55 protein-coding genes and 1 riboswitch (2 of these 56 only partly in view) are annotated in these 54,991 nt (G+C 70.4%); of the genes, 33 read left to right on the top strand and 22 right to left on the bottom strand.

Annotated features, from left to right (window positions below):
- From ctaC to ACTMTI_RS15930, 4 genes are all read left to right on the top strand, one after another.
- Positions 1–483 carry the 3' portion of an aa3-type cytochrome oxidase subunit II gene (gene ctaC / locus ACTMTI_RS15945; protein WP_441121099.1) on the top strand. Its footprint begins 282 nt before the window's first position, so 483 of the gene's 765 nt are visible here — the last part of the coding sequence; its start codon lies off the left edge, out of view; its stop codon occupies positions 481–483.
- Positions 480–2,141, top strand: a complete 1,662-nt coding sequence (gene ctaD / locus ACTMTI_RS15940) for an aa3-type cytochrome oxidase subunit I (protein ID WP_441121098.1) — start codon at positions 480–482, stop codon at positions 2,139–2,141. The genes ctaC and ctaD overlap by 4 nt, the downstream gene beginning before the upstream one ends.
- A complete protein-coding gene (locus tag ACTMTI_RS15935; protein ID WP_441121097.1) occupies positions 2,141–2,554 on the top strand; it encodes a cytochrome c oxidase subunit 4 in 414 nt (137 codons plus the stop codon). Before ctaD ends, ACTMTI_RS15935 begins: the two co-directional genes overlap by 1 nt.
- Positions 2,555–2,697: 143 nt before the next feature.
- Positions 2,698–3,909 (top strand): L,D-transpeptidase, encoded by a 1,212-nt coding sequence (locus ACTMTI_RS15930; protein ID WP_441121096.1) that lies wholly within the window; start codon positions 2,698–2,700, stop codon positions 3,907–3,909.
- A 360-nt stretch (positions 3,910–4,269) separates the two neighbouring features.
- Here ACTMTI_RS15930 and trpD read toward each other — a convergent pair whose 3' ends face one another.
- The gene (trpD, locus tag ACTMTI_RS15925; protein WP_441121095.1) at positions 4,270–5,316 is read right to left on the bottom strand and encodes an anthranilate phosphoribosyltransferase; all 1,047 of its coding nucleotides are present in this window, start codon (positions 5,314–5,316) and stop codon (positions 4,270–4,272) included.
- A 6-nt stretch (positions 5,317–5,322) separates the two neighbouring features.
- The gene (locus ACTMTI_RS15920) at positions 5,323–5,721 is read right to left on the bottom strand and encodes a hypothetical protein (RefSeq protein WP_441121206.1); all 399 of its coding nucleotides are present in this window, start codon (positions 5,719–5,721) and stop codon (positions 5,323–5,325) included.
- Between the two features lie 209 nt (positions 5,722–5,930).
- Between ACTMTI_RS15920 and ctaE the strand changes: the two genes are divergently transcribed.
- The 4 genes from ctaE to qcrB are packed head-to-tail and all read left to right on the top strand — an operon-like array spanning position 5,931 to position 10,171.
- Positions 5,931–6,584: an aa3-type cytochrome oxidase subunit III gene (gene ctaE, locus ACTMTI_RS15915; RefSeq protein WP_441121094.1), complete on the top strand. Its 654-nt coding sequence runs from the start codon at positions 5,931–5,933 to the stop codon at positions 6,582–6,584.
- A 13-nt stretch (positions 6,585–6,597) separates the two neighbouring features.
- The gene (qcrC, locus tag ACTMTI_RS15910; protein ID WP_441121093.1) at positions 6,598–7,407 is read left to right on the top strand and encodes a cytochrome bc1 complex diheme cytochrome c subunit; all 810 of its coding nucleotides are present in this window, start codon (positions 6,598–6,600) and stop codon (positions 7,405–7,407) included.
- The gene (qcrA, locus tag ACTMTI_RS15905; protein WP_441121092.1) at positions 7,404–8,516 is read left to right on the top strand and encodes a cytochrome bc1 complex Rieske iron-sulfur subunit; all 1,113 of its coding nucleotides are present in this window, start codon (positions 7,404–7,406) and stop codon (positions 8,514–8,516) included. The genes qcrC and qcrA overlap by 4 nt, the downstream gene beginning before the upstream one ends.
- A complete protein-coding gene (qcrB, locus tag ACTMTI_RS15900) occupies positions 8,513–10,171 on the top strand; it encodes a cytochrome bc1 complex cytochrome b subunit (protein WP_441121091.1) in 1,659 nt (552 codons plus the stop codon). Before qcrA ends, qcrB begins: the two co-directional genes overlap by 4 nt.
- Positions 10,172–10,613: 442 nt before the next feature.
- Here the strand turns inward: qcrB and ACTMTI_RS15895 are convergent, their stop codons facing one another.
- Positions 10,614–10,901, bottom strand: coding sequence for an Lrp/AsnC family transcriptional regulator (locus ACTMTI_RS15895; protein ID WP_441121090.1), 288 nt, complete (start codon positions 10,899–10,901; stop codon positions 10,614–10,616).
- A gap of 17 nt (positions 10,902–10,918) precedes the next feature.
- A complete protein-coding gene (locus tag ACTMTI_RS15890) occupies positions 10,919–12,643 on the bottom strand; it encodes a DEDD exonuclease domain-containing protein (protein ID WP_441121089.1) in 1,725 nt (574 codons plus the stop codon).
- Between the two features lie 75 nt (positions 12,644–12,718).
- Here ACTMTI_RS15890 and ACTMTI_RS15885 point away from each other — a divergent pair, with 75 nt between their 5' ends.
- The 3 genes from ACTMTI_RS15885 (at position 12,719) to ACTMTI_RS15875 (ending at position 17,247) form a co-directional block, all read left to right on the top strand.
- Positions 12,719–14,224 (top strand): serine/threonine-protein kinase, encoded by a 1,506-nt coding sequence (locus ACTMTI_RS15885; protein WP_441121088.1) that lies wholly within the window; start codon positions 12,719–12,721, stop codon positions 14,222–14,224.
- Complete coding sequence (locus ACTMTI_RS15880; protein WP_441121087.1) at positions 14,214–15,650, top strand: serine/threonine-protein kinase; 1,437 nt, start codon at positions 14,214–14,216, stop codon at positions 15,648–15,650. The genes ACTMTI_RS15885 and ACTMTI_RS15880 overlap by 11 nt, the downstream gene beginning before the upstream one ends.
- Positions 15,651–15,720: 70 nt before the next feature.
- Positions 15,721–17,247 (top strand): hypothetical protein, encoded by a 1,527-nt coding sequence (locus ACTMTI_RS15875; protein WP_441121086.1) that lies wholly within the window; start codon positions 15,721–15,723, stop codon positions 17,245–17,247.
- 227 nt (positions 17,248–17,474) lie between these two features.
- Here ACTMTI_RS15875 and ACTMTI_RS15870 read toward each other — a convergent pair whose 3' ends face one another.
- The 3 genes from ACTMTI_RS15870 to ACTMTI_RS15860 are packed head-to-tail and all read right to left on the bottom strand — an operon-like array spanning position 17,475 to position 19,770.
- On the bottom strand, positions 17,475–19,052 hold the full coding sequence (locus ACTMTI_RS15870) for a PH domain-containing protein (protein ID WP_441121085.1): 1,578 nt from the start codon (positions 19,050–19,052) through the stop codon (positions 17,475–17,477).
- A complete protein-coding gene (locus ACTMTI_RS15865) occupies positions 19,049–19,540 on the bottom strand; it encodes a PH domain-containing protein (protein WP_441121084.1) in 492 nt (163 codons plus the stop codon). The genes ACTMTI_RS15870 and ACTMTI_RS15865 overlap by 4 nt, the downstream gene beginning before the upstream one ends.
- Positions 19,537–19,770: a hypothetical protein gene (locus ACTMTI_RS15860; protein WP_441121083.1), complete on the bottom strand. Its 234-nt coding sequence runs from the start codon at positions 19,768–19,770 to the stop codon at positions 19,537–19,539. Before ACTMTI_RS15860 ends, ACTMTI_RS15865 begins: the two co-directional genes overlap by 4 nt.
- Before the next feature lie 110 nt (positions 19,771–19,880).
- On the opposite strand from ACTMTI_RS15860, the gene ACTMTI_RS15855 reads away from it, so the two are divergent.
- Both ACTMTI_RS15855 and ACTMTI_RS15850 read left to right on the top strand, forming a co-directional pair.
- Positions 19,881–21,110 carry a sensor histidine kinase gene (locus tag ACTMTI_RS15855; protein WP_441121082.1) on the top strand — a complete coding sequence of 410 codons (1,230 nt, stop codon included), beginning with the start codon at positions 19,881–19,883 and terminating at the stop codon, positions 21,108–21,110.
- Positions 21,107–21,769, top strand: coding sequence for a response regulator (locus ACTMTI_RS15850; RefSeq protein ID WP_441121081.1), 663 nt, complete (start codon positions 21,107–21,109; stop codon positions 21,767–21,769). Before ACTMTI_RS15855 ends, ACTMTI_RS15850 begins: the two co-directional genes overlap by 4 nt.
- Before the next feature lie 3 nt (positions 21,770–21,772).
- On the opposite strand, the gene ACTMTI_RS15845 is transcribed toward ACTMTI_RS15850, so the two are convergent.
- Positions 21,773–22,834, bottom strand: a complete 1,062-nt coding sequence (locus ACTMTI_RS15845; protein WP_441121080.1) for a phosphotransferase family protein — start codon at positions 22,832–22,834, stop codon at positions 21,773–21,775.
- Positions 22,835–22,978: 144 nt separating this feature from the next.
- Between ACTMTI_RS15845 and ACTMTI_RS15840 the strand changes: the two genes are divergently transcribed.
- The 5 genes from ACTMTI_RS15840 to ACTMTI_RS15820 all read left to right on the top strand — a co-directional run bounded on the left by ACTMTI_RS15840 (position 22,979) and on the right by ACTMTI_RS15820 (position 29,104).
- The gene (locus ACTMTI_RS15840; RefSeq protein WP_441121079.1) at positions 22,979–24,301 is read left to right on the top strand and encodes an NYN domain-containing protein; all 1,323 of its coding nucleotides are present in this window, start codon (positions 22,979–22,981) and stop codon (positions 24,299–24,301) included.
- Positions 24,302–24,869: 568 nt separating this feature from the next.
- A riboswitch (cyclic di-AMP (ydaO/yuaA leader) is annotated at positions 24,870–25,029 on the top strand.
- Between the two features lie 73 nt (positions 25,030–25,102).
- On the top strand, positions 25,103–25,612 hold the full coding sequence (locus tag ACTMTI_RS15835; protein WP_441121078.1) for a C40 family peptidase: 510 nt from the start codon (positions 25,103–25,105) through the stop codon (positions 25,610–25,612).
- Positions 25,613–25,899: 287 nt separating this feature from the next.
- The gene (locus ACTMTI_RS15830; protein WP_441121077.1) at positions 25,900–26,676 is read left to right on the top strand and encodes a hypothetical protein; all 777 of its coding nucleotides are present in this window, start codon (positions 25,900–25,902) and stop codon (positions 26,674–26,676) included.
- A gap of 86 nt (positions 26,677–26,762) precedes the next feature.
- On the top strand, positions 26,763–28,022 hold the full coding sequence (locus tag ACTMTI_RS15825) for a M48 family metallopeptidase (RefSeq protein ID WP_441121076.1): 1,260 nt from the start codon (positions 26,763–26,765) through the stop codon (positions 28,020–28,022).
- Entirely contained in the window at positions 28,019–29,104 is a 1,086-nt protein-coding gene (locus ACTMTI_RS15820) for a glycosyltransferase family 4 protein (protein WP_441121205.1), read from the top strand. Before ACTMTI_RS15825 ends, ACTMTI_RS15820 begins: the two co-directional genes overlap by 4 nt.
- 30 nt (positions 29,105–29,134) lie before the next feature.
- On the opposite strand, the gene ACTMTI_RS15815 is transcribed toward ACTMTI_RS15820, so the two are convergent.
- From ACTMTI_RS15815 to ACTMTI_RS15805, 3 genes are read right to left on the bottom strand one after another with little or no spacing between them, the layout of a single operon-like run.
- Positions 29,135–30,052 carry a carbohydrate ABC transporter permease gene (locus ACTMTI_RS15815; protein WP_441121075.1) on the bottom strand — a complete coding sequence of 306 codons (918 nt, stop codon included), beginning with the start codon at positions 30,050–30,052 and terminating at the stop codon, positions 29,135–29,137.
- Positions 30,049–30,924 (bottom strand): carbohydrate ABC transporter permease, encoded by an 876-nt coding sequence (locus ACTMTI_RS15810; protein WP_441121074.1) that lies wholly within the window; start codon positions 30,922–30,924, stop codon positions 30,049–30,051. The genes ACTMTI_RS15815 and ACTMTI_RS15810 overlap by 4 nt, the downstream gene beginning before the upstream one ends.
- A complete protein-coding gene (locus ACTMTI_RS15805) occupies positions 30,924–32,210 on the bottom strand; it encodes an ABC transporter substrate-binding protein (protein ID WP_441121073.1) in 1,287 nt (428 codons plus the stop codon). Before ACTMTI_RS15805 ends, ACTMTI_RS15810 begins: the two co-directional genes overlap by 1 nt.
- Positions 32,211–32,444: 234 nt before the next feature.
- On the opposite strand from ACTMTI_RS15805, the gene ACTMTI_RS15800 reads away from it, so the two are divergent.
- Positions 32,445–33,239: a DeoR/GlpR family DNA-binding transcription regulator gene (locus tag ACTMTI_RS15800; RefSeq protein ID WP_441121072.1), complete on the top strand. Its 795-nt coding sequence runs from the start codon at positions 32,445–32,447 to the stop codon at positions 33,237–33,239.
- Between the two features lie 215 nt (positions 33,240–33,454).
- Here ACTMTI_RS15800 and ACTMTI_RS15795 read toward each other — a convergent pair whose 3' ends face one another.
- Positions 33,455–33,787 carry a hypothetical protein gene (locus ACTMTI_RS15795; protein WP_441121071.1) on the bottom strand — a complete coding sequence of 111 codons (333 nt, stop codon included), beginning with the start codon at positions 33,785–33,787 and terminating at the stop codon, positions 33,455–33,457.
- A gap of 389 nt (positions 33,788–34,176) precedes the next feature.
- Between ACTMTI_RS15795 and ACTMTI_RS15790 the strand changes: the two genes are divergently transcribed.
- Positions 34,177–34,545, top strand: a complete 369-nt coding sequence (locus tag ACTMTI_RS15790) for a MerR family transcriptional regulator (RefSeq protein WP_441121070.1) — start codon at positions 34,177–34,179, stop codon at positions 34,543–34,545.
- A gap of 175 nt (positions 34,546–34,720) precedes the next feature.
- On the opposite strand, the gene ACTMTI_RS15785 is transcribed toward ACTMTI_RS15790, so the two are convergent.
- The gene (locus tag ACTMTI_RS15785) at positions 34,721–36,469 is read right to left on the bottom strand and encodes an AMP-dependent synthetase/ligase (protein ID WP_441121069.1); all 1,749 of its coding nucleotides are present in this window, start codon (positions 36,467–36,469) and stop codon (positions 34,721–34,723) included.
- A gap of 127 nt (positions 36,470–36,596) precedes the next feature.
- Between ACTMTI_RS15785 and ACTMTI_RS15780 the strand changes: the two genes are divergently transcribed.
- From ACTMTI_RS15780 to ACTMTI_RS15750, 7 genes are all read left to right on the top strand, one after another.
- Entirely contained in the window at positions 36,597–37,364 is a 768-nt protein-coding gene (locus ACTMTI_RS15780) for a metallophosphoesterase family protein (RefSeq protein ID WP_441121068.1), read from the top strand.
- Positions 37,365–37,471: 107 nt separating this feature from the next.
- Positions 37,472–37,909: an SRPBCC family protein gene (locus ACTMTI_RS15775; RefSeq protein WP_441121067.1), complete on the top strand. Its 438-nt coding sequence runs from the start codon at positions 37,472–37,474 to the stop codon at positions 37,907–37,909.
- 1 nt (position 37,910) lies between these two features.
- Positions 37,911–39,122 (top strand): ArsA family ATPase, encoded by a 1,212-nt coding sequence (locus ACTMTI_RS15770; RefSeq protein ID WP_441121066.1) that lies wholly within the window; start codon positions 37,911–37,913, stop codon positions 39,120–39,122.
- A 26-nt stretch (positions 39,123–39,148) separates the two neighbouring features.
- Entirely contained in the window at positions 39,149–39,550 is a 402-nt protein-coding gene (locus ACTMTI_RS15765; RefSeq protein WP_441121065.1) for a DUF5304 family protein, read from the top strand.
- Positions 39,551–39,564: 14 nt separating this feature from the next.
- Positions 39,565–40,497, top strand: a complete 933-nt coding sequence (locus ACTMTI_RS15760; RefSeq protein WP_441121064.1) for an ROK family glucokinase — start codon at positions 39,565–39,567, stop codon at positions 40,495–40,497.
- A gap of 11 nt (positions 40,498–40,508) precedes the next feature.
- Positions 40,509–41,204, top strand: a complete 696-nt coding sequence (locus tag ACTMTI_RS15755; RefSeq protein ID WP_441121063.1) for an endonuclease/exonuclease/phosphatase family protein — start codon at positions 40,509–40,511, stop codon at positions 41,202–41,204.
- A 38-nt stretch (positions 41,205–41,242) separates the two neighbouring features.
- Positions 41,243–42,352 (top strand): hypothetical protein, encoded by a 1,110-nt coding sequence (locus tag ACTMTI_RS15750; RefSeq protein ID WP_441121062.1) that lies wholly within the window; start codon positions 41,243–41,245, stop codon positions 42,350–42,352.
- Positions 42,353–42,395: 43 nt separating this feature from the next.
- Here ACTMTI_RS15750 and ACTMTI_RS15745 read toward each other — a convergent pair whose 3' ends face one another.
- Both ACTMTI_RS15745 and ACTMTI_RS15740 read right to left on the bottom strand, forming a co-directional pair.
- Entirely contained in the window at positions 42,396–42,851 is a 456-nt protein-coding gene (locus ACTMTI_RS15745; protein ID WP_441121061.1) for a hypothetical protein, read from the bottom strand.
- A gap of 46 nt (positions 42,852–42,897) precedes the next feature.
- On the bottom strand, positions 42,898–43,656 hold the full coding sequence (locus ACTMTI_RS15740) for an alpha/beta hydrolase (RefSeq protein ID WP_441121060.1): 759 nt from the start codon (positions 43,654–43,656) through the stop codon (positions 42,898–42,900).
- Between the two features lie 161 nt (positions 43,657–43,817).
- Between ACTMTI_RS15740 and ACTMTI_RS15735 the strand changes: the two genes are divergently transcribed.
- The gene (locus ACTMTI_RS15735; RefSeq protein WP_441121059.1) at positions 43,818–44,525 is read left to right on the top strand and encodes a lysophospholipid acyltransferase family protein; all 708 of its coding nucleotides are present in this window, start codon (positions 43,818–43,820) and stop codon (positions 44,523–44,525) included.
- Positions 44,526–44,534: 9 nt separating this feature from the next.
- On the opposite strand, the gene ACTMTI_RS15730 is transcribed toward ACTMTI_RS15735, so the two are convergent.
- Positions 44,535–44,996, bottom strand: coding sequence for a MarR family winged helix-turn-helix transcriptional regulator (locus ACTMTI_RS15730; protein ID WP_441121058.1), 462 nt, complete (start codon positions 44,994–44,996; stop codon positions 44,535–44,537).
- 106 nt (positions 44,997–45,102) lie between these two features.
- On the opposite strand from ACTMTI_RS15730, the gene ACTMTI_RS15725 reads away from it, so the two are divergent.
- On the top strand, positions 45,103–45,531 hold the full coding sequence (locus ACTMTI_RS15725; protein WP_441121057.1) for a DoxX family protein: 429 nt from the start codon (positions 45,103–45,105) through the stop codon (positions 45,529–45,531).
- A gap of 179 nt (positions 45,532–45,710) precedes the next feature.
- On the opposite strand, the gene mmuM is transcribed toward ACTMTI_RS15725, so the two are convergent.
- From mmuM to ACTMTI_RS15710, 3 genes are all read right to left on the bottom strand, one after another.
- Positions 45,711–46,577, bottom strand: coding sequence for a homocysteine S-methyltransferase (gene mmuM, locus ACTMTI_RS15720; protein WP_441121056.1), 867 nt, complete (start codon positions 46,575–46,577; stop codon positions 45,711–45,713).
- On the bottom strand, positions 46,574–47,407 hold the full coding sequence (gene otsB, locus ACTMTI_RS15715) for a trehalose-phosphatase (protein WP_441121055.1): 834 nt from the start codon (positions 47,405–47,407) through the stop codon (positions 46,574–46,576). Before otsB ends, mmuM begins: the two co-directional genes overlap by 4 nt.
- Before the next feature lie 94 nt (positions 47,408–47,501).
- A complete protein-coding gene (locus tag ACTMTI_RS15710; protein ID WP_441121054.1) occupies positions 47,502–48,155 on the bottom strand; it encodes a Crp/Fnr family transcriptional regulator in 654 nt (217 codons plus the stop codon).
- Between the two features lie 73 nt (positions 48,156–48,228).
- Here ACTMTI_RS15710 and ACTMTI_RS15705 point away from each other — a divergent pair, with 73 nt between their 5' ends.
- Positions 48,229–48,492, top strand: a complete 264-nt coding sequence (locus ACTMTI_RS15705; RefSeq protein ID WP_441121053.1) for a YciI family protein — start codon at positions 48,229–48,231, stop codon at positions 48,490–48,492.
- Between the two features lie 42 nt (positions 48,493–48,534).
- Here ACTMTI_RS15705 and ACTMTI_RS15700 read toward each other — a convergent pair whose 3' ends face one another.
- On the bottom strand, positions 48,535–50,919 hold the full coding sequence (locus ACTMTI_RS15700; protein WP_441121052.1) for a VIT domain-containing protein: 2,385 nt from the start codon (positions 50,917–50,919) through the stop codon (positions 48,535–48,537).
- Complete coding sequence (locus ACTMTI_RS15695; protein WP_441121051.1) at positions 50,916–51,905, bottom strand: MerR family transcriptional regulator; 990 nt, start codon at positions 51,903–51,905, stop codon at positions 50,916–50,918. The genes ACTMTI_RS15700 and ACTMTI_RS15695 overlap by 4 nt, the downstream gene beginning before the upstream one ends.
- A gap of 122 nt (positions 51,906–52,027) precedes the next feature.
- Between ACTMTI_RS15695 and ACTMTI_RS15690 the strand changes: the two genes are divergently transcribed.
- Both ACTMTI_RS15690 and ACTMTI_RS15685 read left to right on the top strand, forming a co-directional pair.
- On the top strand, positions 52,028–52,507 hold the full coding sequence (locus tag ACTMTI_RS15690; protein ID WP_441121050.1) for a Dps family protein: 480 nt from the start codon (positions 52,028–52,030) through the stop codon (positions 52,505–52,507).
- Positions 52,508–52,836: 329 nt separating this feature from the next.
- Positions 52,837–53,859, top strand: coding sequence for an alkaline phosphatase PhoX (locus ACTMTI_RS15685; RefSeq protein ID WP_441121049.1), 1,023 nt, complete (start codon positions 52,837–52,839; stop codon positions 53,857–53,859).
- Here ACTMTI_RS15685 and ACTMTI_RS15680 read toward each other — a convergent pair.
- Positions 53,856–54,449: a TetR/AcrR family transcriptional regulator gene (locus ACTMTI_RS15680; RefSeq protein WP_441121048.1), complete on the bottom strand. Its 594-nt coding sequence runs from the start codon at positions 54,447–54,449 to the stop codon at positions 53,856–53,858. The genes ACTMTI_RS15685 and ACTMTI_RS15680 overlap by 4 nt on opposite strands.
- 144 nt (positions 54,450–54,593) lie before the next feature.
- Here ACTMTI_RS15680 and ACTMTI_RS15675 point away from each other — a divergent pair, with 144 nt between their 5' ends.
- Positions 54,594–54,991: the 5' portion of an MMPL family transporter gene (locus ACTMTI_RS15675; protein WP_441121047.1), read on the top strand. Its footprint extends 1,807 nt past the window's final position; 398 of the gene's 2,205 nt are visible here — the first part of the coding sequence; the start codon lies at positions 54,594–54,596; its stop codon lies beyond the right edge, outside the window.

Here is a 54,991-nt window from a genome sequence, read left to right as displayed (position 1 = left end):
ATGGTGTCGGTGTTCTTCTTCTTCACCGCCCGCGACAGCGAGGCCCTCACCCGCATGTCCGGCAACCCCGACGTGCGGGTCAAGGTCGAGGCCTTCCAGTGGAGCTGGCGCTTCACGACGACGGTCGGCGGCAAGACCCTGGCGCCGGTCGCCGGCATGCCGGTCAGCGACTACAAGCAGGGACCGCAGCTCGTCCTGCCCGTGAACAAGACGGTCGAGTTCGACCTGTCGTCGGACGACGTCATCCACTCCTTCTGGGTGCCGGAGTTCCTGTTCAAGCGTGACGTCATTCCCGGCATCCCCGAGGACAACCCGGGCCGCAAGTTCGAGATCAAGACGCTCGACAAGCCCGGAATCTACGCCGGCCGCTGCGCTGAGCTGTGCGGAGTCGACCACAGCCGCATGCTGTTCTCCGTGAAGCTCGTCTCGGAGCAGGAGTTCAACCAGTACATCGCGACACAACAGGCTGGGAGTGCCCAGTGACCGCCATTCAAGAACCCCTCCGCGCGCCCGCCCGGCCCACCACCAAGGGTCAGGTGATCGCAAAGTGGCTGTCCTCGACCGATCATAAGATCATCGGGCACCTCTATCTGATCTCGTCGTTCGTCTTCTTCCTGATCGGCGGCGTCATGGCGCTGGTCATGCGGGCCGAGCTGGCGCAGCCGGGGCTGCAGTTCACCTCAAACGAGCAGTTCAACCAGCTGTTCACCATGCACGGCACGATCATGCTGCTGATGTTCGCGACGCCGCTGTTCGCCGGCTTCGCCAACGCGCTGATGCCGCTGCAGATCGGCGCCCCCGACGTGGCGTTCCCGCGCCTCAACATGGTGAGCTACTGGCTCTACCTGTTCGGCAGCATCATCGCCGTGTCGGGCTTCCTCACCCCCGGGGGTGCGGCGTCGTTCGGCTGGTTCGCCTACACGCCGCTGTCGAACGCGATCAACTCGCCGGGTATCGGCGGTGACCTGTGGATCATGGGCCTGGCGCTGTCGGGCCTCGGCACGATCCTCGGCTCGGTCAACTTCATCACCACGATCATCTGCATGCGCGCGCCCGGCATGACGATGTTCCGCATGCCGATCTTCACCTGGAACGTGCTGCTGACCAGCATGCTCGTGCTGATGGCCTTCCCGGTGCTGGCCGCCGCGCTGCTGGCCCTGGAGTCCGACCGCAAGCTCGGCACCCACATCTTCGACTCGGAGAACGGCGGTGCGATGCTCTGGCAGCACCTGTTCTGGTTCTTCGGGCATCCCGAGGTCTACATCATCGCGCTGCCGTTCTTCGGCATCGTGACGGAGATCCTGCCGGTCTTCAGCCGCAAGCCGATCTTCGGTTACATCAGCCTCGTGGCCGCGACGATCTCGATCGCCGGCCTGTCCATCACGGTCTGGGCACACCACATGTTCCCGACCGGGCAGGTGTTGCTGCCGTTCTTCTCGTTCATGACGTTCCTCATCGCGGTGCCGACAGGTGTGAAGTTCTTCAACTGGATCGGCACCATGTGGCGAGGGCATCTCAGCTTCGAGTCGCCGATGCTGTTCTCGGTCGGCTTCCTCATCACGTTCCTGCTGGGCGGCCTGACGGGCGTCATCCTGGCCTCGCCGCCGCTCGACTTCCACATCAGCGACACCTACTTCGTCGTCGCCCACTTCCACTACGTGGTCTTCGGCACCGTCGTGTTCGCCATGTTCGGCGGCTTCTACTTCTGGTGGCCCAAGCTCACCGGCAGGATGCTCAACGACAAGCTCGGCAAGCTGCACTTCTGGCTGCTGTTCATCGGCTTCCACACCACGTTCCTGGTGCAGCACTGGCTGGGCGTGGCGGGCTTCCCGCGCCGCTACGCCGACTACAGCGCGGCCGACGGCTTCACCGACCTCAACATGATCTCGTCGGTGGGCGCGTTCGTGCTGGGCGCCTCGACGCTGCCGTTCTTCTACAACGTCTGGAAGACCTGGCGCACCGCGCCCAAGGTCACGGTCGACGACCCGTGGGGCTACGGCGGCTCGCTCGAATGGGCGACCTCCTGCCCGCCGCCGCGGCACAACTTCACCTCGCTGCCGCGCATCCGGTCCGAGCGCCCCGCGTTCGACCTGCACTACCCGCACGTGTCCGCCAAGTCCGCTCAGGAGGTCGAAGCCTGATGAGGGTTCAAGGTTGGCTGTTCCTCGCGTGCGGCCTGTTCTTCGCCGGCGTCGACGTGGCCTACTGGTTCTGGACCAAGGCGGCGACGGGCCAGGGTGAGCCGGTCGGCACCACGGCCATGGCCATCTCGGTCGGGTTCGCGTTCATGGTCGGCTACTACCTGATGTTCACCGCGCGGCGCATCGGCGCCCAGCCGGAGGACAACAAGGAGGCCGACATCAGCGACGGCGCGGGCGAGATCGGCTTCTTTAGCCCGAGCAGCTGGTGGCCGCTGTTCCTGTGCCTGGCCGCGGCCTTCGCCTTCGCCGGGTTCGTGATCGGCTTCTGGATGTTCCTGATCGGGGTCTTCCTCGTCATCATGGCCATGATCGGGTTCGTGTTCCAGTACTACCGGGGCCACTTCTCGCACTGACCTGACACCACGAAGCGGGCGCCTCCCTTGGGGGAGGACGCCCGCTTTTTGGTGTTCTTTACCGGTGTACGGATATGGCGATTCGATCACCGAGGGTACTAAAGGAGACACAAGCGGTTCGATCGTGGACGAGGGAGTCACTCGTGAAGCAGGTAGCGTATGGATCGGCCGGCCTGCTGACCTTGGCGCTGCTGGCGGCGTGCTCGGCGGGTGACCGGTCGGGGAGCGAGCCGGACGGGGCCGCCATGGCCGGAAGGGTGGCCCAGGGGCCGCCTGTGTCGTTCTCTCCGCAGGACAAGGCCGCGAACGTGCCCACGGACCAACCCGTGATAGTGGCGGCCCAGGCGGGCAGGCTCACGAGCGTACGAGTGGACGGCGGCAAGTCCGGCCCCCTGCCGGGGGTCCTGAGCGCCGACGGCACCCGCTGGCGCAGCACCGCCGCCGCCCGCCCGAACACCGCGTACACGGTCACCGCCGTCTCCGCGGGCTCGGCGGGCAAGCAGAGCGAGACCACCAGCACGTTCACGACCGTCAAGGGCGACAAGACGTTCGACATCAAGACGATCACCCCCAACAAGGACGACACCGGGCTGACCGTCGGCATCGGCATGCCCGTCATGATCGCTTTCGACCAGCCGATCGTCGACCGGGTGTCCATCGAGCGCAACCTCACCGTCCGCAGCTCGAAGCCGGTCGAGGGGGCCTGGCACTGGTTCGACAGCCAGCACGTCGACTTCCGGCCGCAGAAGTACTGGCCCGCGCACACCAAGGTGCGGGTGGAGGCGCGGCTGGCGGGCGTACGCGGGGGACCCGGCATGTACGGCAAGCGCGACGTCAAGCTCGACTTCAAGATCGGCCGCGCGCAGATCACCAAGGGCAGCACCGACGAGCACGTTCTCACGGTGCGGCGGGACGGCAAGAAGATCCGCACGATGCCGATGAGCGCCGGCCAGGGCGGGCAGTGGAAGTACTACACGACCTCCGGGATCCACCTGGCGATGTCGCGCGAGCCCGTCACGGTCATGACCTCTCCCGGGATCGGGCCCGGCCAGGCCGGTTACTACCGGCTGACGGTCTACAACACCGTGCGGATCTCCAACAGCGGCGAGTACGTGCACAGTGCGCCCTGGTCCGTGGGCTCGCAGGGCAGTGCGAACGTCAGCCACGGGTGCGTGAACATCAGCCCGGACAACGCCGCCTGGTTCATCAAGAACACGCTGATCGGGGATCCGATCATCATTACGGGGTCGCCCCGGAAGCTGGAGCCCACGAACGGGTGGGGGCACTGGCAGGAGAACTGGAAGCAGTGGCTGAAGTGGAGCTCGCTCAAGGACGGCCCCACGATCACCTTCTGACGCCACGGGCCCGCCTGGCTATGCGCTCTGCCGGCCGCAGGCGGCCGGTCTCCGGCCCGGTGCTGCCGGCCGCAGGCGGCGCACCACAGGAGGCTCCCCTGAGACGGTCGCCCGGCGTCTTCTGGCGGGGAGCCCGTTGGGCCTGGCCTGAAAGCGCCACGCGGCGCGAGGGGCAGCGCGCCGGTCGCCCGCCCATGGCCGTCTCGCCCGTCCGTCGACGCGTGCTGACGGTGCTCCGTGGCCGGGCGGCGAGCGGGTGCCGCCGCCCGGTGGGGTAGGAGCGGTGCCCGGCGGGCCAGGACTGACGCAGGGCGCCGGTCAGGGCAGAGCCGGTGCGGGTAAGGAGGGGCTGGGCGCGGCTCAGGAGGAGCTGACGGAGCCGCTGATCTCCACCCACCGGTCCAGGGCGGCCGCGGCGGCGCCGGAGTCCACGGCCTGCACCGCGCGGGCGTACCCGTCGATCATGGCCGAGTCGAGATCGTCGCCGGGCCCGTCGAAGGCCACCAGGGCCGCCGCCGCGTTCAGCAGCACCGCGTCGCGCACCGGCCCCGTCTTGCCGCGCACCAGGTCGTGAACGGCCTGAGCGTTGAACGCCACGTCGCCGCCCCGCAGGGCGTCGGCGGCGGCCCGCGGGATGCCGAGGACCGCCGGGTCGAACGTCGTCTGCGTCGCGGTGCCGTCCCTGACCACCCAGACCGTCGAGGTGTCGGCGATGGTCAGCTCGTCGAGACCGTCGTCGCCGCGGAACACCAGGGCGGATACCCCGCGCTCGGCGAAGACGCCCGCGAGCACGGGCAGCATCCTGGCGTCGAAGACGCCGATGGCCTGGGCCGACGGGCGGGCCGGGTTGGTGAGCGGCCCGAGGAAGTTGAAGAACGTGGGGATGCCGATCTCCTTGCGCACCGGCCCGGCGTGGCGCAGCGCGGGGTGGTAGACCGGGGCGAAGCAGAAGGCGATGCCCGCCTCACGCGCCACCTGCGCGGTCTGCGCCGGCGTGAGGTCCAGGCGGATGCCGAGGTGCTCCAGGACGTCGGCGGCGCCGCAGGAGGAGGAGGCGGCGCGGTTGCCGTGCTTGACCACGCGGACGCCCGCGGCGGCCACGACGATGGCGGCCATCGTCGAGACGTTGACGGTGTGGGCGCGGTCGCCGCCGGTGCCGACGACGTCGACCACGGGGCCCTCCACGCTCAGCGGCGTGGCCAGGTCGAGCATGGTGCGGGCCAGGCCCACCACCTCGGCCACCGTCTCGCCCTTGGCCCGCAGCGCGATCGCGAAGCCCGCGATCTGGGCCGGCGTCGCGGAGCCGGACATGATCTCTCGCATCGCCCAGGCCGTCTCGTCTGAAGTCAGATGCTCTCCGGACAGGAGAGCGGAGAGCAGGGCGGGCCAGGTCGTCCGGGAGTCCATGAGCACCTACTTGGCGTTGAGTCGGGTGGAGGATCGGCGCCGCATCAGGTCGGCCACCGTGTCGGCCACGACCATCGGCTCCAGCGGCTGGGGGATCACGGCGTCGGCCTTGGACCATTCGCCCAGCCAGCGGTCGTCGCGCCGGGCGATGATCAGGCAGATGGGCGGGCAGTCGTAGACCTCGTCCTTGGCCTGGCGGGCGACGCCCATCCCGCCCGCGGGCTGGGTCTCGCCGTCGAGGACGGCCACGTCGATCTCGCCTGAGCCCAGCCACTGGTGGACCTTGGGCTCGGTGGCGCACTCCACGATCTCGACGAGGGGCACGTCGGCCGCGGGCCGCCTGCCGATGGCCTGGACCACCTCAGCCCTGGTGGCGGCATCGTCGCTGTAGACGAGGACCCTCATCGTGTCGTCGGTGCTCCCACTGGACGTCACTGTCGCACTCACTATCGGTCGTAGCGGTATGGTCACCCTGGATCGTACCGGTGCGAGGGCGTGCAATCCCAGGCCACCGACCCTGATAGGGGTTTTACAGCGATTATCCCTGCTTGCTTGGCGGTTTGTACCTGCTAACGGGGGGGTCGTGCGCCGGACCGACCACTGGAGCCGCAATAATGCTGCCCGTGGCGACAGCATCCGCAATAACTTCGACGACGACAGCACAGTCGTACCGCAGACCCAATCTGGTCAGCGTCGGGACGATCGTCTGGCTGTCCTCTGAGCTCATGTTCTTCGCGGCGCTGTTCGCGATGTACTTCACCATCCGGTCGGTGAGCGTGGGCAAGGGACTCGACTGGGGTCCCGCGCTCCTTCCCGTAGGCACCCATGCCGCGGAAGCCGCTCACCTGAACATCCCGTTCGCGACGGTCAACACGATCATTCTGGTTCTGTCGAGTGTGACGTGCCAGCTCGGTGTGTGGGCCGCGGAGAAGGGGCAGGTCGGCAAGCTCCGCTTCTGGTACATCGTCAGCTTCCTCATGGGCGCGGTTTTCGTCGCGGGCCAGCTGTACGAGTACGGTGAGCTGGCGTCAGAGGGCGCGACCTTGTCCGCTAACGCCTACACCTCGGTGTTCTACCTGACGACGGGCTTCCACGGCCTGCACGTGACCGGTGGCCTGATCGCGTTCCTGTTCATGCTGGGACGCACGTACGCCGCGAAGCGCTTTACGCATGAGCAGGCCACCAGCGCGATCGTCGTGTCTTACTACTGGCACTTCGTAGACGTCGTCTGGATCGGTCTTTTCGCGACCATCTACATCATTCGTTAGGAACGGGATCTCTGTGACTAGGATCACCGCTTGGCGGCGGCATCCCCTCGCGAGATACGCCGTCCTGATTTTGGCCTTGGCGCTGGTCGGGATGGTATACGCCGCATTTGTCCAGGCGGGTAAGCCTGCCGACGCGGCGCTGGCCGCGGGCAAGGTCGATGACGTGGCCGAGGGCAAGAGCCTGTTCGTGCAGCACTGCTCCAGCTGCCACGGCATGAACGCGCAGGGCACCACGACGGCGCCCACGCTCATCGGCGTCGGCGCCGCGGCCGTCGACTTCCAGATGAGCACCGGCCGCATGCCCGCGGCCAACCCCGGCGCGCAGGCTCCGCGCAAGCCACCGGCGCCCTGGGTCAACGAGACGACCACCCGCCAGATCGCGGCCTACGTGCAGTCGCTCGGCGGCGGCCCGCAGGTGCCGGCGGCCGAGCAGGTCGACGCCAAGCACGGCGACGCCGGCCGAGGCGGTGAGCTGTTCCGCGCCAACTGCATCCAGTGCCACAACTGGGCCGGCGCAGGCGGTGCGCTGACGCAGGGCAAGTACGCCCCCAACCTCAACGAGGCGTCCCCGACGCAGATCTACGAGGCGATGGTCACCGGCCCGCAGGCGATGCCGGTCTTCAACGACTCGACGATCACGCCGGAAGAGAAGCGTGACATGATCGCCTACATCACCCAGGTCCGCGCTCAGAAGGATCCGGGAGGTTTCGGCCTAGGCCGCATCGGCCCCGTTACGGAAGGTCTCGTAGCGTGGATCGTGGGCCTGTCGGCCCTCGCACTCGCCGCCATCTGGATCACCGCGAAGAAGCGACAGAAGTCATGACAGACAACGAGCACGAGATCGAGCAGCCGGACGAGCGCGTCCGCAAGCGCGTCGTCGGCACCCCCGCGCCGGGCACCTCGATGCTCGGCACCGTGGAGGTGCCGGACGTCGACGTAGAGGTCCCTGGCGTCACGCTGCAGGACGAGGCCAAGGCCCGCAAGGCCGAGAAGATCGTGGCGCTGTGCTTCACGATCACCTTCCTCGCGGCCATCGCGTTCATCATCTCCTATGTGGTGTTCCAGGTCGGCAGCCCCGAGGCCACCGGCATGTCCAACCTCGCGCTGGGCAGCTCGCTGACGGTGGCGATCCTGGCGATGGCGATCGGCATCGTGATCTGGGTGCGCCAGATCATGCCGAAATACTCGCTGGTCCAGGAGCGCCACGAGATGGTCTCCGACGAGGCCGACCGCGGCGTCGTGGCCGACACGTTCATCCAGGGCGCCAACGAGAGCGGCTTCGTCAAGCGCAAGCTGCTGCGCCGCAGCCTGCTGCTGGCGGCGGCGCCGCTGGGCCTGATCCCGCTGGTGCTGCTGCGCGACCTGGACAACAGCACGATGCCGGGCGCGAAGTTCAACAAGCTGCTGCGCCACACGGTCTGGGGTGAGAAGACCAAGGAGGGCAAGCCGCTCAAGCTCGTCGTCGAGGGCACCGGGCAGCCGATCCGCGCCGCCGACTTCAACTCGCCCGGCGGCATCCTGTCGGTGGTCCCCGAGGGCTACGAGCACGACCTCAACGCGCTCGCCAAGGCCACGCTCATCCTGATCAAGTTCCGCCCGGAAGAGATCAAGAGCGGCACGAAGCTGAACTGGACGCACGACGGCATCGTGGCGTACTCCAAGATCTGCACCCACGTGGGCTGCCCCGCGGCCCTCTATGAGCAGACCACCCACCACATCCTCTGCCCGTGCCACCAGTCGACGTTCGACGCCGCCGACGGTGCGAAGGTCATCTTCGGCCCGGCCGCGCGGCCGCTGCCGCAGCTGCCGATCACCGTCGACGAGCAGGGTTACCTCATCGCCCAGGGAGACTTCGACGTGCCTGTCGGTCCCAGCTACTGGGAACGCGGTGACGCCGAGGCCGAGGCACGGTCGAAGGGAGGCCAGGCATGAGCGCCGAGCTGAAAGCCGTACCCAAGGCCATCGCCGGGCCGTCGAACTTCCTCGACGAACGCCTCGGCGGCGCCAACGCCCTCAAGCGCAACCTGCGCAAGATCTTCCCGGACCACTGGTCGTTCCTGCTGGGTGAGATCGCGCTCTACTCGTTCATCATCCTGCTGCTGACCGGCACGTTCCTGACGTTCTGGTTCAAGCCGAGCATGGAGCACGTCATCTATGACGGCCCCTACTCGCCGCTCACGGGCGTGGGGATGTCCGCGGCGTACGCGTCGACGATGGAGATCAGCTTCGAAGTCCGGGGTGGTCTGCTCATGCGGCAGATGCACCACTGGGCGGCCCTGCTGTTCGTGGCCGGCATGACGATCCACATGCTGCGGGTGTTCTTCACGGGCGCCTACCGCAAGCCGCGCGAGCTCAACTGGATCATCGGCGTGCTGCTGCTGACGCTGGCACTGGCCGAGGGCCTGACCGGCTACTCGCTCCCCGACGACCTGCTGTCCGGTGCCGGTCTGCGGATCACCGAGGGTGTGGCGATCTCGCTGCCGCTGGTCGGCACGTACGTCACGTTCTTCCTCTTCGGTGGGGAATATCCGGGCGAGGATGTCATCTCCCGGTTCTACTCGCTGCACATCCTGCTCATCCCGGGCATCCTGCTGGCGCTGATCTCGGCGCACATGGTGCTCATGTGGGTGCAGAAGCACACCCAGATGCCGGGCAAGGGGCGCGACAACGGCAACGTGGTGGGCGCGCCGTTCTACCCGGCCTTCATGGCCAAGGCAGGCGCGTACTTCCTGTTCACGCTGGCCGTGGTCGCGGGTCTGGCGACGTTCACCCAGATCAACCCGATCTGGCTGTTCGGGCCGTACACGCCGGCCGACATCTCGGCGGGCTCGCAGCCCGACTGGTACATGGGCTTCCTCGAAGGCGCGCTGCGCATCATGGTGCCGTGGGAGATCAACCTCTTCGGCACGGCCAACGCCGGTACGCTGCCACTGAGCGTGATCATCCCGGCGCTGGTGCCGATGGGCATCATCATGACCGGTCTGGCGCTCTATCCGTTCCTCGAACAATGGGTGACGGGCGACCGCCGCGAGCACCACGTCGCGGACCGGCCGCGCAACAACCCGCACCGCAGCTCGATCGGCATGTCGGCCATCACGTTCTACGGCATCCTGTGGCTGCTCGGCGCCAACGACGAGATCGCGGCGAACTTCCACATCAGCCTCAACTGGACGACCTACGCGGGCCGGGTGCTCATCTTCGTCGGGCCGGCGCTGGCCTACATGATCACTTACCGCATCTGCCTGGGACTGCAGCGCTCCGACTCCGCGGTCGTCTCGCACGGTGTGGAGTCCGGCGTGATCAAGCGGCTGCCGCACGGTGAGTTCATCGAGGTCCACACGTCGCCGGCGGAGGACATCGAGGCGCACATGCGCGGCAAGGAGTCGGTGCGGATGCTGCCGGTGGCCGAGGACACCTCGGGCATCCCGCCGAAGGGCATGCGCGGTCCGCTCGGCAAGCTGCGCGCACGCATGTCCAAGGCCTACGGCGGGGAGAAGATCCCGCTGGACGACGGGCACGGACACGGACACGACGAGGAGCACGCCGCCATCGGCACCGGTGACGACGATCGTAGCCTCACGCATTGATGTGTCTCTGAAACCGGGCCCGGACGGATCTTCCCGTCCGGGCCCGGTTTGTGTTGTGTCTGGTTTTACGGCTTCGCCGGGGTTGCCCGCACGCGCCGTAGACGGTTGCCGTCTGTCATGGCCGGTCGTGAAGGCTCACGGGTCGCTCGCCGTGACGGAGCGCCTTCTGGGCCGGCTCCGTGGCCCGACCGATCGGGCGGCGCGCCTCCATGCTGGGTTTGGAGATCATGACCGCAGCCAGAAGGGGGTGTCGACGACCAGCGTGATGAACGTCCGTCCCAGCCGGCATTCGCCCGCCCCGGCTATCGCCGCCCGCGCGGCCCGGCGATGACGGCGAGCGGCATCAGGGGGGCCGCGGCGCTCACCACGGTCCAGAACGGCCCCCCTGGAGGCTTGTGGGCGCGGCGGCACCTCGGCGGCCGCCTCGCGCCCCCAGAGCCGGTCAGTCGGCCTCGGGGAAGCCGATGGAGAAGGCGGCGTCCAGGTCGTGCTTGGAGTATGCCCGGAAGGCGATGTGGGTTTCGGTGTGGAGGACGCCCGCGACCTTGTTGATCCGTCCGGGGACGACCTCGGCGACCTGCTCGTAGGCCGGGACACGGACCATGGCGAGCAAGTCGTATTCGCCGGTGATGGAGTAGACCTCGCTGACCCCGTCGATCTCGGCGATCGTCTCGGCGACCTCCGTGATCCGGTCTACCTCAGCATTGATGTGGACGATAGCCGTGACCATGGGGTAACTCTAGCGGGTCACCGCAAAGGCCGCCCCTCCCGGTTGCGTCCATGGTCCAGATGGCGGTACGCGAGGTCGATGCGGGCCTTGTGGCGGGCGGCGCCCCCGGCGGGCAGGCTCCACACGCCGTCCACCTCGACCAGCCGAACGCCCGGCGACTCCAGCCAGCGCAGGATGCACTCGGTCTCCTCGGCGCTGGCGGCGGGGACGGGGCCGGGCCCCGGGATGACGGCCTCGGCCGTGGCGGTCAGGGAGTCGACGAAAGGGGTCGGGTGGGCGCCTTTCGGCATGACGCCGGCCGCGGCCAGCCGGCCGTACCTGATCACGTGGATGTCCCAGCCGCCGCCGAACGCCGGGCTGGCGGCGACGAGCTGCGGGATGCGGGTGATGGCGCTCAGCCGCTGCATGCGGGCCGCCGTGCGGACGAACGAGGCCAGCCGGTCGCGGTCGATGGAGGCCTCCTCATAGCGCTGCTCCACCGACAGGCGCTCCATGCGGGCCGAGACGGCGGCGAAGACGTGCGTGGCGTCGAGCCTCATGGCGCGGCGGGCGCTCTCGACGTGCAGCGCGTAGTCCTCCTGGCTCTCCTTGCCCTCGCACGGCGCGCCGCAGCGGCCCATCTCGTGCAGCACGCAGGCCGCGCGCCGGGTCCGCGAGGTGATCGGCTGGGTGCACTGGCGCAGCGGCACCGCCTCGTGCAGGGCGATGCGGGCGTCGTCGGCCAGCCGCGCGCTGCTGAACGGGCCGAGATAGGTGGCGTCGTCGTCCTTGAGGTCGCGCACGATCGACAGGCGGGGAAAGGGCTCGGCGGTGAGCTTGAGCCAGAGCATCCTCTCGGGGAAGCGGGAGCGGCGGTTGTAGCGGGGCTTGGCGCCGCCGATCAGGCGCAGCTCCCTGACCTCCGCCTCCAGGGCGGTGGCGCAGACGATGTGGCGCACCCGCTCGGCGATGCCGATCATCTCGCGGATGCGCGGCCGGGTCTCGCCCGCGGTGAAGTAGGAGCGGACGCGGTTGCGCAGGTTGGTGCTCTTGCCGATGTAGAGAACCTCGCCGCGCTCGTCCTCGAAGAGGTAGACACCGGGCGCGTGCGGCACCGACTCGGCCAGGTGGCGCTTGCGCTGCTGCTCGGGCGTGGGAGCGCGGACGAACGACTTGAGCTCTTCGAGCGTGTGCACCTGGAAGGAGCCGGCCCGCTCGATCAGCCCGTGCAGCACGTCCACGGTGGCCCTGGCGTCCTGCAGCGCGCGGTGGCACGGCTCGACCGGGCTGCGGAAGAACCTGGCCAGCGTGGACAGCTTGGCGTTGGGCGTCTCGTCGCGGGTCAGCACGCGCCGGGCCAGATCGACGGTGTCGACGACCGGGTTGGCCGGAGGGGGATAGCCGTGCGTGGCGCAGGCGGCCTTGAGGAAGCGGGTGTCGAAGCCGGCGTTGTGCGCCACCAGCGTGGTCCCGCGGATGAACTCCAGGAAGCTCGGCAGCACCGCCTCGATCCGCGGCGCGGCCATGACCATGGCGTCGGTGATCCCGGTCAGCACGGAGATGAACGGCGGTATCGGCCCGCCGGGATCGATCAGCGTGGAGAACTCGCCCAGCACCTCTCCCGCCCGCACCTTGACCGCGCCGATCTCGGTGATGGCGTCCTCGGAAGGCGCGCCGCCGGTCGTCTCCAGGTCGAACACCACGAACGTGACGTCGCTCAGCGGAGTGCCGAGCTCGTCGAGAGTGCCTTGAACCGCGTCCACGACCCAAGACCATAGAGAGAACGACCGACAGGAACGAATAACCCTCCCTCTTGATCCTTGGTTACCCTTCCCTTTATGTCCGCTGGAAGACTTGCCGGCCGCTACACGCTGCTCCGCCCTCTGGGCGCGGGCGGCATGGGCAAAGTGTGGCTGGCCAGGGATGAGATGCTCGATCGCGAGGTCGCGGTCAAGGAGCTCACGCTGGCCGAGGGCACGTCGCCCAAGGAGCGGGCGGACTCGGTGAAAAGGTCCGTGCGCGAGGCGCAGGCCACCGCGCGGCTGCGCCACCCGGGCATCGTGGCGCTCCACGACGTGGTCGTCGAGCACGAGCGGCCGTGGCTGGTCATGGAGCTGCTGCGGGGCCGCACGCTGGCCGAGACCGTGCGCGAGTTCGGGCCCATGCCGCCCGGCCACGCCGCGCGGATCGGCGCCGACGTGCTGGAGGCGCTGTCCACCGCCCACGCGCAGGGCCTGCAGCACCGCGACGTCAAGCCGGGCAACGTGTTCCTGACCGAGAGCGGCCGGGTGGTGCTCACCGACTTCGGCATCGCCAGGCAGGAGGGCCAGGCCACGATCACCGAGCAGGGGCTGACGATCGGCTCGCCCGGGTTCATCGCGCCCGAGCGGCTCGAAGGCCACCCCGGCGGCCCGGCCAGCGACCTGTGGTCCCTCGGCGCGACGCTCCACGTCGCGTTAACGGGCGCGCCGGCCTACGACGGCTCGGCGGCGCAGCGGGTGCAGGCCACTCTGACGCAGCCGCCGCCGCTCCTGCCGGGTCCGCTCGGCCCGCTGCTGTCGGCCATGATGGCCTACCACCCCGCCGCCCGCCCCGACGCCCGCGTGGTGATCCACGCGCTCCGGCAGGTGGCCGCGGGCGGGCCGGCTCCGCAACTGCCCGTCAGCCAGGAAGCGACCGCGCCGAGCAAGACCCGCAAGCGCGGCAGGGTCGCGCTCTGGATCGCCGCCGCGGTGGTGCTCGTCCTCGCAGCGGGGGGCACGACCGCGTTTCTCGTCCTGGGGGAGCGGGGCGGCGGCACGCCGGAGGCGTTCACCGTGCCCATGGACGTGTGCACGCTGATCAGCTCGGAGGAGGCGGGCAGGCTGCTGCGCACGCAGAAGCCGCCCAAGGGGAAGCCGAGCGCGAACGCGGAGGGCCCCACGTGCGGCTGGTCGATCTCGGGCACCGGCGTGGGCCTGCAGGTGCAGAAGGACTCCGATACGGTGGACCCGTGGTCGATGACCACGGTCTCGGCCCACGCGCTCCTCCAGAGCCAGAAGCGCCACTGGAGCAGAAGCAACGAAGTCCTGTGGAGCTGGCCGGAGATCGGCGTACCGAAATCGACGAAGGCCACGCGCACTCCCGTTCACGACGTCGCCGGTGTCGGGGAGGAGGCGTTCGGCTACGAGCTGGCGGGGGAGACGGGCCGCGTCCACACCGCCCAGATCTTCTACCGGCTGGCCAACCTGGTGGTGCGCGTCGAATACTCCACCACCACCGACAGGCCGACCGACGAGGACGTCAAGCAGTCGGCGCTGAGAGCGGCGCAGGCGAGCGAGCAGGCGTTGCGCAATGCCGGGTGACCTCTACCTGCTGGCCGGCCGCTACCGGCTGATCGAGCGGCTCGGACAGGGCGGCGCGGGCACCGTGTGGCGCGCGATCGACGAGATCCTCGACCGCCAGGTCGCGGTCAAGCAGGTACGCGTGCCGGAAAGGCTGGCCCCGTACGAACGGGCGCAGTTCACCGACCGGGCCATCCACGAGGCCAGGTCCGCCGGACGGCTGCGCGACCCGGCCATCGTGCTCGTGCACGACGTCGTCATGGAGGGCGACCAGCCGTGGATCGTCATGGACCTGGTCACCGGCCGCTCCCTCGACAAGGTGATCAAGGAGCAGGGGCCGTTGCCGCCCGCGTCCGTGGCCCAGGTCGGGCTGCGGGTGCTGTCGGCGCTGGAGGTCGCCCACGCCCACGGCATGCTCCACCAGGACGTCAAGCCGGCCAACATCCTGCTCGACGCCGACGGCTCGGCCATGCTCACCGACTTCGGCATCGCGACCCCGATGGGCGGGCACGCCGACAGGTTCGGCAGCGCCGGCTCACCCGGCTACATGGCCCCCGAGCGGCTCAACGAGCAGCCCTCGACCCCGGCGTCAGACCTGTGGTCGCTCGGCGCCAGCCTCTACACCGCTGTGGAGGGCCGAGCGCCGTTCGAGCGTGCCCTGCCCGCGGCGGTGGCGGCGGCGGTGCTGTTGCACGAGCCGCCCTTCCCTGCCAGGGCGGGCCGCGACCTCGGCGGCCTGGTGATGGCCATGCTCGCGAAGAACCCCGCGGCCCGCCCGACGGCGCCGCAGATCCGCCAGGCGCTGAGCGGCCTGGCGCTCTCCTCGGGCCCGCGCCGCAGATGGCGGCCGGTGGCGGCCGTGCTCGCGGCCGTCGTCGCGCTGGGCGCGGGCGGCTGGTACGCCGCCGGCGCGCTGCGCACCGAGCCGGAGACCGGCAAGTACGCCACGGCGCCGGACCCGTGCACGCTCCTCAGCGACGCCCAGGTCGCCGAAATCATGAAGGCCACCCCCCAACCCGGCCGCCTCACCAGGCCGGGCGAGTGCCAGTGGGTCAGCCGCAAGGGCCTCGTGATGAGCCGCCGCCTCATCGTCCGCGCATGGGTGGAGAAGCCCGACGGCGACCTCGGCGGCCCCCAGGTGGCGCAGCGCCGCTTCGCCAGTGAGAAGACCAGCCGCGCGGCCGCGCAGGGCACGGTGTCGCGCGACACCCGCGGCGCGGTCAGCGACGTCTCCGGGGCCGGGGAGTCGGCGATCATCCAGAACAGCTTCACGTTGTCCTCGATCAACAGCCAGAAAGGCATGTCCGACAGCACGGTGCTTTTCCTGACAAGCAACCTCCTCGGCGAGGTGGTCTGGCATCGTGAGGACGTGCCCATCACGGTCCCGAAGGATACGGAGCCGGCCATCGCCGCCGCCCGCCTGGCGTGGACGGCACTGAAGAAATGAGCTGCAAGCACCTTGCAAGGGTTGTGACTACCATGTTCCCCCGCAAGTCAGGGCAACCCCAGGAGTCCCAGTGAATCCCGGTAGCGAGTACGAGCCGCCCCGCCCGCCATACCAGGTGCCGGGCCGGCAGTTCGAGCCGCCGACCATGCCGCCCGGCATGCCGACCATGCCGCCGAAGCGGCCCGCCTGGCTGCTGCCCACGCTGGCCGCCATTCTCGTCGTGCTGGTGGCGGCCGCCGGCGTCGGGGCGTACTTCGTGTACGGCAAGGTCTCGGGGGCCTCCAGGCCGCCTGCCGACGCGCAGACGGGCAAGGCGCCGTCCGAGGCCTTCCCGGACGCTGCGGCAGGTCCTGATGTGTGCGCCATGCTGCCCGAGGATGAGGCCGAGCGGCTGGTGCCCGCCGCGACCGTCGCCAAGTCGTCAAGGGACGGCGATCACGTCGTCACGTTCTCCTGCGACTGGGTCAACCTCCGCATCTCGTACGGCGAGTACTGGCGGGACAGGAGGATCGAGGTGCGCGTCCAGCAGCACAAGGGCCACGGCGCCAAGACCGGCAGGGCGATGGCCCAGAACTCCTACGAGCTCGACTACCGCCAAGGGAAATTCGTGGAGACCGCCAAGCCGTCCCTGGACCCCGGCGAGAAGGAGTACAAGTCCCCGGTCAAGGACATCCCGGGCGTCGGCGACGGCGCGTTCGCCCAATACACCTGGAGGCGCGACGAGAAACTCCAGTGGTACGCCTTCGGCGAGGCGTACGCCCGTGCCGGCGACATGACGATCAAGGTCAAGTTCCAGGCCGGCCAGCAACGCAAGGACGCTCAGATGCTGTCCAACGACACGACGCGGGCGATCACTGAGGAAAACGCGATTCGCGAGGTCAGCGGCTTGATCCCGCACTTCGCCAAGGGCGCGGCCGCCTGGCAGGCCAAGAACCCCGGCGTGCTGGCCCAGCCGGACCCGTCGCCGGCCACGACGCGCTCGCCGAGCGCCCGCCCGACGCCCTCGCCGACCGTGCTGGCCACGTTCCCCGATGACTGCGGCGCCGTGACGGAGGTGGCCACCCGGCTCGTGCCCGAGCCTGCCACGCGGGCGCGCGGCACCGAGGTCGGGGCCGACCGCCAGACCGAGTGCCGCTGGCTCAACCTCGAGCTGCCCGGCGGCGCGGGCGTCAAGAAAATACGCAGTGCGCTGATCACCGTGCACCGGTTCACGAACCGGGTGGGGGGTGATGACCAGGTCGCGGCCAAGAGCTTCTACGAGCGCGAGTACGGCGGCGACAAGAACATGGCCGAGTCGTCGATCGGCGGCATCACGTGGGGCAAGATCGCCAACGTCAAGGGGCTCGGCGACCAGGCGTACCAGCAATACCTCACGACCCGTGGGCGCGGCGCGGTCTCCGCCTCCACCGGCATGGTGCTGATGCGCAAGGGAGCGGTCGTCGTCAGCGTCGACTTCTCGGGGCACCAGCGGCCCGAGGGCGATCCGACGAACTCGCCCGAGGTCAAGTTCATGCCCGAGAAGGAGGCGTTGGCCGGCGCGCTCACCCTCGCCAGGGCGTACCTGACGGAGCTGACCAAGCAACCGGTGGGTGGCTAGCCGCCCACCGGGGAGCCCTGCCACGCCGCTGGGCGGGCGCGTCGCGCATGCGTTGTCCAGCCGCCACGTGCGGACGATCCCCCTGTCCATGATCTGGATCAACGGTTAATGAGGCTGCAACCGGGTTGCAAGTGGGGCAAATACGGTTATGTCTTGCAAGCATCTGAGCCGCGCGATCACGTTTGTCCAGTACAGGGGCATGGGCAAACCGTGGGGGATCACGCGGCTCATTGCTTTTCCCGCGCTCTGTCCAGGAACGGCTCCAGCAGGTCCGGCACCGCGCGTGCGGCCAGCTCAAGGCCGTCGCCACGGCCCACGTCCACCACGTCGTAGTGCCCGCCGCCCGCGGCTATGGTGGCCGAGACCGTCACCAGGCCGGAGCGGCGCTGGAAGAACGACTCGGTGACGGTCCAGCCGGAGATGCCGGTGCGGTCGAGCGCGACCGTGTGACGTACCGCGGTGCCCTTCCTCGTGATCAGATGCCGCCCGCTCAGCGCGTGCCCGAGGCTCCTGGCGCTCTCCACGGCGAGCCAGAGCCCGACCGGCAGCGCCGCCGCGGGCACCACCCAGACCCAGGCCCGCAACCACGTCCACGGCACCAGCCAGGACGCCGCCCAGGCGATCGCGGCCAGTACGGCGGCCGTCACCAGGGCCCGCACCACCCGCCTGCGCCTCGCCGCAACCGGATGCGCCTTCAGCCCGGCCCCGCCGACCCCTGCCCCGGAGGCGGCGCGCGCGCCCGTCGGGAAGGACCCGCTCGGGTGGTGCTCGGCGCCCGTGTCGGCGATGTGGGTGGCGAGTCGGAAGGCCACGGCGCGGGGAAGGGGCGGGGTGAGCGTGGACACGTCTTCGGTCTCGCCCTGGGCCGCCTTGCCGAGCCCCGTGGCGATGGCTTTGACCCGCGCCCCGCCACCCTGCCTGAGCAGCAGCGGTTCGCTGATCTCCACGCCGCGCAGCCGCCGTTCCTCCAGCGTCAGCGACCGCATGGTCAGCAGCCCGCGCCGCAGCCGGAGCCGCCCCGGCTCGCGTTCCAGCCGGTATCGCCCCCATGACTCGGCGAACAGCAGCACCGCCCCCAGCACGCCCACGGCCGCGTTCGCCAGGAGCAGCAGCGGGACGGTGAGCAACGGCCGCGCGGTCACCCAGCTCCACAGGCCCTCGGCCGCCTGATCGGCGAACCCCTTGAGGCCGATCGCTTCGAGCGCCTTGTACGTCCCGCCCAGCACCACCGCCGCGCCCGTGAGCGGCCACACCGACAGCGGCGCGTACCGCACCCACGACCACCGAAGCTCGACGAGAGGCCCCTCGCCGACCGGCGCCGCGGTGTCCCCGTGCAGCAGCGTGCGGCGCAGCGCCTCGGCGTCGTGCCTGGTCAGCGGGTCGAGGGTGAGCTCGTCGCCGTCGGCGGAGCGCTCCCCGGTGCCGACCTTGACGATGGTCAGGCCGAACACCCGCAACACCGGATCGGCCCGCAGATCCACGCTGCGCACGCGGTCGCGCGGGATCGAGCGGTGCTGGCGTACCGCGATGCCGGAGCGCAGTTCGAGCCGGTCGGCGGTCAGGCGCCAGCGGGTCGCGCGGAGCCTGGCCACGGCGTAGACCAGCACGCCCGCGACGATCAGCACCGCGACCGCCGCGCTCGCCGCCACGATGCCGCCGATCGCCCAGTCCCGGCCGATGAGGAACCGCAACAGCCCGCCCACCGCAGGGGCCACGAGCGCCAGCGACTTGACCCCCGAGGCCCCCACGCTCCGGCCGGCGAGCCGCTGCCAGTCCGCCCCTACGGCAGGCGAACGCCCGCTCACGTCGCGTCCCCCGGCGTCGCCTGCGTGATGGCGGTCAGGCGCTCGGCCAGTTCGGTGGCCACCTCGTCATCCAGCGCCTCGATCTTGATGGCGCCCGCTGACGAGGCCGTGGTCACCGTGATGTCCGCCAGTCCGAACAGTCGCTGCACCGGCCCCCGCACGGTGTCGATCCGCTGGATTCGCGACATCGGCGCCACCTTCCAGGTGTGCGTCAGCCACCCCTTGCGGGTGTAGACGGCCTCGTCGGTGACCTCCCACCGCTCCACCCGGTAATACGCTCGCGGCGCCACCACCGCGAGCACCAGGCAGCCCACGGCGAACACCGCGACCACCGCCCCCAGCCAGACCGGCCGATCACTGAAGATCAGGTACGCCGCCACCGCGGCGCCGGCCACCGGCGTCATCAGGATCAGCCACTGCACCGTCCACCAGGGGATCGCCCGCGGATCGGCCTGGTTGCGCGGCGGCCGCAACGACGTCGCGCTCATTCGCCGCCCTCCGCCGAAGCCTCCCGCGCCGAGTCGGCGATGCTCAGCAGCACCAAGCCGAGCACGCAGAGCACGACGGCCGCGAACACCTCGTACCCCTCGAGGAAGGCCAGGTGGTTGACCACGAGCAGGCCCTCGGCCCACCGCCACCATCCGATCAGGGTGTTCACCAGGCCGCCCACGCCCTGCACCAGCAGCAGCCCGCCGAACACCTTCAATACCGCTCTCATGCCCCAAGCGTCGCGTCGCGGCGGTGGCGCCGGCGTCGGCCGTAGGTCTCGGGAGACATCGACTTTGGTCGGTGTCGCCGAGCCCATGGCAGGGCCTAGTCTCGGTGTACGTGACAGGAGTGCGGGGAGAAAACGGTCTCGTCCCCGAATATCGGTGGGCGCTGCCGTCGGTGCTGCTCGGCGACGGCCGCGAGGGCCGCCGGGTGCGGCGCTCGACGCGCGACTGGATCGTCGACATCGCCGTGTTCCTGCTGGCGTGCGGCCTCACGCTGCTGTCCCTTGAGGAGATGACGGACGAGCCCGAGCTGCTCATGGCGATCGAGCAGGTCGTGGGCGCGCTGGCGTGCGCGGCGGTCTGGCTGCGGCGGCGCTGGCCGGTCGGGCTGGCGCTGGTGACGACCGCGCTCTCGTCCTACCTTGAGCTGGTCGGTGGCGCGACGACCGTGGCGTTGTTCACCGTGGCGGTGCACCGGCCGTTCAAGATCTCCGGGCCGATCACGCTGCTGTCCCTCGTCACCCTGGCCCCGTACATCGCCCTCCGGCCACAGGATGACATGTCCCGCGCGACGGCGGCCGCACTCGGGGTGGCGATCGTGCTGACCGTGTTCGCGTGGGGGATCGTGATCAGGGCCAGGCGGCAGCTCATCTGGTCGCTCAGGCAGCGCGCCGAGATCGCCGCCGAGGAGGCCAAGCGGATGGAGCGGGAGCGGATCGCGAGGGAGATGCACGACGTGCTCGCGCACCGGATCTCGATGCTCAGCCTGCACGCCGGCGCGCTGGAGTTCCGCCCCGACGCGCCCGCGGGCGAGATCGCCAAGGCGGCGGGAGCCATCAGGACCAACGCCCACCTGGCCTTACAGGACCTGCGCGAGGTGATCGGCGTGCTGCGCCACGCGCGCTCGGACGGGGACGACACGGTGCCGGACCGGCCGCAGCCCACCCTCGCCGACCTGCCCACGCTGGTCGAGGAGTGCCGGCAGGCCGGCATGGACGTGCGGCTCGACCAGCGGGCCGGCCACGACGCCCCGGAAGGGCTGGGCCGCAACCTCTACCGCATCGTCCAGGAGGCGCTCACCAACGCGCGCAAGCACGCGGACGGGGCGCCGGTGATCGTCACCGTGTCGGGTGAGCGCGGCAAGGGGCTGGCGGTGGAGGTACGCAACCCGCTCTGGTCCCGTCACCTCCTGCGCATCCCGGGGGCCAAGGCCGGGCTCATCGGGCTGACGGAGCGGGCGGAGCTGGCCGGCGGGCAACTGGAGCACGGTCCGACGCCGGAAGGGGAGTTCGTGGTACGCGCCTGGTTACCGTGGCCGGTGGAGATCGCCCGGGAGGACGCATGACGAGCGCGGGGACGATCAGGTTGCTGATCGTGGACGACGACGCCATGGTGCGGGCCGGGCTGACGATGATCCTGGGCGGCGCGGCCGACATCGAGATCGTGGCCGAGGCCGGCGACGGGTCCGAGGTGCCGCCCCTGGTGGCCGAGCACCGGCCCGACGTGGTGCTGATGGACATCCGCATGCCGGGCGTCGACGGGCTCACCGCCACGGAGGCGCTGCGTGCCACCGCGGCGCCGCCGGAGGTCGTGGTGCTGACCACGTTCCACGCCGACGCGCAGGTGCTGCGGGCGCTGCGGGCGGGGGCGGCCGGGTTCCTGCTGAAGGACATCGCGCCGGGCGACCTGGTGCAGGCCATCAGGAAGGTGGCCGCGGGGGAGCCGATCCTGTCGCCGGCGGTGACGCGGCAGCTCATCACGCACGTGGCCGACGGCGGGGCGGGGGAGCGTACGGACCGGGCCAGGAAGCTGCTCGACCGGCTCAGCGTGCGCGAGCGCGAGGTGGCGCTGGCCGTGGGGCAGGGCAGGTCCAACGCCGAGATCGCGCGGGAGCTCTACATGAGCGTGCCCACGGTCAAGGCGCACGTGTCGCGCATCCTGACCAAACTGGACCTCAACAACCGGGTCCAGGTGGCGCTGCTGGTCTACGACGCCGGCGCCTGACCCTCATCCTTTCAGCAACTGCTCGATCGTGGCCCGGTGCAGCACCAGGTCGTCGGGGTCGTCCGGGACGGGCTGCTCGCCGAAGTGGATCCTGCGCTGCCACACCCGGGCCATGATGATCCCGTGCCGGAGGGCGGCGTACATCTCGTAGAAGTCCATGTCGCGGGGCTCATAGCCCGATAATTCGCGATATTTGGAGCAGACGTCCTCGCGCCGCATGAAGCCCGGCATGCCAGGCAGCTCCAGGGCGACCGTGAGGTCCTGGAAGAACCGGTGCAGAAAGATCATCCAGGACAGGTCCAGCTCGCGCGGACCCACCGCGGCCATCTCCCAGTCGAGCACCGCGACGGGAGCGAAGTCCTGGAACATCAGGTTCCCGATCCTGGCGTCGCCCCAGCACAGCACATCGGGCCCCGGATCGGCGGGCCAGTGTGCCTCCAGCCAGTGGAAGGCCCGCTCCAGCAGCGGGATGCGCCGCTCGCCGTGCGCCCACTCGTAATAGGCGCGCTGCCTGTCGACGTGCGCCCGCAGGCCGCCCGCCCCGAGCACGGACAGCTCCTCTGGGGTGAAGCGGGTTTCGTGCAGCGCCGCGAGGATCCCCACGGCGGCATCCTGCAGCCTGCGCTGGTCCTCGGGCGCCGCGTCGCAGAGCCAGCCGCCGAACGTGTACGGCATCACGTCCGGCGGCACCTCGCCGTCGGCTCGCTCCATGACGAAGAACGGCGTGCCGAGCGGGCGGGGATCCGGCTCGAACCAGAGGGCCCTGGGCGCTGGAATCCCAGCTTTTTCCCTGGCCAGGCGCATTATTTCGAACTGCGCCCGCAAATCATACGAAGGGAATACCGGAACGGCTTCCTCCGCAGGTGCCAGTCTTGCTACACAGCGCGTTCGCGCCCCACCCCAGGTGGCGGTGAAGAACAGGGTCTCGCTCGACATGCCGTTGCTCAGCGGCCGGGACAGTTCGGACACCGCGGCGTCCGTGCCGACCCTGCCGCGGAGCCATCCGCTCACCTGCTCGCGGAGTTCTTCCAGGTCGCGGGTGGAAGTACGCATCTGCTCGGACACGGTGGGCCTCCCGGTGAGCTGCTGCCCCCGGGACAGTCGTACCTCGCCAACCAAGCGCTCGTCCATACATGGGCGACCGTTATGGTCAGGTACGCAACAGCCGTACCCTTGTCTGAAAGGGCATGTCACGAAGGGACAAGTGGGATGAGTTCAGCGGGTGAAGGCCTGTCTCGCCCGCTTCCCGAGCAGGTGCGGCTCAACGTGGTCGACCTGGCGGCTCAGGTTCTCGGGTCGATGCCCGCTGTCTCCATCCCGCAGCCGTTGCGTGGCATCGCGAAATTCGACCCGCGCAAACGCGCCAAACTGGGCAGTGCGCCCATCGCCGCGCAGCTGGAGAACGACAAGAAGTTCCGCGAGCTGGTCGCCGAGTCGGTGGCCGCCGGGTGGCCCGAGCTCGTAGCCTCGCTGGCCGACGGCAACGTGCCGCCCGCCGCCGACCCCGTGCTGGTGGCCGCGGCTGCGTACCTCACCCGGCCGCCCGGCTGGGCGGAGATGATCGAGGCCGCCCGCACCGACCTGGAGCAGTCGGCCGCGGCGGCCGAGGGGTCGGAGCGCGAGGAGGTGGTCTCGCGGCTGCGCGAGCAGCTCACCGCGCAGAAGAGCGCCGCCAAGGAGGAGGCCGACCGGCTGCGCGAGCAGATCAAGCTCGCCCGCGCGGAAAACTCCGATCTACGACGTAAGCTGCACGACGCCCGCGAGCGCGCCAAGGCCGCGCTGGCGCGGGCCGAGGAGATGGAGCACGCGGCCGAGGAGGCCAGAACCGCCGCCTCGGCCGCGGGCAGTGCCGGCGAGGCCGAGCTGCGGCGGCTGCGCGAGCGGCTGGCCGACGTGGAAAGGCAGCTCGAAGCCTCGCGCCGGGCCGCCCGTGAGGGCCGGAGCATCGAGGACGCCCGCATCAGGGTGCTGCTCGACGCGCTGCAGGACGCCTCCGCGGGACTGCGCAGGGAGCTCGCCCTGCCCACGACGATCAGCCGGCCCGCCGACTCGGTCGCGGCGATCACCGGGGAGCGTCCCGGCGTGCGCGGAGTGCCCGCGCGGGCACTGGCCGACGACGACCCGCAGCTCCTCGACCAGATTCTGGCCGTGCCGCAGGTGCACCTGATCATCGACGGCTACAACGTCACGAAAACCGGTTACGGCACGCTCACGCTCGCCGACCAGCGCAACCGGCTGATGACCGGGCTCGGCGGGCTGGTCGCGCAGACCAGGGTCGAGGTGACCGTGGTGTTCGACGGCGCCGAGCTCAACGCCCCCGTCCAGGTGGTGGCGCCGCGGGGGGTGCGCGTGCTGTTCAGCGCGCCGGGGGAGATCGCCGACGACCTCATCCGCCAGCTCGTACGCGCTGAGCCGCCCGGCCGGGCCATCGCCGTGGTGTCGTCGGACCGCGAGGTGGCCGAGTCCGTCATGCGGATGGGAGCCAGACCCGTTCCGTCCGCTCTGCTGCTGCGCAGGCTGGGCCGGGCCTGAATAACGGAGGGTGCCGGTGGCCGCGCACCTGGCGCAGCCGCCGCTGACGGGCGGCGTCATCAAGGTCGTCAAGCTTTCCGACTACGGCAGCACCATCATCGGCGCCGTCCGCCCGTAGCGTCTCTTGCCATCCTGGCCCGTTTCCGGGTCCAAGGATGGGTGATTTCGGTCTTCAACGGCCACGCATTGCCGACGCCGGCTCATCTTCTCCTCTTTGCACACTCGCGCCAGCCCGGCGGAAGGGGGGAGCCGGGGCTCAGGGTGGCGGCGCGAAAAGTGTGACAAAAGCGACAATCTGGGACCTTACAAACCCCTGCGCCAGGAATTGTGACCAGGGTCACATTTGCATAACGAAACCTGGTGTTCCAGCAGGGATTTCCTTCCTTACTGGCCCCGTTATCTGATCTTTACAACCTGACTGGCGTTTTGCCGAACCTTGACCTCTCGGCGTAGCTTCTGGCCTCGCGGCGACAACCCATGCCGTCGCGAACCGGCATCGGTCACCCGATGTGAATCAGATAGAGATCCGTCGGTCGCCGCCGACATCCCCATATAGACACCTCAATGAGGCGGCGATCTGCCGAGTCCGTGCAGCCAGGAGGCACGGAGCCGGGGAACCATGGATCCCTTCCCCAGGGATCAGGGGTGAATCGGCGCGTAACGCGCCGTAGGGCGACTTCCAGGCCCGAATCCGTCAGCTAACCCGGTAGGCGTTCGTGGAAGACTCAAGGAGAAATCCTGTCTACCTCCCTGCAAAACCCCCGTCTGTCCCGCCTTGCCCTGAGCGGAGTAGCGCTCACGATGACCGTGACGGCCGGAGGTCTGATCCTCCATGCCCCAACGGCGCGGGCGGCGACGAGCGATTCGGCCACCACCGCCACCACGGCCAAGGCGGCGACCACCGCCAAATCGGCCAAGTCCGCGGCGGCGGCCAGGATCGCTCGGCAGAAGGAAAGGGCCAGCAAGGCCATCGCCGTGGCCAAGAAGCAGATCGGTGACCCGTACCGTTACGGCGCCGACGGCCCCGGCTCGTTCGATTGTTCCGGTCTCACCCAGTACGCCTGGAAAAAGGCCGGAGTGAAGCTCCCGCGCGTGGCGGCAAGCCAGTTCGCCCGCATCAAGCGGAAGGTCTCCTGGAAGAACCTCCAGCCAGGCGACCTGCTGTTCTTCAGCGGGCTCGGCCACGTGGGCATGTATGTCGGCAACGGCAAGATGATCCACTCGCCGCGGACAGGCTATCGGGTGCAAATCGTCAAGCTGAGCGGATGGCGCAAGTCGTCGTTCGTCGGCGCGGTTCGCCCCGGTATTTAATTCACAGCCCCGCCCGATCTCGGGCGGGGCTCTGTCTTTCCCCGCACCTCCCTCGCCGTCGTGCGCTGGGGTTCTCCCTTCTCGTACGGCAAGCCAACGGCACGCCACCCGCCGCACGTGGCCGGCGGCCTCCAGGAAGACGCCCGCTGACCCGCACGTGGCGAGCCGCCGCAACGGCGCACAGCGGGCCATCGCCATGGTCCGCCGCCTGGCCTTCGTGCGCGATCCAGGTCGGCGGCCGACTACGATCGGGCAGCGTGTCCGAGCGGGTGAGCCGACGAGCTGCGATGGCCGTTCTCCTGCTCCTCGTCCCCGGCAGCGCCCCCGAACCCCCCGTTCTCCCCCCTGAAGCGCGTGGCCTGTGGCGCGACGGTGTGGTCGTGGCGCATGGGGCGCGTTCCGTCGTCGTCGGTCACCGTGCGCCGCGCGGTGAGCTCGAGGAGCTGGCGCGGCGGGCCGACACCGCCGGGCGGCGGGTCTCGGACGTTCTCCGCCGGAGCGTGCGGCCGCTGGTCGTCGTCCCGGACTCCGCGGCGGAGGCGGCTCGGCTGGCCGGGGCCGGAAGGTTCGACGGGCTGGCGGCGGTGGCCGACGGCGGCAGGGTGATCGTCGTTCCCGAGGTCTTCGCCAGGCTCAATGCCATCGGCAAGGACGTCGTTCTCACGCATGAGCTCACCCACGTCGTGGCGGGCACCGATCGGCTGCCTCCCTGGCTTTATGAGGGGTTCGCCGACTACGTGGGCTATCGGGACGCCGGGCTGCCCGTGCGGATCGCCGCCGCTGAGCTGGCCGCCGAGGTGCGGGCTGGGCGGTTGCCGCCCGGATTGCCGGGACCGGCCGCATTCGCCGCGGACGGCCGCGACCCCATACGGCTCGCACGGGCGTACCAGGAGGCGTGGCTGGCGTGTCGCTTCCTCGCCGACCGGTTCGGTGAGGAGACGCTGGTGAGGCTCTACCGTGATGCCCAGGCGGCCGGCGTCGACCGGGCGCTCGCCTCGCTCGGGCTCTCCACGGCCACGCTGACGGAACGGTGGCGCGACTACGTACGGGATCGGCTCGCGTAAGAGAGGCGGAGGATGTGACACAGGGAGGAGTCTCGACGGGGGATCCGGATCCGGGGGATCCCGTGGACCGGGAGCATAGGGGGAGCATGGCCGGAGAGGACGGCGGCGACGGGCGGCCGCGGAGGCCCGCAGGGGTGGCGCTGGTGCTGCTGGGCGTCGTGATCGTGGCCGTGGCCGCGTTCAGCACGCCGTGGCGGGTGCTGGCCTCGGGGCCGCCCGATCCCGCCCGTGACTTCAGCGCGGCCGAGATCGCCCGCGCGAAGGCGTTCGACGCGGCCACCAGCCTGCCGGGCTACCTGTCGCTCGCGCTCACGATCATCTTCGCGGGATTGCTGGTGGCCACCCCGTTCGGCGCCAAGGTCCTGGGCCGGCTGCGCGGCCCCTGGTGGGTGCGGGTGATCCTGGGCGTCGTGGTCATCACCGCGATCAGTGAGGTGATCAGGTGGCCGCTCGGGATCTGGTTCGAGACGCTGCTGCGCGACTACGGCCTGTCCACCCAGGACTGGGCGGGCTGGGCCGCCGACCGGCTCAAGAACATCGGCGTGGAGACGTTCCTGCTCTGCCTGATGCTGCTGGCGCTCGTGGCGCTGGCCCGCAAGGTCAGGCGCTGGTGGATTCCGGCCGCCGCGGGGGCGTTCGCGCTGACGGTGGTGACGTCGTTCGTGTATCCGGTGGTGTTCGAGCCGCTGTTCAATGACTTCACGTCGATGCCTCAGGGACCGCTGCGCACGAACCTGCTGGCCATGGCCGAGCGCGACGGCGTGCCGGTCGAGGACGTGCTGGTCGCCGACGCCTCGCGCCGGACCACGGCGCTCAACGCGTACGTGTCGGGCTTCGGGGCCACGCGCCGGATCGTCGTCTACGACACGCTGCTCCAGGCCCCGCGGAACGAGGTCGAGCTGGTCGTGGCGCACGAGCTGGGCCACGCCGAGGACGACGACGTGCTCTACGGCACGCTCATCGGCGGCCTCGGGGCCGCGTTCGGCGCCATCCTGCTGTTCCTGATCTTCGGCTCGGTACGCCGCCGCGCCGGCGTCACCTCGATCACCGATCCGCGCGCGGTCGGCGCGCTCCTGGGCCTCATGACCCTGGGCTCGCTGATCATGGGCCCGCTCCAGAACCTGATCAGCCGCCACATCGAGGCCAGGGCCGACGTCCACGCGCTCGACCTCACCAGGGACCCGGTCACGTTCATCGCGATGCAGAAACGCCTGGCAGTGACCAATATTTCGGACTTGTCGCCGGATCCGGTGGAATATGTGCTTTATGTCTCTCATCCCTCCAGCCCCGAGCGCATCGCCATGGCCCGCTCGTGGGCGAAGCTGAACGGCGTTCCCGCGCCGTGACCAACGTGGTCATCGTCACGAACGACTTCCCGCCCCGGCCGGGCGGCATCCAGTCGTTCGTGCACGGACTCGCGCTGCGAACGCCGGGCGTGGCCGTCTACGCCCCCGCCTGGCCGGGCTGCGACGAGTTCGACCGGCGCCAGCCGTATCGGGTCGTGCGGCATCCGACCCGGCTCATGCTGCCGACGCCGGCCGTGGCGCGCCGGGCGGCCCGGCTGGTGGCCGAGCACCGCGCGGACACGGTGGTGTTCGGCGCGGCGGCGCCGCTCGGCCTGCTCGCGCCCCGGCTGCGCGGGGCGGGCGCGCGGCGCGTGGTGATGCTCACCCACGGCCACGAGGCATCGTGGGCGAGCGCCCCGGGCTTCCGCGCCGTGCTCCGCGCCATCGGCGAGCACGCCGACGTGGTGACCTACCTGGGCGCGTACACCCGCCAGCGGCTGGTCGCCGCCATCCCGCCCGGCAAACTCGTACGGCTCGCGCCCGGCGTGGACGTCGGCCAGTTCCACCCCGGCGCGCCCAAGGCCGAGCTGGGCCTGGCCGGGCGGCCGGTCGTCGCCTGCGTGTCCCGGCTGGTGCCGCGCAAGGGGCAGGACCAGCTCATCAGGGCCTGGCCGCAGGTGCTGCGGGCGGTGCCCGAGGCCGTCCTGCTGCTGGTGGGCGGCGGGCCGTACCTGAGGACGCTGGAGCGGCTGGCGGCCGGGCGCGAGTCGATCAGGTTCACCGGGACGGTGCCGGCCGCGAGCCTGCCCGGCTACTACGCGGCCGCCGACGTGTTCGCCATGCCGTGCCGTACCCGGTGGAACGGGGTGGACGTGGAAGGGCTCGGGATCGTGTTCCTGGAGGCGTCGGCGACGGGGCTGCCGGTGGTGGCCGGGGCGTCGGGCGGGGCGCCGGACGCCGTCCGGCCCGGCGAGACCGGGCTGGTCGTGGACGGCACGGACCCCGCGGAGATCGCGCAGGCGCTCGTGGAGCTGCTGAGCGACCCGGACAAGGCCCGCAAGATGGGCGCGGGCGGCCGCGACTGGATCGCCCGTGAATGGACGTGGGAGCAGGTGGCCGCCCGCTTCCACGCACTCCTCTGACCTCCGCGCTCGCATGAGGGACCGGACGGTCTAGCCCTTGGTGGAGCCGAGCGTGAGCCCGGCGACGAACTGCTTGTGCAGCAGCTGGAACACGATCAGCGTGGGCAGCGCCACCAGCATCGCCCCGGCCGCCAGCAGGTTGTGGTCGGTGAAGAACTGGCCGCGCAGGTTGTTCAGCGCCGAGGTGACGGGCAGCTTGTCGCCCGACGACATCAGCACCAGCGCCCACAGGAAGTCGTTGTACATCCACGTGAACTGCAGCGTGGACAGCGCCGCCAGCACCGGCCGGCACAGCGGCAACGTCAGCCGCCAGTAGCGCTTCCACACCCCGGCCCCGTCCACCAGCGCCGCCTCGCTGATCTCCTCCGGGATCGTGCGCATGAAGTTCGCCATGACGAACACGCAGAAGCCGAACTGGAACGCCACGTGGATGAGGATCAACCCCAGGTAGGAGTCGTAGAGCGACTGCGAGTCCGACAGCCACGCGGGCAGCGGGATGAGCGTGTAGACGGTGTAGAGCGGGGTGATGAGGACCTGCGGCGGCAGCAGATTGCCCGCGGTGAACACGATCAGCAGCGCCTTGCGCCCCGGGATGCGCAGCCGCGCGATCGCGAACGCCGTGAACGACGCCATGAACAGCGTGATCACCACGCCGGGAACCACGATGATCAGCGTGTTGAGGTAGTAGCGGGGCAGCTCGGCCTGGCTCCACGCCTCCCCGTAGTAGTCGAGCGTGAGGCGCTCGGGCAGCGAGAAGTACCCCAGGCGGGCGGTCTCTTCGTACGGGCGCAGCGACGCGTACACCGCCAGCGCGAGCGGCAGCAGCCATCCCAGCCCCACCAGCAGCAGGAAAGCGTGCAGCAGGATCCGTAGCGGACGCACGGGCCGGCGCACGGGCGGGCGCCGCGACTGGGCCGGGGGAGCGGAGGCGGGTGCGGTGAGCGTCATCGCTCCTCCCCTTTGAACAGCTGCGACAGGTACGTGACGATGAACCCCATCGAGATCGCCAGCAGGATCACCGCGATCGCCGAGCCGAACCCGATCCTGCTGGCCTCGCCCACGATGTTCTCGGTGACGAGGACCGACAGCAGCTCCAGCCCGTTCCTGCCCTTGTTGATGGCGTAGACGATGTCGAAGGCCCGCAGCGCCTCGATGACCGTGATGACCAGCACGATCACGTTGACAGGCCGCAGCGTCGGGAACACCACGCGGAAGAACGCCTGCCGTTCACTGGCCCCGTCGATCGCCGCCGCCTCCTTCAGCGCCGGATCGACCGCCTTCAGCCCCGCCAAATAGATGATCATGACGTAGCCGACGTGCCGCCACCCGGCCGCGATCATGACGACCCAGATGTTGATCGAGCTGTCGCCGAGCCAGTCCACGCTCAGCCCGGTCACCGCGTTGAGCACGCCGTAGTCGGAGGAGTAGACGAGCTGCGCGATGAAGCCCACCACGGCCAGCGACAGCACGACCGGCATGTAGAGCGCGCTCTGATAGAACCGCGACAGCCGCAGCCGCCGGTCCAGCAGCACCGCGCAGAACAGCCCGAACGGCGTCGCGACCAGCCCGAGGAAGCCCAGCCACAGTACGTTGTTGCGGACGGCGGACCAGAACGGCGGATATTCGGCGGCCAGGTCGTGATAGTTCTGCCCGCCCACCCATTCGATGGGACCGATGCCGTTCCAGTCGGTGCCGGAGAGTCCGATGGAGGCCAGCGTGGGCCCCCAGATCAGGCCCACGTTGACGATGACGGCCACCCCCAGCCCGATGACCAGGATGGTCACGTCCCGGGCGGAGTAGCGACGGGTCTTGACGGTCATCAGCGGAAGATGTTGGCCTTCTGCTTCTCGATGCTCGCCAGTAAGGAGTCGATCTCGTTCGGTTTGCTCACGAAGGACTGCAGCGACGGGATCATCACGGTCGAGGCGAAGTCCGGCCGCGTGTCGCGGTCGAGGAACTGCGCGATGTGCGTGGCCTTGGACACCAGTTCCGCCCCGCGCTTCTGCAGGGCGCTGTAGCCGGAGGTGTCGGCCTTGGAGCTGGCGGCCAGGGTGCCCGGGTCCAGCTTGGTGGCGATGTTCTGCGAGGAGGCCTGGGCGAGGTGCTTGAGCAGCGCCTTGGCGCCGTCCACGTTCTTGGCCTTGGCGGAGACCATGTAGCCGTCGATGGGGGCGTCGATCGAGTCGGTGCCGTACGCCGGGTTGATCTCGGGGAAGGTGAAGAAGTCGATGTCGTCGCGGTCGGCCTCGGGGAACTGCTGGGCCACGAACATGCCGAGCAGATACATCCCGGTCTTCTTCTGCGCCAGCGACTGCCCGGCCTCCTGCCAGGTCCGCCCCAGCGCCGCGGGCTGGTGATACTCCATCAGCCCCCGCCAGGTGTCGAAGACCTGCCGGACCTTCGGGTCGGTCCACGACTCCTTGCCGCCCATGAGCGAGATGTGGAAGTCGTAGCCGTTCATGCGCATGTTCAGGATGTCGAACGTGCCCATCGCCGGCCAGCCGTCCTTGTCGGCGAACGCGATCGGGACGATCCCGTCGGCCTTCATCTTCTTGGCCAGCGCGGTGAACTCGTCCAGCGTCGCGGGGGGCTCGTACCCCTTCTCCTGCCACAGGCTCTTGCGGTAGAAGACCGCCCACGGGTAGTACGTGGACGGCATGAAATACTGCTTGCCGTCGACGCCGGTCGACTGGTCCTTGAACGCCTGTGTGTAGTCGCCGCCGATCTCCTGCCACACGTCGGAGATATCGGTCGCCAGCCCCTGTTCGGCGAAGAACTGCATGCGGTAACCGGCGAACCAGGTGAACACGTCCTCCGGCGTGCCCTTGAGATAGCGGTTGATGTTCTCCTGGAAGGTGTTGTGGTCCACGGTATTGATCTTGACCGTGGCCTGGGTGAAGGCCTTGACCTGGGTCTCGAGGGACTTCTTCGGGATCTCGTCGGAGGCGTTCGAGCCGAGCGTGACCGTGCCGAGGTTGCCGGAGGCCGTACCGCCCGGAGCGGTGGAAGGGGCGTCGGATCCGCACCCGACGAGGGCGGCGGGCACCCCGAGTGCGGCGGCTCCGAGCAGTAAATTGCGGCGGGATATCGGCAGACGTTGATCCATGGTGGGTTCCTCCTTGGCGGACCTTCAGATTCCCCCGAGTTCGCTCACCTTCATTCATCGAAAAGCCAACATTTCAGACTGTCAACGCACTATTTCATGACGAATCAGCCACGGTCGTGACGTCGGGATCGTGTCATGATGCGATCGGGACAGTAGGTGCACACTCCGCAACTAGCGGTGGACCGCTGAAAAGCGGCCTACTCATGTCGGAACCTGTTGGGATCTGGTGATGCGATGCTCGCTCCGCAGCGTCAGCAGGCGATTCTGGAGCTCGTCCGGCAGAACGGCGGTGTCCGGGTGACCGAACTGGTGCGGGCGTTCGGCGTTTCCGACATCACCATCCGGCGCGACCTGGAGATGTTGGCCGAGCGCGGCCTGCTGGCCAAGGTGCACGGCGGCGCCACTGTTGTCGGATCTGCCATCGGCTCCACCGACGAGCCCGGTTTCGCGGTGAAGTCCGTACGCCAGGAGGAGGAGAAGCGGGCCATCGCCCGCCACGCCGCCGCCCTGGTGCCCCCGGGCACCGCCGTGGCGCTCTCCGCCGGCACCACCACCTGGACGCTCGCCCACCGCCTGGCCGCCGTCCCGGCGCTGACCATCGTGACGAACTCGGTGCGGGTCGCCGACGTCTTCCAGCGCTCCGGCAGGACCGACCAGACGGTGGTGCTCACCGGCGGCGTGCGCACTCCTTCCGACGCGCTGGTCGGCCCGGTGGCGGTGGCCGCGATCCGCCAGCTCAACGTGGACCTGCTGTTCCTCGGCGTCCACGGCATGACCGTCAGGGCCGGCTTCACCACCCCGAACATGATGGAGGCCGAGACCGACCGCGCGCTCGTGGAGGCGGCGAGCCGGCTCGTCGTGCTCGCCGACCACACCAAGTGGGGCACGGTCGGCATCAGCACCATCGCCCACCTCATCGAGGCCGACGTGGTCGTCTCCGACACCGGCCTCCCACACCCCGCCAGGGAAGCGCTGGCCGAGCACTCGGGCGAACTCGTCCTCGCCGACCCGGGCTCCCGAACCCCCTGACCTCATTCCCGCCGTCGTGCGGCGGTCTTTCTTCCTTCTTGTACGGCAAGCCAACGGCACGCCACCCGCCGCACGTGGCCGGCGGCCTCCAGGAAGACGCCCTCTGACCCGCACGGGGCCGGCCGCCGCAACGGCGCACAGTGGGCCATGGTCGTGGTTCCGGCATGCCGAAGGGCGGGCCCGCCGAACCTGCGGGCCCGCCCTTCGGTTGCGGCTTAGGCCGCGTCCAGCTTGTTCTGGATGCCGACGAGGATCTGCATCATCTCGAGCTGCGTCTTCTGCATGGCGTTCTGGCTCTCCTGCATGGCCTCGAACTTGGCCTCGAACTTGGTCTCCATCGCTTCGAAGCGGGCGTCTACCGCGTCGAACCTGGCGTCTATCTCGGCGAACTTGGTGTCGACCTTGGCGTCGAGGGCCTTGACGCGGTTGGCGACGCCGTTGATGCGCTGGGTGAGCTTCTCTCCCAGCTCGATCTGGTCTGCCCGGACCTGGATGATCTCGTTTTGGATCGCGATGGTGAGTCCCTCGCAGGCTTCCTGGATAGTCAAGCCAATCTCCCTTACCCTCAAGTAAGGGACCAGGGATCTAGGTCATCTCTGGTCCCGCTTTCTTGGCCAAGAGAATACGCCTCTGATCGCCGCTCGCAAGCCGGAATCGAAAGGAGATTCCCCAGATCAGAGGTCATGTGGGGACCTAAGTCCGGAATGATCCGCCTATGGTGAGGCGACATTTTTCCGGCGGCCCTGGCGCTTCTTTTCGTCACCTCCGCGTGCGGTCCCGGCGGGGGAACGTCACTCACCGCGCGTTGCTCGGCTGGACCGAGCGCGACGCGCCAGAGGCGGGCCTCCATGGGCGCTTTCGCGAGGAATTTCTCTCATGCGTGGCACGCTAGAAGCTCACGGAGATGTGAGATGCGAGCCGGTGTGAGGAGCGTTTCGTGAAGATCGGTGACCTGTCGCGGGAGACGGGGGTCAGTCCGCGGCTGCTGCGGTACTACGAGGAGCAGGGACTGCTGAGCTCGTACCGCGCGGAGGGCGGGCATCGCCGTTACGCCCAGGACGCTCCGATCGTGGTGCGGCGCATCCGCACGCTGCTGGCCGCCGGGCTGCCTACCAAGGTCATCAGGGACGTGCTGCCGTGCGTGTCCGGCTCGGGTGACGTGCTCGACGCCTGCACGCTCGGCCATCTGCGCACGCGGCTCGGCGGTCTGGACGACCAGATCGCCGAGCTCCAGACGACCAGGGAAGCGCTCGCCGCCATCCTGTCGGCCACCGAGCGCGCCGGCGACTATGTCGGCGTCGCCTGACGCCTCGATCGCCCGCAAGCCCCGGAACCGGTCCCGCCGGCACCTCCCCGCACGCGGCCTGCCGCGGGCGTCGTCCCGGCGCTGCCGTCGTGTGATGGAGGTGCGTGCTCGGCGTGTGAGGCCACGTGCCTGCCGCCCACCCCACGACGGAGGGCCGATGCCGCAGGCCCGCGTGTCAGTGACCGCCGTAAAGCTCGTCGATCTCCTTGGCGAAGTCGCGCATGACGACCCCGCGCTTGACCTTCAGCGTCGGCGTCAGATGCCCGCTGTCCTCGGTGATGTCCGCGTCCAGGATCGCGAACTTCTTGATCTGCTCGGCCTTCGACACCGACAGGTTGGCCCTGTCCACCGCCGCCTGGATCTCCGCCCGCACCTTCGGATCGGACCGTAGCTCGGAAACGGAGGCTCCCGCCGGCATGGCCTCGGGGTCCAGGGTGATCAGGGCCGCCACGAACGGCCGCCCGTCGCCGACGATCATGGCCTGGGAGATCAGCGGGTGGGCGCGCAGCGCGTCCTCCAGCGGCCCAGGGGCGACGTTCTTGCCCGCCGCCGTCACCAGGATCTCCTTCTTGCGCCCGGTGATCCGCAGGTAGCCGTCGGCGTCGAGTTCGCCCACGTCGCCGGTGTGGAACCAGCCGTCGGAGTCGATCACCTCGGCCGTGGCCGCGTCGTTCTTCCAGTAGCCGTCGAAGACGTTCCTGCTCTTGGCCAGGACCTCACCGTCGTCGGCGATGCGCAGGGTGACGCCGGGCAGCGGCTTGCCCACGGTGCCGATCTTGTTGGCGCCCGGCATGTTGACCGTGCACGGGGCCGAGGTCTCGGTCAGGCCGTAGCCCTCGAAGACCTCGATGCCGACGCCCTTGAAGAAGTGGTCGAGCCGCTCGCCCAGCGCCGAGCCGCCGGAGACGGCCGCCGAGAGCCGGCCACCGGTGGCCGCCCGCAGCTTGGAATAGACCAGCCGGTCGAACACCGCCCGCTGGAGCCGCAGCCCGAGCGGCGCGCCGCCGGAGCTCTCGCCGCGGCTCCAGGCCACCGCCACGTCCACGGCGCGGGCGAAGATCTTGCCCTTGCCGCCCGCGATGGCCTTCTGCTCGGCGCTGTTGTAGACCTTCTCGAACACCCGCGGCACGCCCAGCAGGAACGTGGGCTTGAAGTCCTGCAGGTCCGGGGCGACGTTCTTCATGTTGGGGGTGTGCGCCATGATCGCGCCCGCCTCGATCAGCACCACCTGGATCATCCGCGCGAAGATGTGGGCCAGCGGCAGGAACAGCAGCGCGGCCGGGTCCTTGAAGCCGAACAGCGGCTCCAGCGGCCCCCGCAGCACGTTGAGCGCGGTGAACAGCAGGTTGTCGTGGGTGATGCGACAGCCCTTGGGCCGGCCCGTGGTGCCGGAGGTGTAGACGATCGTGGCCAGGTCGGAGGAGACGACCCGCGCGCGGCGCTCGTCCACGGCCGAGTCCGCGACGTCGCCGGTCGCCGGCGTGGCGTCGATCCGCCAGACCGTCTTCAGCTCGGGAGCCGCCTCGCGGACGGTCTCCTCGTGCGTGTCCAGCTCGACGAACGCCGCCTTGGCGTCGCTGTCGGACAGGATCCACCTGACCTGCTCGACCGACGAGGTCTCGTAGATCGGCACGGTGACCGCGCCGACGGACCAGATGGCGTAGTCGGCCAGCGTCCACTCGTAGCGGGTGCGCGACATCAGCGCGACCCGGTCGCCGTGCTCGATTCCCGCCGCGATCAGTCCCTTGGCCACCTCGACCACCTGGTCGCGGAACTCGGACGCGGTCACCACCGGCCAGCCCGCGTCGGTCTTGCGGCGCATGACGACGGCGCCGGGTTCCTGCTCGGCCCGCTTGAAGACGGTGTCGGGCAGGCTCGCCGAGGCCGGCACGTCGGCCAGGACGGGGACGCTGTACTCGCGCACGAATCAACTCCTCTTCAGGGAACGCCTGGACGCTACCGCGTTAAGTTACGCCTCGGTAGCCTCGTGATTAAGGCGTTAAAGAGAGGCGTTTCATCACGCTAGCAGCCGTGCTCATAGGATTCGCCTCATGAGGGTCCATGTTGTGAGTGACGTGCACGGCAGGGCCGATGCGCTGGCCAAGGCGGGCGACGGCGCGGACGCGCTGGTCTGCCTGGGCGACCTCATCCTCTTCGTCGACTACGACGACCACGCCAAGGGCATCTTCGCCGACCTGTTCGGCGCGCAGAAGGCGGCGGAGTTCATCGCCCTGCGCACGGCCAGCCGGTTCGACGAGGCCAGGGCCATGTCGGCGGCGCTGTGGGCCACGCTCGACGGCGACCCGCGCGAGCACATCGAGCGCAACGTCCGCGCTCAGTACGAGACCCTCTTCGCCGCCATGCCGACCCCCGCCTACCTCACCTACGGCAACGTGGACATCCCGCGCCTGTGGCCCGACTACCTGCGGCCGGGGCACCAGGTGCTCGACGGGCAGGTGGCGGAGATCGGCGGGCTGCGGTTCGGGTTCGTGGGCGGCGGGCTCCAGACGCGCTACCGCACCCCGTACGAGCTCGGCGACGAGGAGTTCGCCGCCAAGGTGGAGGCGGTCGGCGAGGTCGATGTGCTGTGCTGCCACATCCCGCCGGCCGTGCCCGAGCTGCTCTACGACGTGGTGGCCCGGCGGTTCGAGCGCGGCAGCGAGGCCACCCTGGAGGCGATCAGGCGTACGCAACCGCGCTACGCCCTGTTCGGCCACGTGCACAACCCGCTCCACGCGCGCACCCGCGTCGGACGCACCGAATGCGTGAACGTGGGCCATTTCCGGGGGAAAGGCGTCCCCTTCATCCTCGAATGGTGAACCGGCCGGTGCGATGGGCCGCGTCCGGCGGTCCTCCGCAGGCGCCTGCGATCGGTCCGCATCCGCTGGTCCATCGCAAGCAGCGGATTGTGCACTACGGTGGTCGCATGGCTGATCGCACCACTTCGAGCACCACCATCAGCGCCGGCCGCGCCGACGTCATGGCGGTCATCGCGGACTTCCCGGCCTACCCCGAATGGGCCGGATCGATCAAGAGCGCCGAGGTCCTCAGCACGGGCGAGGACGGCAGGGCGCAGACGGTGCGATTCGTCCTGGACGCCGGGATGATCAGCGACACCTACACCCTCGGCTACACCTGGCACGACGACGAGAACGTCGCCTGGCAGGTGGTCGAGCCCGGGAAGATGGTCTCCGAACTCCGGGGGAGTTACCGGCTGGCCGACACGGGCAGTGGCACCCAGGTGACGTACGAACTGGCGGTCGATCTGAGCGTCCCCATGATCGGAATGATCAAGCGCAAGGCGGAGAAGGTGATCGTGGACACCGCGCTCAAGGGGCTCAAGAAGCGCGTAGAAGGCCGCTGAGTTGAGTCCCCGGGTCCTGCTCTTCACCGGCAAGGGCGGCGTCGGCAAGACCACGGTCGCCGCCGCGACGGCCACGCTCGCCGCCGGCCGAGGGCTCAAGACGCTCGTGGTCTCGACCGACACCGCCCACTCGCTGGCCGACGCGCTCGCCGCCGCGCCCGGCGAGATCGCGCCGGGCCTGCACCTGCACCAGGTCGACACCCAGCAAACGCTGGAGCGCCACTGGGGCGAGCTGCAGGAATACGCCAGGGGCGTGCTGGTCGAGCTCGGCCTGGACGAGATCACCTCCGAGGAGATCACGGTGCTGCCCGGCGCCGAGGAGGTCATCGCCCTGCTGGAGCTGCGTGAGCACGCCCGCGAGGACCGCTGGGACGTGATCGTCGTCGACTGCGCGCCCACCGCCGAGACGCTGCGCCTGCTGGCCCTGCCCGAGGCGCTCGACTGGCACGTCAACCGGCTCATGCCGGTCGGCCGCAAGCTGGTGCGGCTCGTCTCGCCGTTCGTCCGCAGCGTCGCCCACGTCAGCGCGCCCGGCGAGGACGTCATGAACGCGGGCGAGCGCTTCCACCGCGGCCTCATGGAGGTGCGCGAGCTGCTCACCGGCGACCACGCCTCCGTGCGGCTCGTGCTCACGCCGGAGTCGGTGGTGCTCGCCGAGGCCAGGCGCACCCTCACCTCGCTCAATCTGTACGGCTACCGCGTCGACGCCGTCATCGCCAACCGCGTCTTCCCGACCGGCGGCGCCGACGAGTGGCGCGCCCAGTGGGTGGCGGCGCAGTCGCGGCTGCTGGCCGAGGCGGAGCAGTCGTTCGCGCCGCTGCCCATTCACGTCGTCCCCTACCTGCCCGCCGAGCCCGTCGGCAAGGACGCGCTGACGGAGGTGGGCGCGGCGATCTACGGAGACTCCGATCCGTTCGCCGCCCCATCCGTCGAGCCGCCGCTGCGGATGAGCGCCGACGAGCTGACGCTCGCCCTGCCGGGCGCCGACCGCGGCGAGGTCGATCTGGCCCGCAAGGGTGACGAGCTGATCATCACGGCGGGGCCGTACCGGAGGATCCTGGCCCTGCCCGCCGCGCTGGCCCGAAGGAAGATCAGCGGAGCGGTGCTTCGCGACGGCGTGCTCCGGGTACGGTGGGTCGCGTCCAGCGAGCCGCCGCAAGAAGCGGATTCCGCACTACGGTTCAGCTCAGGAAGCGAATCCGCAACCGGATGAGCGATCCCGGACGCACGGAGGGCCAGATGACCGAGAGCAACGACAGAGACCAGATCGGGAGCGTCGCCGACGAGGCGCGCAAACTGTTCGAGTCGATCCAGGGACGCGCCACGCGCCAGGTCGGCAAGACCGTGTTCAACTCGTTCACCGGCGGCGGCCGCAGGGAGCGGGACGTGTGGGAAGAGGCGGTGTCCGAGCCCCACGACGAATACATCTGCCGCGCCTGCCCGGTCTGCCGGGCGATCGCGGCGCGGCGCGAGTCCGGCTCCGACGTGACCGGGCACCTGGTGGCGGCGGGCGGCGAGCTGTTCGCCGCGTTCCGCGAGGCGCTGGACCTGCTCAACAAGCCCGCGCCCCGCAGGGAGCAGCAGGAGCCCGACCGCCGTGAGCGCCGCGGCGACGACGTGGAACACATAGATCTGGGATAGGGAGAACAACGGGCATGCTCACGATCGGTGTCGACATCGGCGGGACCAAGGTCGCCGCGGGTGTGGTCGACGACCATGGGAAGATCGTCGCCCAGACGCTGCGGCCCACCGCCGCCGACCGCCCCGACCTGGTGGCCGAGACGGTGGCCGACGTCGTGCGCGAGCTGTCCGCGGGCAGGGAGATCGAGGCCGTCGGGGTGGGCGCGGCCGGGTTCGTCGACGAGACCCGGTCGATGGTGCGCTTCGCCCCCAACCTCGCCTGGCGCGAGGAGCCGCTGCAGAAGAAGATCAGCGGCCTCGTCGGCCTGCCCGTCGTGATCGAGAACGACGCCAACGCCATGGCCTGGGGCGAGACCAGGTTCGGGGCCGGGCGCGGCCAGTCCCACGTGGTCTGCGTGACGCTCGGCACCGGCATCGGTGGCGGCCTGGTCTTCGACGGCGTGCTCTACCGCGGCCGCTGGGGCATGGGCGCCGAGATGGGCCACATGCAGGTCGTCCCGGGCGGGCGGCCGTGCGGCTGCGGCAACGTCGGGTGCTGGGAGCAGTACGCCAGTGGCCAGGCCCTCGTCAAGGAGGCCAGGGAGATCGCCGCGGCCGCGCCGGAACGGGCCGCGATCCTGCTCGGCCTGGCCGGGGGCAAGATCGAGGGCGAGGAGGTGACCGAGGCCGCCCACAAGGGCGACGACGCCTCGCTGGCCGCCTTCGCCTCCTTCGCCGACTGGCTCGGCCAGGGCATGGCCGACCTGGCGGCGGTGCTCGACCCCGGCTGCTTCATCGTCGGCGGCGGCGTGTCAAGGGCCGCCGACCTGTTCATCGATCGGGCGCGGGAGACCTTCGCCGAGCGGATCACAGGGCGCGGGCACCGGCCGCTGGCGGAGATCCGGCTGGCCGAGCTGGGCGCGTCCGCTGGGGTGGTGGGCGCCGCCGACCTGGCCAGGCAGCGCTAGAGCCGGGCCACGTGACGGTCCGGGTCGCCACCTACAATCTGCACGGGATGCGCTCCGGCCTGCCCGCGCTGACCAAGGTCATCACCGCCCTGCGGGCCGACGTGCTGTGCGTGCAGGAGGCGCCCAGGTTCGGCCGCTGGCGGGCCAGGCGCAGAGCGCTGGCGGCGGCGGCCGGGCTGCGGGTGGCCACGCCGGGCAGGCTGGGCGGCGTGGCCGTGCTCGTCGCGCCCCGCGTGCGCGTGCTGCGCGCCGAGAGCCACGCGCTGCGCGTCTTCCTCGGGCTGGAGCTGCGCGGGCTGGCGATCGCCGTGGTCGAGGCCGGGGGAGCCCGGCTGGCCGTCGGCTCGCTCCACCTCGACCTCAACGACCCGGCCAGGATGCACCACGCAGCCGAGGCGGTGGCGCTGATGGAGCGCGCGGCCGCCCGGTTCGGCGCGCCGATCGTGCTCGGCGGCGACATCAACGAGCAGGCGCACCAACCGGCCTGGCGGTATCTCGCCGGGCGGCTCGCCGACTGCTACGCGGTGGCGCCTAAGGGCGACGGGCTGACGTTCCCGGCGGCGGGGCCCGCCGTACGCATCGACGGGGTGTTCGCCGCCCGCGAGGCACGTGTCGTGTCATGCGGGGCAGTGGACGCCGGGCTCGGCGAACTGGCGGGGGCGAGTGACCATCTGCCAGTCATCGCGGAGTTGAGAGTTGGGCACTAACGGGCAAGAGGGGCCGTGCAACCCGTAGCATTTGCTCCATGACCCGTCGCTTTCAGCGGCGTGCGCTCACCTTGATCTTGGCGACGTCCGTGGCCTTGCCTCAGGTCACGCCCGCCGCGCATGCCGATCCCCGCCCCGCCACGCTAGAGGCGTGGCAGCAGTCGACCAGCGTGCGCCTCCAGCCCGACGGCTCGCTCTCCGACGTGCTGGCGATCTCCTCCAGTGACGTGTGGGCCGTGGGCCAGCAGGAAATCTGGGACGTGTGGAAGAACCGCGGCACGATCCGCCACTGGAACGGCACCGGCTGGGCCGAGGTGCCCCTCCGCGACGCCACGGCCGCGGGCAACCTGCGCGGCCTGGCCGCCGCCGCGCCGTCCGACGTGTGGGCGGTCGGCGACGGGCACGACGGGCTGCCGTACCTGGCGCACGGTGACGTGACCGGGTTCGACCGGGTCAGGCCGCAGGGGCTGCGGGCCGGAGACTGGCTCGGTGGCGTGGACGCCAAGCCGGGGCGGGTCGTGGCGGTCGGCAGCCGCGAGAAGCAGGGGCTCATCGTCACCGGCCAGGGCAACTCCTGGACCGTGCAGGAGACCAAGGAAGAGGGCGCCCTCTACGCGGTGGCCGGCGGGTTCGCCGTCGGCGACACCGGCACCGAGCCACTGATCGTGCACTACTCGGGCGGGTCCTGGAAGTCCATGCCGGTGCCCTCGATCCCCGGCGGCTACCTGCGCGACATCCAGACCGACAGCGCCAAGCGGGCGGTGGCCGTCGGCGGCGTCTACCGCGGCCCCGGCGTCGTCTCCCCGCTCGTGCTGACGTGGAACGGCAAGCGCTGGAAGGAGCAGCCGCTTCCGGTCTCCGACGCCCGCCTCTACGGCGTGACCGGCGACGGCAAGGGGCGCTACTGGATGGCCGGCTACGACCCGGAGCGGGCGGCCGAGCCGTTCATGGTGCGCTGCGAGAAGGGCGATTGCGACATCATCCGCGGCGACGCCAAGAAGGGCCGGAGCAGCGTACGCCTGCAGGGGGTCGCCTATCTCGCCGGCAAGGGCACGGTCTGGGCGGTCGGGCATGCGGTCGACAGCACCGACCGCTACACCGACGTGGTGGAGTCGTTCGCGCCCGAGCCGGGCGAGTCGAAGTCCTGAGTCCTACAGGACCGCGCCGTCGTCCCAGCCGGAGTCCTGAGTCCTACAGGACCGCGCCGTCGTCCCAGCCGGAGTCGTTGGGCGGGCCGTCGCCCATCCGCACCACCAGCGCCACGAACCCGCCGATGAACGCCGCCACCGCCGTGAACAGCGCCCAGCCCTCCATCTGCCAGCTCGCCATCGCGGCGACCAGCAGATAGGCGGGCCCTCCGAACAGCGCCACCCACGCCAGCTTGGTCGCCAGGTCGAGCTTGGGCAGCGGCGGCGGCGGGGGCGGCACGAAGTGCCCCTCGTCCCCCTCGTCGTCGTCCTGCTTGTCCTCGGGCTCGTCGAGGTCCTCCTCGAGCTCCTCCGAGGGCTTGACCACCCGCCGGGTCGGCTCGGCGGGGACGTTTTCGCTGTCCGGCCATGGCTGGTCGGCCGAGTCGCGCTCGGCTGTGTCGTTGAAGGACGCGACGATCTGCCGCCAGACCTCGTCCTCGTCACTCTGGGGCGTCACCTAGATGGGCCTCTCCGCAGCGATCGCGACTTCCCCCTGGGTGCGATCAGTCCCTCTGCAAGGGTACCGAGGCATGTGTCCGGATGAAGTCGAGGCTCCCGGCAAAGATCCTGTCGGCATCGTTGTCCAGCGTCGCAACATGGTAGCTATCGGTAAGCTCCTCGATCGTGGCCTGAGGGATCTTCTGGCGAATGATCGCCACACTCGTCGGCTTCACCACATGGTCGTTCAGGCTGTGGAAGACCAGCAGGGGCTGGGTCACCTTCGCCAGGTCGGCCTGCACCAGCGACCACAGCCCCGGCAGCGACGCCGCCGCCTTGACCGGGGTGCGGGAATAGGCCAGCTCGGTCACGCCCGGCTTCTTGACGTCGTTCGCGACGCCGGGCACGGACGGCACGAACCACTTCAGCAGCGGAGCCAGCTTCATCAGCGGCACGTCGTTCGCGATCGACGGGTTGACCACCACCACGCCCGTGATCGCCGCGCCGTGCACCTCGGCCAGCCGCAGCGCCAGGCAGCCGCCCAGCGACAGCCCCGCCACGAACACCTCCGCGCAGCGGCCCTGGAGATCGGCGAACGCCTTCTCCACCTCGGCGTACCAGTCTTCCCAGCGGGTCCGGTTCATCTCCTGCCACCGGGTGCCGTGCCCCGGCTGGCGCGGCAGCGAGACGCTCACCCCGTGCCCGGCCAGGTATTCGCCCCACGGCCGTAACGACTGCGGGGTGCCGGTGAACCCATGGCAGAGCAGCACGCCGATCTGGCCTGCTTCGTGGTGGTACGGCTCCGCGCCTGGCATGAGCGGCATAACAGCTCCTCCATGCAATTTCATTCCGGCTCTTTTATCCAGGAACGGCCCGATCGTCGCACGTTCCGGGGTGTTTGTGCGAGAGCTGGTGTAGGAGCAGGGCCGTCGGGATGGGAAGATGACTATGCTTGCCGACAACATGCTGGAGAAGAGGTGCCGGGGTGTTCTACTGGGTGGTCAAGGCCATCTTGGGGCCGATCCTCCACCTCATGTTCAGGCCATGGACCGAAGGCGCGGAAAACGTGCCCAAAGAAGGGCCGGCGATCCTGGCCGGCAACCACCTGTCGTTCGCCGATCACTTCTTCGGCCCGCTCCAGCTTCGCCGCAAGGTCATCTCGCTGGGCAAGTCCGACTACTTCACCGGCCGCGGCATGAAGGGCTTCTTCACCCGGCTGTTCTTCAGCGGCGTCGGCACCGTGCCGATCGACCGCTCGGGCGGCAAGGCCAGCGAGGCGGCGCTGCGTACGGGCCTGCGCATCCTGCGCGAGGGCAACGTCCTCGGCATCTACCCCGAGGGGACACGCTCGCCGGACGGCCGCCTCTACAAGGGCAAGACCGGCGTGGCCCGGCTGGCCCTGGAGTCCAGGGCCCCGGTCATCCCGTGGGCCGTGGTCAACACCTACGAGATGATGCCGCCGGGACGGCCCTTCCCCAAGTTCGGGATCCGGCCGGGCGTCAGGTTCGGCAAGCCGCTCGACTTCTCCCGCTACTACGGGATGGAGGATGATCGCCTCGTCCTGCGCGCGGTGACCGACGAGATCATGTACGCGCTGATGGAGCTGTCCGGCCAGGAATACGTCGACAAATATGCCGCCAGCGCGCGCGTCGAGATGGAGCGTGCCGCGCGCGCCGCCGCCGTCAAGGACTGACCGGGGGCGTCAGGCGGAGGACCTCAAGGCCTGCTCCGTCTTGTTCATGGCCGTGGTCATCGTCCGCAACTCCTCCCGGCTGAGCCGGTCGATCAGGTAGGCCCGCACCACCTCGAGGTGGCCGGGCGCCACGCGTTCCAGGCAGCGGGCACCCGCGTCGGTGAGCACCGCCAGCACGCCGCGCTCGTCGGACGGGCATGTGGCCCGCTTCACCAGCCCCGCCTTCTCCAGTTGAGTGATCTGGTACGTCAGCGCGCTCTTCGACACCACGACTCCCCTGGCCAGCTCGGTCATGCGCATCTGGCGTCCGGGCTCGTCGGACAGGCGCACCAGGATCTCGAACTGCGGGTGCGTCAGCCCGGCCGCGGCCTTGAGCTGCTCTTCGATGCGTCTTTCGAGCAGGTGCGAGGTCGACAGGAAGGCGCGCCACGCCGCCATCTCCGTCGCGTCCAGCCATCGGGTGTCCGTCACGGCCTCATTCTACGGCTCATCCTCCATGTTGTTCATATTTGTACTTTCGGGTTATGGTTCCTGTCAGAGAACTGATTCAAAAATGAACGACCCTCAAGGAGGTCGCATGCTCGACCAAGCCCGTCCCGTCGCCCTGTTGCTCGCGAGGATCGCCATCGGGGTGATTTTCCTCGTGCACGGCTATCAGAAGTTCGCGACCATGGGCATCGCGGGCACGACCAAGTTCTTCGAGTCCGTCGGCATCCCGCTGGCCGCCGTGGCCGCGCCCGCCGTGGCGGTGCTGGAGGTCGTCGGCGGCCTGGCGCTGATCGCCGGCGCCGCCCTGCCGATCGTGGGCACGCTGCTGGCCCTGAACATGATCGGCGCGATCGTGTTCGTGCACGGCGCCAACGGCTTCGGCGCCGGTGAGGGCGGCTACGAGTTCGTCCTGGCACTGGCCGCGGCGAGCCTGGCGATCGGCTTCTCCGGGGGCGGCGCACTGGCCGTCGACCGTCTGTTCGGCCGCCGCCGCAACGCGGAATCCGTCGCCGCCTGACGCGCCGGGCTCCCGCGGCCTGCGCATCGCGTGCGTCGCGGTCCCCTCAGCACGTCACCCAGTCCCTGGATTACCGCACTCGGTGCGCCGCGCGGCTGGGCACGCTACGGCACCAGGACGCCGCCGGCCGCGCGGCGAGGCGGGGTCGTCGAGCGGGAGCCGCCCGGGGCGTGTGCCGCTCAGGACAGGTGGGCGCGGATCTGCGCGATGTGCTCCGGGGTCGTCCGGCAGCAGCCGCCGATCAGGGACGCGCCCGCCCGCTGCCACTCCTTGGCGGCCTGACCGAACTCCAGCGGGTCGGCCAGCCCCAGCCAGCGGCGGTGCCCGGCGTCCCACGTCTCGCCCGAGTTCGGGTAGACCACGACGGGCAGCCCGCCGGACAGGCACGAGATCAGCCCCGGGATGTGGCGCGGTGCGGTGCAGTTCGCACCGACGGCCACCACCTGCGGATTCCCGCTGAACAGCGCGGCGGCCTCACGGATCGGCGTGCCGTCGTTGAGCCGCTCGCCGTCCCGGCAGGAGAAGCTCACCCACGCCTTGACCCCGGGCGTGCGGCCCAGCAGTCTGGCCAGCGCCTGCGCCTCCGGGTAGGACGGGATCGTCTCGCAGGCCAGCAGATCGGCGCCGGCCGTGGCGAGGATCTCCCAGCGCGGCAGGTGCCAGGAGTAGAGACCCTCCTCGTCGAGGTCGTAGTCGCCGGTGTATTCGGAGCCGTTGGCCAGGTAGGCGCCGTACGGGCCGATCGAGGCCGCCACCAGCCCGCGCCCGGCCGCGTCGCGCGCCTGCGCGGCCAGCTCAACCGACAGCCTGATCAGCGACTCGGCCTCCGCCACCGCCAGCCCGCGCCGCATGAGGCCCTCGATCGTGGCCTGGTAGCTGGCCGTCGTGGCCACGTCGGCCCCCGCGGCGAAGTAGTCGGCATGCGCCTGCCGGATCAGCGCGGGCTCTTCCAGCAGCAGCCGCGCCGACCAGAGCTCGTCGCGCAGATCCGCGCCGAGGCGTTCGAGATGGGTGGACAGGCCGCCGTCCAGGACAAGTATGGTCACCTATCCAGAGTAAGAGCCGGTGGCGGATGGCCGGGAAAGGCGCTGATCACCTCGTCGAGCAGGACGGGGGTGTCCTCGGGGGAGTCCACCGTGAAGTGCGCCCGGCGCGCCAGCTCGTCGCCCGTCTCCGCGTTGGCCACCGCGACCCGGACGCCCACGAACGCCGGATCCCGCTCCTCCCTGGCACGCAACGCGTCGAACGCCCGGCTGTCGGCGAGGTCGTCGCCGAAATACCAGGCGCGGGTCAGCGTCTCGGTCTCGCACGCGACGACCGTGCCCTTGTCATGCTTCACCGGCGGCCCGAGCTCGACGGCCATGCGGCCGTGCTGCTCCCGCAGGCCCAGCTCGGCCGCCTTGCGCGAGGCCCACCGCTCCACCGCGCCACGCAGCCCCGGGGCCGCTCGGTAGTGCAGCGCCACCAGCAGCGTCTTGTCCTCGACCAGGACCTCGCCGGGCAGGTCGCGTACGGCGTCCGCGGCCAGCCCCCGCATGACCGGAGCCCACGGCTCGGCCTCGGCGTCGGTGCGCACCCGGCCGTCGACGACGGTCTGCATGCCGTACAGGCCGAACAGGCGCACCTGCGGCGCGCCCGAGAACCGCTCGCACAGGAACGCGGCCGGGCGGGCGGAGACGACGGCGACCCTGCTCACCAGTTGCGCCAGCTCCCGCAGCCGCTCCACCGCCCCGGCGACGGGGCGCACCGCGCCGGGATCACGCATGATCGGGGCGAGCGTGCCGTCGAAGTCGAAGAAGAAGCCGGATCTCCCGCTCTCGGCAACAGTGGCCGACACCGCCTCGGCGAAGCGGAGCGGGGCGCGCGAGGTCGCCATGCTCAGGACGATAGAACAGCGTGACCAGCTCGGATACCCGCTCCCGGGTAATATGCCCGGTCACTTGACGGCCCGGCGGGCAAGGAGCGGGCGGTCACATGGCGGCCCGGTGGGCAAGGGCCGGGCGATCCAGGACGATCACCTCGCCGGTGCCGATCTCGATCAGGCCCCGGCGCTCGAACGCGCGCAGGGCGCGGTTGACGCTCACCCGGGTCGCGCCGATCTCGGCGCCCAGCCCCGCCTGGCCGGCGTGCAGCGGCACCCGGCCGTCGGCGCACCGGCGTACCAGCCAGGTGGCCACGCGCGCGGGCACGTCGCGCACCGTCGCGTCGGTGAGCCGCTCGTCGAGATCGCGGACGGTCGCGGCCAGCGTCCGCAACAGCCGGGCGGCGACGGACGGCTCGGCGGCGACGAGCTCCAGCACCGCCGAGCGCGGCAGGTAGGCCACCTCCACCGCCGTCATGGCCGTCCGCGTCGCCCGATGGGGCCCGTCCACCAGGAGGGCCGTCTTGTCGAACGCGACCGGCGCCGCCTCCACGGCGAGCACCACCTCTTTGCCCTCAGCGCTCACCCGGCCCGCCTTCACCCGGCCGCCGAGCAACACGATCAGCTGATCGGCCGGATCGCCCTCGGTGCAGAGGACCTGCCCGGCCGAGTAGCGCCGGTGCCGCGCCACGGCCGCCAGCCCGCGCAGCCGGTCCGCGCCGAGCTCGCCGAACATCGGCAGGTCGGCCAGCGTGTACGTCATGTATACGGTGATACACCACCGCGGTGCCCCGCGATGCTGAGCACTCCCGCCTGCGGGCCATAGCGTGCCGCGCATGGCGAGATACGCGTTGCATCTGTCCTTCGACGGCGACCCGCGACGGCTGGCGGCCCGGCCCGCGCACCGGGAGCACCTGCGCCGGCTCAAGGAGGAGGGACGGCTGGTGAGTGCCGGGCCGTGGGCGGACGACAGCGGGGCGCTGCACGTCTACGAGGTCGCCGACGAGGCCGAACTGCGGGAGATCCTGCGGCGCGACCCGTACACGGCGGTGGACGCCTACGAGATCGTGCTGTTGAAGGAGTGGACCCCGATCATGTGACCCGCCCCTGGGCCGTCGCTCGGCCCAGGGGCGGGTGGCAGGTCAGGTGCGCTTCCAGAAGGGACCGCGTCGGCCGCCCGCCTCGCCGGAGGGGCCGCCCGCCGCGCCCGGAGGCGGGGTGTGGCGGCCGCCGACCAGGTTCGTGAGGACCTCGACGGCACGGTCGTGCAGGGCCCGCGCGTCCGCGCCCGGCCGCTCGGCCGCCTCCAGCTCGCGGGCCAGCCTGTCCAGCTCCTCGTTCCCGCCGAGGTATTCCGCGAGCGCCGCCAGCCGAGACCCCAGGTCGGCCAGGTACAGCAGGTCGGGTGCGGGCAGCGCCGTGAGCCTGTCCAGCTCCGCCACGAGCTGCGGCCTGACCGACTCCAGCCGGTGGGCAGGACGCGGTGCGGGCCGGAACCTCGGCGTCCCCCGGCTACGCCGACCGCCGCCGGGCGCCCCGGGTGCGGGCATCCGCGGTTGCCGCCCCATGAGATCCGCCCCGCCGCCGGAGACGAACCCCTGTTCCAGGTCGGCGGCGCCGAGGCCGGGCTCGGGCAGGACCATCTGGGGAGCGGCCGGTGGCGCGCCGTACGCCGCCGCGAACATCATGGAGGACCCGGGCGCAGGCGGGCTCGACGGCGGCTCCCACCCGCTCGGCGGCTCGACCGGCTGGATGACGCGGTGCTCGGGCCCGCCCTCGGCGACCTGCCTGGTGTCGACCGCCACGTACGCGGTGAAGCGGCAGAGCACGCCGTACTCCAGCGACGTGCGCACGATGCGCGACTCCAGGTCGTGCTCGCCCATGGCGTAGCGGTCTTCCAGCTCCCGAAGGTGCGCGCGGGCCCAGACGGCGCGGATGGCCGGATTGTCCACCTGCACGCCGGTGACCTGCTCCTCCCACGGCCCCTCGGCGGCCATCCCGCGCACGGTCAGCGAGGAGCCCTCGCGGTAGCGCCCGTACACGCGCAGCGGCACGCCCGGGAAGATCGACCCGAGATGCGTGACCGTACCGGACTCGACCTCCAGGCCCTTGATCGACAGGTCGGTCACCAGCGGGGCGCCGATCCTGTGGTGGATGTGGTCCATGGCGGCGTCGAGCCGGTCCTCCGACTCCACCAGCTCGCACCGGCCCGCGCCCAGACCGGCGAGCCTGCCGAGGAACCCGGCGTTCACCGCCCGGTCGATGCCGACCGTGTGCACCCGCATGGCCGACAGCGCGCCACCCGCCTGCTCCAGGATCTGGTCCTCGTTGCCGACCTGGCCGTCGGTGACCAGCACCACGACCCGCTCCCGCTCCGCCTGGGCGCCCAGCAGGGCGACGGCCTGGCGCAGCGGCTCCAGCAGCTCCGTGCCGCCGCGGGCGTCGACCCTGGCCAGGTGCTCGACGGCGCGGTAACGGTTGCGGTCGGACGCCTCGGCGAGCCCTTCGAACGCCTGCTCCACCACGGAGTCGAACGTCAGCACCGCGAACCGGTCCTGCGGCGTCAGCGTGTCCACGATCCGCGCGGCGGCCCTGCGGGCGCAGATCATCTTCCACCCGCCCATGCTGCCCGAGCGGTCGAGCAGCAGCACCAGGTCACGCGGCGTACGCGTGGCTTGCAGCGGCGGCGGCACGACGGTGAGGGCGAACGTGCCGCGGCCGTCGAGCTGCAACGACGTGGACGCCTCGAACGACATGCGCAGGATGAAGTCGCGGTCCAGCCGCTCGCCGGGGCGCAGGCGTACGGTCGTGCCCCCTTTGCCGTCGCCCTCCTCCTCTGCCACATGCAGGCTGGAGGCCAGCTCGCGCAGCTCCAGCCCGGCGGCGTCGACGGTCGCGGCGAGCGAGAGGCGTACCGGGTTCGGGAAGCCGGGCAGCAGGACGGGCGGGCTGATCCTGGACGCGTCGGGCACCGCGTCGGTGTCGGGCGCGACGCCGTCCCCGGCGGCCTGGCCGTCGATCGGGCTGCCCGGGATGTATCGCGGCGCCACCACCAGCGGGAACCGGAACGTCGCCGCGCCGTCCTCGTACGGCAGCGGCTGGCTCATCGTCAGCCGGACCGAGACGCGCTCGCCCGGCAGGATGTTGCCCACCCTGATCGTGAACACGTCGGGCCGGTCCTCCTCTGCGATCGCCGCCCGCCGGCCCTCGCGCAGCGCCTGGTCGTAGTCCGCCCTGGCCTGGCCGCGCTCCTTGAGCACGCCCTCGACCACCCGGTCGTCGGCCTCCATCCGGAACCCCGTCACGGCCGCCCGATCGGGCAGCGGGAAGACGTAGGTGGACTCCAGCGTGACGTCGAACGGGTTCCTGAACCCCTGCGTGACCTCGACCCCGGCGATGAGCCCCGAGATGTCGGCGGCCACGTCCACGCTCTCCAGCGGCAGGTTGCCGCGCTCGGTCAGCAGCGCGCCGAACCCGGTGTCCGGCACCGGGAGGCACCGCGCGGGCTCCAGTGAAGTGATCTTCATGTCAGCTCCCTCTCTTCGAGCACCGCGAGCAGCGGACCCGCCGCCGCCAGCACCGCCTGTACGTCCTCCGCCGACGGGGTACGGCCCGCGTCCAGCACCAGCCGCACCCCATCGCCCAGCCTGATCCCTGTCACCACCGTGCTCGGACCGCGCCTTTCGAGACGTGCCCGCCGACCCGCCGGCCCAATGCGAGCCCGGCCATCGGACGCCGCGGCCGGTCCGTGGCTGTCAGGCGTCGTGGTCTGGGAGCGGCCGTCGGGTGCCGCGCGATGCGCGACCTCCTTGGCCGGTCGCTCCGCCCAGAACCGCCCGCGCCCGGACTCGCCACCACCGGCAACGTCGCCACGGTCGCCGTCGTGGCCGGTCACGTCGCCATGGTCGCCACCGCGGCCGGTCACGTCGCGACCGTCGCCACCGCGGTCGGCAGCGTCTTCGCCGCCGCCTGGCCCGACGCTGCCGTTCGGCGCTTGCACGCCCTCTTGCGCGCGATCGCCGAGCGCCGCGCCCGCAGCCGGCGCGTAGCGGAGCGGCGCGTCATTGTGCGGTACGTCGCCGTGTGGTGCGTCATCGTGCGGTACGTCGCCGTGTGCTGCGTCGCGTGGCCCGAATCGCCGTGACCCGACCGCAGGCGGCTCGTCGGCGAGTGGCGTGGCACCGGTTGTCCGGCTCCGCGGCCGGGTGATGGCGGCCGCCTCCTCCAGCATCCGATCCGTCGCCCCCGCCAGCGCCGCCTGGATCTCGGCGATCGAGTGCCCCGCCGCCTGCAGCCGCTTGATGGCCACCAGCTGCAGCAGGTGCCGCCGCCCGTACTGGGCGATCCTGCCGCGCCTGGTCAGCGGCGGGTCCACCAGGCCGATGGTCGTATACCACCTGATGAGTCGCGCCCCGGGCACGTCGCGGACCCGGCCGTTGGCCGGCGGCAAGGCGTCGCGCAGCGCAAGCGCCGCGTGCTCGGCCAGTTCGCCGATGGTCCAGGTGTCGCTCATATCTTCACAATGACACTGTCACTATTACAGTGTCAACGTTAGGGCGCCGGAAGATTGGGCACGGGGGTTGGGTTGAAGAAGGAAGGCCGAAAAATATGACGGAACGGGGGAGGAAACCCGACATGGCCACGATCACCGGCCCGCTTTCGGGAGACGCCAAGAACACCGTCGCGGAGGCCCTGCAGGGCGCGTTGGTCGATCTGATCGACCTCTCGCTGGTCGCCAAGCAGGCCCACTGGAACCTCATCGGCTCCCATTTCCGCTCGGTTCACCTCCAGCTCGACGAGGTCACGGAGCTGGCCAGGAGGCACATGGACACGATCGCGGAGCGCGCCGTCGCCATCGGGGCGAACCCGGACGGGCGCGCCGCCACGATCGCGAGGTCCAGCAGGCTCCAGCAACTCGAGAGCGGCTGGCTGGAGGACGGCAAGGTGGTGGCGACGATCACCGACGTCCTGGACGGCATCAGCAGGCGGATGCACGAGCGCGTCCGGACCACGGACGAGCCCGACCCGGTCACCCAGGACCTGCTCATCGCCGTGGCGCAGGACGTCGACAAGCAGCACTGGATGTTCCAGGCCATGACCGAGCGCCAGCGCTGATGCGAGCACGGCGGGCCCGGGTACCCAGGCGGCGGTACCCGGGCCCGCGGGCTTTCGCGCCGCAAGCGGCACGTGAGCCCGTCTCCCTCTCTACTCCTCGGCGTGCCCGTGTCCAGGCCCGGCACCGGCGCCGCCCGGCACGCCGCCTGCGCGACCTGATCGTGGCGGCGATGCCCGTGTTCGCCGACGTGGACGTCGCCGCCGGCGCGGCGGCGACGGGCGGGCCGCGGAAGGCGGGACACGGGGTTTGCGCAGAGTTTGATGTCGCGAGTCCCTGCCATTCATGTCGGTGCGGTCGACTAGCGTGGCACCTAGAGGGAGGCCCCACGATGTCCCACAAGACTCTCCTCCGCACGGGCCCGCTCTTGCGGGGCGGCACCAGCCCGTACGGGCCGCTCGGCCTGCCGGGCCCCGACGGCCTCGCGCTGCCCCCGGGCTTCACCGGCCAGGTGGTGGCCAGGTCCGGCCAGAAGGTGGCCGGGCTGACGTGGCACGCCGCCCCCGACGGCGGCGCCTGCTTCCCCGACGGCGACGGCTGGATCTACGTGTCCAACTCCGAGCTGCCGCTGCTCGGCGGCGCCTCGGCGCTGCGCTTTCGCGCCGACGGGAGCATCGGCGACGCCTACCGCATCCTGTCGGGCACCGATCTCAACTGCGCGGGCGGCGCCACGCCGTGGCACAGCTGGCTGTCGTGCGAGCTCGGCGACCGCGGCCGGGTCTTCGAATGCGACCCCTACGGCGCCCGCGCCGCCCGGCCGCGCCTGGCCATGGGGCGCTTCAAGCACGAGGCCGCCGCCTGCGACCCCGAGCGCCACGCGATCTACATGACCGAGGACGAGCCGGACGGGTGCTTCTACCGGTTCAGGCCGGACGACTGGGGTGACCTGACCGAAGGCACGCTCGAGGTCCTGTGCGCCTCCGGCCGCTGGCGCGTGGTGCCCTCCCCGGCCGGTCTGCTCCAGGCCACCCGCCACCAGGTCGAGGACGCCCGCCGCTTCGACGGCGGCGACGCCTGCCACTACGCGGGCGGGGTGTGCTACTTCACCACCAAGGGCGACACCGGCCTGTGGGCGTACGACGCGCAGACTTCGACGCTCGACCGGCTGTGCGAGGGCGTGCGCGCCATCACCGCCGCGCCCTCCGGCGACCTCTACGTGGCCAGGGAGACGACGGAGATCGACGTCATCGCGCCCGACCGGGCGGTCACGCCGTTCCTCCGGCTGGAGGGGTACGCCGGGGCCGAGCTGACCGGGCTGGCGTTCTCGCCCCGGGGTGACCGGCTCTACTTCTCGGCCAGGCGCGGCCGTACGGAAGGCCACACGTTCGAGGTGACCGGGCCCTTCCGCGCCTAGCTCAGATAGCGCACGAGCATGACCTTGAGCTCGTTCACCAGCTCGGCGCGGCGCTCCGGTGACGCCGTGGTGATCATCGGCAGGACCGCCTTCACCGTGGCCAGCGCCATGGTGCCCGCCAGCAGCGCCCGCTCCTCCGACAACTCGGGGGAGCGGCGGCGCAGCATGGCCGCGAGGTGCCGGGCGATGTCCTCGTGCAGCCGCTGGGCGGCCGCGGCCAGCTGATCGCCGGTGGCCGAGCCGTACAACAGCGACCAGTACGCCGGCGATTCGCTCTTGAACCGCACGCTCTCGTCCACGAGCTGCCCGACCAGCTTCTCCAGGGGGAGGTCCGGCGTGACCGCGGCCAGCCGGGCGGCCCAGAACTCCTGGCGGTCGTCGGTGTAGCGGGACACCAGCCCGTCCAGGATCTCCTCCTTGTTGCGGAAGAACTGGTACAGCGACCCCGGCGACATCCCCGCCCGGGCGGCGACCTGGTTCGTCGTCATGTCCGGGTAGCCCACCTCGGCGATCACCGACTCGGCGGCGTCGAGGATCTCGCCCATGCGCTTCAGGCCGCGCGCCTGCCGGCGGACCGTGCGTTCAGCCATGGGTCTCCTCGTTGACAAATGCGAGCATTTACTTGTATTTCTGGATAGGAAGCCAAACACGAGTAGTTTACCGAGTATTGATCGGGGAGCATTCATGACAACCGTGTTCGCGACGGGCTGCAGCCTCGCCCCGGCGGTGGCCCTGTGGCCGTGAACATCCGCGCCCGGCCCCGCCCCACGGCCACGGCGGAGCCGCCGCTGCGCAGGCTCGGCCACCTCCTGGTACGCCGCCGCCGGCTCGTCCTCACGCTGACCCTGCTCGTGCTGATCGTCGCCGCGACGCTCGCGGCGGGCGCGGTGCCGCGGTTGTCGCTGGCCAGGTTCGAGGCGCCGGGCTCGGAGTCCGACCGGGCGCAGGCCGAGCTGGTCGAGCGGTTCGGCACGGGAAGCCCCGACATGATCTTCCTGGTGACCGCGAGGCGCGGCACGGTGGACGATCCGGCGGTCGAGGCCGCGGGCAGGGAGCTGACCGCGCGCGTCGGCCGCGCGGACGGCGTCGCCGAGGCCGGCTCCTACTGGACCCGCGGCAAGCCCGCCACGCT

The organism is Nonomuraea sp. H19, from assembly GCF_052068215.1.
Taxonomy (GTDB): domain Bacteria; phylum Actinomycetota; class Actinomycetes; order Streptosporangiales; family Streptosporangiaceae; genus Nonomuraea.
Note: the sequence above shows the minus strand (reverse complement) of the source record. Positions and strands in the feature narration are given on the sequence as shown.

What these genes read in the sequence shown, in the direction of transcription:
- ACTMTI_RS15935 (WP_441121097.1), top strand. Translation starts at nt 2,141, where the DNA reads ATGAGGGTTCAAGGTTGGCTGTTCCTCGCGTGCGGCCTGTTCTTCGCC.
- trpD (WP_441121095.1), bottom strand. Translation starts at nt 5,316, where the DNA reads ATGGACTCCCGGACGACCTGGCCCGCCCTGCTCTCCGCTCTCCTGTCC.
- ACTMTI_RS15920 (WP_441121206.1), bottom strand. Translation starts at nt 5,721, where the DNA reads ATGAGGGTCCTCGTCTACAGCGACGATGCCGCCACCAGGGCTGAGGTG.
- ctaE (WP_441121094.1), top strand. Translation starts at nt 5,931, where the DNA reads ATGCTGCCCGTGGCGACAGCATCCGCAATAACTTCGACGACGACAGCA.
- qcrA (WP_441121092.1), top strand. Translation starts at nt 7,404, where the DNA reads ATGACAGACAACGAGCACGAGATCGAGCAGCCGGACGAGCGCGTCCGC.
- qcrB (WP_441121091.1), top strand. Translation starts at nt 8,513, where the DNA reads ATGAGCGCCGAGCTGAAAGCCGTACCCAAGGCCATCGCCGGGCCGTCG.
- ACTMTI_RS15895 (WP_441121090.1), bottom strand. Translation starts at nt 10,901, where the DNA reads ATGGTCACGGCTATCGTCCACATCAATGCTGAGGTAGACCGGATCACG.
- ACTMTI_RS15885 (WP_441121088.1), top strand. Translation starts at nt 12,719, where the DNA reads ATGTCCGCTGGAAGACTTGCCGGCCGCTACACGCTGCTCCGCCCTCTG.
- ACTMTI_RS15880 (WP_441121087.1), top strand. Translation starts at nt 14,214, where the DNA reads ATGCCGGGTGACCTCTACCTGCTGGCCGGCCGCTACCGGCTGATCGAG.
- ACTMTI_RS15865 (WP_441121084.1), bottom strand. Translation starts at nt 19,540, where the DNA reads ATGAGCGCGACGTCGTTGCGGCCGCCGCGCAACCAGGCCGATCCGCGG.
- ACTMTI_RS15860 (WP_441121083.1), bottom strand. Translation starts at nt 19,770, where the DNA reads ATGAGAGCGGTATTGAAGGTGTTCGGCGGGCTGCTGCTGGTGCAGGGC.
- ACTMTI_RS15850 (WP_441121081.1), top strand. Translation starts at nt 21,107, where the DNA reads ATGACGAGCGCGGGGACGATCAGGTTGCTGATCGTGGACGACGACGCC.
- ACTMTI_RS15840 (WP_441121079.1), top strand. Translation starts at nt 22,979, where the DNA reads ATGAGTTCAGCGGGTGAAGGCCTGTCTCGCCCGCTTCCCGAGCAGGTG.
- ACTMTI_RS15835 (WP_441121078.1), top strand. Translation starts at nt 25,103, where the DNA reads ATGACCGTGACGGCCGGAGGTCTGATCCTCCATGCCCCAACGGCGCGG.
- ACTMTI_RS15830 (WP_441121077.1), top strand. Translation starts at nt 25,900, where the DNA reads ATGGCCGTTCTCCTGCTCCTCGTCCCCGGCAGCGCCCCCGAACCCCCC.
- ACTMTI_RS15825 (WP_441121076.1), top strand. Translation starts at nt 26,763, where the DNA reads ATGGCCGGAGAGGACGGCGGCGACGGGCGGCCGCGGAGGCCCGCAGGG.
- ACTMTI_RS15815 (WP_441121075.1), bottom strand. Translation starts at nt 30,052, where the DNA reads ATGACGCTCACCGCACCCGCCTCCGCTCCCCCGGCCCAGTCGCGGCGC.
- ACTMTI_RS15810 (WP_441121074.1), bottom strand. Translation starts at nt 30,924, where the DNA reads ATGACCGTCAAGACCCGTCGCTACTCCGCCCGGGACGTGACCATCCTG.
- ACTMTI_RS15805 (WP_441121073.1), bottom strand. Translation starts at nt 32,210, where the DNA reads ATGGATCAACGTCTGCCGATATCCCGCCGCAATTTACTGCTCGGAGCC.
- ACTMTI_RS15800 (WP_441121072.1), top strand. Translation starts at nt 32,445, where the DNA reads ATGCTCGCTCCGCAGCGTCAGCAGGCGATTCTGGAGCTCGTCCGGCAG.
- ACTMTI_RS15780 (WP_441121068.1), top strand. Translation starts at nt 36,597, where the DNA reads ATGAGGGTCCATGTTGTGAGTGACGTGCACGGCAGGGCCGATGCGCTG.
- ACTMTI_RS15775 (WP_441121067.1), top strand. Translation starts at nt 37,472, where the DNA reads ATGGCTGATCGCACCACTTCGAGCACCACCATCAGCGCCGGCCGCGCC.
- ACTMTI_RS15765 (WP_441121065.1), top strand. Translation starts at nt 39,149, where the DNA reads ATGACCGAGAGCAACGACAGAGACCAGATCGGGAGCGTCGCCGACGAG.
- ACTMTI_RS15760 (WP_441121064.1), top strand. Translation starts at nt 39,565, where the DNA reads ATGCTCACGATCGGTGTCGACATCGGCGGGACCAAGGTCGCCGCGGGT.
- ACTMTI_RS15750 (WP_441121062.1), top strand. Translation starts at nt 41,243, where the DNA reads ATGACCCGTCGCTTTCAGCGGCGTGCGCTCACCTTGATCTTGGCGACG.
- ACTMTI_RS15740 (WP_441121060.1), bottom strand. Translation starts at nt 43,656, where the DNA reads ATGCCGCTCATGCCAGGCGCGGAGCCGTACCACCACGAAGCAGGCCAG.
- ACTMTI_RS15725 (WP_441121057.1), top strand. Translation starts at nt 45,103, where the DNA reads ATGCTCGACCAAGCCCGTCCCGTCGCCCTGTTGCTCGCGAGGATCGCC.
- otsB (WP_441121055.1), bottom strand. Translation starts at nt 47,407, where the DNA reads ATGGCGACCTCGCGCGCCCCGCTCCGCTTCGCCGAGGCGGTGTCGGCC.
- ACTMTI_RS15710 (WP_441121054.1), bottom strand. Translation starts at nt 48,155, where the DNA reads ATGACGTACACGCTGGCCGACCTGCCGATGTTCGGCGAGCTCGGCGCG.
- ACTMTI_RS15705 (WP_441121053.1), top strand. Translation starts at nt 48,229, where the DNA reads ATGGCGAGATACGCGTTGCATCTGTCCTTCGACGGCGACCCGCGACGG.
- ACTMTI_RS15700 (WP_441121052.1), bottom strand. Translation starts at nt 50,919, where the DNA reads ATGAAGATCACTTCACTGGAGCCCGCGCGGTGCCTCCCGGTGCCGGAC.
- ACTMTI_RS15695 (WP_441121051.1), bottom strand. Translation starts at nt 51,905, where the DNA reads ATGAGCGACACCTGGACCATCGGCGAACTGGCCGAGCACGCGGCGCTT.
- ACTMTI_RS15690 (WP_441121050.1), top strand. Translation starts at nt 52,028, where the DNA reads ATGGCCACGATCACCGGCCCGCTTTCGGGAGACGCCAAGAACACCGTC.
- ACTMTI_RS15685 (WP_441121049.1), top strand. Translation starts at nt 52,837, where the DNA reads ATGTCCCACAAGACTCTCCTCCGCACGGGCCCGCTCTTGCGGGGCGGC.
- ACTMTI_RS15680 (WP_441121048.1), bottom strand. Translation starts at nt 54,449, where the DNA reads ATGGCTGAACGCACGGTCCGCCGGCAGGCGCGCGGCCTGAAGCGCATG.